Consider the following 42,010-nt stretch of genomic DNA (forward strand, 5'->3'; position numbering starts at 1 on the left):
CATAAATTCGGAAATTAATTGGAATATTTTGACCATTTTGATCTGTCGCATACAAGGTAATGAGATTAATACCCTTGACGGATCGGTGGTGTTTGCCTGACCAAAAATAGCTAACTAAGTCCATATGTTGACTATATGGTTTATCTAAAACAGTATCATCAATACTGACTATAAGTATATTATTATCAATATGTTGAATTGCTTCTTGATATAGGTCGTGAGGTGTGTAGTCTTCACGCTCTAGAAAGCGATTTACACTATCATGCGAGATGTTATAAGTCTCGGCAAGTTGTGTACAGCTAATAGAGTTCGGTTCTGTCATGAGAAAGCCCATATAAATGGGTAATGTACAAGTTGCTGTAGAAGCATGTTTAATTCGTCTGATCACAGATACTTTATAAAGCATTTTAATACTTTTTTGAATCTGTCAATGCGTAAGTCCTAACAGATTAGAATTAATGTAATAGCTTATTTTTTTCAGTTCTAAATTTCATATTTTGTTATATTATAATTCATGCAATATTCATAAAAGCGTAGTGAAGTGCTCATAATGTTGGGAAGATTGTTGGGATTATCCGCAATCTTGTTACAGATCGCTGTGTTCCTGCAGCCTTTATTGCCAGAAAAGCACAGTGTTTTTTCGGTATGTAAAACTATTGCCGTTGCATTAGATCTGCAAGTTAATAGCACTCACAAAACACTTAATTTTCCAACATCCCATCCACATGCCCATCACCACACCAGTGCAGCAGATCAGAACGATGTACAGGTCGTCACCGACGTGCAGAATCAGCATGCACCACACCAACAGCAGAATGATTCACACAGCACTCATGACTGCCAGTTCTGTCTGGTGCACAGCTATACCCTACCGCTACTGGACACCAAGCTCAGACCAGTACTGGTCAGAACTCAGACCTTACTTCTGTTCTTCAGTGCCTCTGTCCCGCATGTACTGACCCCACCCGCTCCCTGGTTCCTGATTCCTCAGGGCCGTGCTCCTCCTTTAACACTCACCCACTAAATCAACAGATGTGGTATCGCTGAGTAGTCTGCCTACGTTTGAATATCGATGCAGTATGGCTCTATCTATCCGCATAGGCATCTCGTAACCCACATCTTCAGCCACAGTGGTCCAATCCGTAATAGGTGATCATGACGTTTAGTTTAACTGTGCTCAAACCTGCTTTGAGTTCAGTTGTTACTGTCTTAATTACCTTTGGATTTTTTTAAAGTGTTATTACAACTTTTTGATGTATCAATAAGGAGGAGATAATGATGAATCTACTTCAGCATGATCATGCACACTCGCAAAAAAATGATTTTAATAGCGGCTGTTGTCTGGATTTGGCGCAACAGATTGTCCGGATCAGACATGCCCTTAATATTTCACAGACAGAACTGGCAGCCAAACTGTGTATTTCTGCCCGTACCTTGGAGAGCTGGGAACGCGGAGTGCGTCATCCATCAAGTTCGGCACAGGCTTTGATCAAACTATTTATAAAGTCGCCTCAATTTGTACTGGAAAATCTAGCTTGAGGATAATCGGGAATAATTTAAACCCTTATGATTATCATCAATTTAAATAACTATTGGTTTGGAAGAAACTCCATGTTAATTGTAATTACATCCCAGAACCGGCGTCACATTACTCCACATGCTGGAAAATGTCGAAAATTCTGGAAATATGAATTAAAAGATGAAAAAGTGACTGACAAACAGCTTATTGAAGTGGAAAAAGAAGAATCTTTTTCCCAGTCTGGGGAAGTACTCGAAAAACTTTTGCCTATGGACATATTTGTGACCACAGGAATCGGAGATCGATTACGAGAAAAGCTCAGAAATATTGGTGTACATGTCATCGTGACTACAGAAATTGAACCAGAACAATTTATCTGCGGTTGGGCTTCAACTAAATAAACAATTTAGATTCATATCATCTTTACTCATATAAAAGACCCTGCATCAGCAGGGTCTTTTATTTAAATTTTTAATTATTGAGTAGTATACGAACTATCACACCATGTGTAGCGGCAACGTAGCCTGAAATGTTTTTTATCCCGACTCAACCTAGCATAAATGCTGTATTCACAATATCGCACTATCATCTGACTTAAATCGCCTAGCTCTAACCACTCTATTCCAATGTAATTTTTTAAACTGGTTCAGTTCCAACATGCACACCAATGCATATACCCCAAATAGTTGGAATATCAGACATTTATTACCATTAAATACTTGTAATTTATACCAATCAGAATATTTTTAATAAGGGTAAAATTGAATAAGGCTATTTTGTGGGCATCGTTTCTGAATTTAAAAAATTTAATGCTGATCTTAAGAATCCGAACTGGTCGGTATCTTCAATTAGCTCTAACAATGAGCTAATTGTTAGTTTATGGGGACATAAACCTTTATTGTCTAAACACCCAACTGAAAGAAAACAGGTCTATCGTGACCGTATTGATAGATGGTCGTGCAATGGACGTAATGAGTTTAAGAGAAATCTTGATCTTGCTTTGGAAGAAAACTTAAAAATTAGACCAATTATAGCAATGCTCAATAACAGTTCTGATTTTCAAAATATTTTAGAGGGTAAAGATGGCAGCCAATACCCGAAAAGATTTAATGCAAAAACAAATTGAATTGGTGAATTAACTGTTTGGGACGGTACTCAATTTGAAATTGTATTTAGGCTTGATCAATAACTTGAACTTAAGCTAGGTTTTTATTCTGCTTATTATCGGCTTATTATCGGCTTACCTTGCATAACCCTAAAAACAATAAAGCCCCGATCAATGATTAGGGCTTTATCTTAAATTTGGCGGAAGCGGTGAGATTCGAACTCACGGAGGACTCACACCCTCGTCGGTTTTCAAGACCGGTGCATTAAACCGCTCTGCCACGCTTCCATGTGCGCCATAATACGGATCTTTTTAAAAACTGACAAGTAAAAATTACAAGCAAACTATTCAAATGAATATTGTTTCACCAAATTAACTTTAAAAATTATAATTTGGCTGCCAATTCGGCACCCTCACGGATTGCACGCTTGGCATCAAGCTCTGCCGCCAGTTTGGCACCACCAATAATATGGTAATTCGCCAAGGTAAATTCATCCGCCGTTGGCATAATGTCTTTGACCGATTCCTGTCCTGCACACACTACCACAGTATCTACACGTAACAATTGATCGTGGCCATTGGTTTCAATCCATAAACCTTCATTGGTTACAGACTTATATTGCACACCACGTAGCATCTTCACAGCGTGTTTTTTCAATTGCGCACGATGCACCCAACCTGTGGTTTTACCCAAGCCAATCCCCAGCGGTGTCGTTTTACGTTGCAAGAGATAAATTTCACGGACAGGATGAGCCACTTCGGCAGCTTGTATGCCACCCTCAGAAGTATAGTTCGGATTCGGGTCAATGCCCCACTCCCGTTGCCAGTCTGCCAACGGTTGCGGCTGTGGCTGATGTTCAGGTTTTAATAAAAACTCGGATACATCAAAACCAATACCACCGGCACCAATCACCGCCACCCGATTGCCAACTGCTGCTCCACGTAACACTTCTGCATAAGACAACACTTGCGGTGCCTGACTGCCTTCAATATTTAAGGCACGCGGAACAACTCCAGTCGCAACCACGACCTCATCAAAGCCTTCACGTTCCAGTTGTTCACGGTTCACTTTGGTATTTAAGCGCAGCTCTACCCCAGTTCTTTCAATTTGAACTTTAAAATAACGGATGGTTTCATGGAATTCTTCTTTACCCGGTACTACTTTAGCCAGATTGAACTGGCCGCCCACTTCATGGCTTGCTTCAAATAATGTGACTTTATGCCCCCGACTGGCAGCTACCGTTGCAGCCGACATGCCTGCCACACCACTACCAACAACGGCAATTTTTTTCGGTGCTTTGGTTTTTACATACACCAGTTCCGTTTCATAAGCAGCGCGCGGATTGACCAGACAGGTTGCACGTTTATTTTTAAAGGTGTGGTCCAAGCAAGCCTGGTTACAGGCAATACAGGTATTAATTTCATCTACCCGATTGGTGGCGGTCTTGCTGACCCAGAAGGCATCCGCCAACAATGGTCGCGCCATCTGCACCATATCGGCTTTTCCAGCCGCCAAAATGGCCTCGGCCGTTTCAGGCATGTTAATCCGGTTGGAAGCAATCACAGGAATAGCCACATGCTTTTTCACTTCGGCTGTATAATCGGCAAACGCTGCACGTGGCACTGAAGTGACAATGGTCGGAATACGTGCTTCATGCCAGCCAATTCCGGTATTCAGCAAGGTAACTCCGGCTTTTTCCAAAGCCTGTGCCACCGTAATCACTTCCTGCATGGTGTTGCCATCATGTACTAAATCGAGCATGGACAAACGGAAACAGATAATAAATTTTTCACCGACTTTTTCACGAATAGCTTTAACAATCTCTATGGCAAAACGCATGCGGTTTTCAATGTCGCCACCCCAGCGGTCGGTACGCTGATTGACATGACGGCTTAAAAACTGATTCAGCAAATAGCCTTCAGACCCCATAATTTCCACACCATCATAGCCGGCTTTTTTAGCAATGCTGGCCGTGTGTGCATAATCTTCGATGGTCTCTAAAATCTGCTTTTCACTCATTTGACGCGGTTTAAACGGTGAAATTGGAGATTTAATCGGGCTGGCAGAAACCACAAAAGGCTGATAACCATACCGGCCTGAATGTAAAATCTGCATCAAGATTTTTGCACCATGCTTATGTACGGCATGCGTCACCAAACGATGTGGCGCCACATCCACCAAATTATTCATGGTACCGCCCGCCGGAAGCAACCAGCCCTGACGGTTCGGTGAAATTCCCCCGGTAATAATCAGCCCTACGCCACCTTTTGCCCGTTCGCCAAAATATGCGGCCAATTTAGGATAGTTATAAAAACGGTCTTCCAGACCGGTATGCATGGAACCCATCACGACACGGTTTTTAATGGTCGTAAAGCCCAAATGCAGCGGTTTTAATATATTTGCATAGCGAGTTGTCATGATGGATCCTTTATATATTGGCTTTGCAACTTGTTGCATATTACTTTACCTATTTTTATTCTTTTGTTTATGACTTGTTTTACACATTGTCTGACGAAACAGTCAATTTTTCATAAAAAAAGCGCAGTCTAAGCACTGCGCCTGAGATAGAACCCGTTATTTTTTATTATAATTCAGTTTTTTAATTTGTTTCTTGATTCCAGTATTTCAATTTTGAAGTATGACCAATTCCCACATTAAAGCTATTGGTCGGGTCCAGTTTTTGATAATGCTTTTTGAGCGCAGGCTTGGCCACATATAAATGCCCGACATTATGTTCTGCGGGATATTCAGCCCCACGTGCATCCAGTAAACTCCACATCTGATGTTCTATTGCCAAAGGATCTACGCCTTTTTTCACAATATAGTCCTGATGGAACACATGACATAAAAAATGACCGTAATACAGTTTATGAATAATCAGCTCATCCATTTCTTTCGGCAAAGTTTCCACCCATTCCCGGTCATTACGGCGTAAGGCAATGTCCAGCGCAACAATATCTTCCACTTCTGAACGATGGGTGTCGCGATAACGAATGGCAGCTCCGGCTACGGCAAAACGGTGTAGAAAGGCTTTACGTCCTTCTTCTTCGGTACAGTGGAAATAATTTCCAGTATTATGAGATAAAAAATAGTGCTGTAAAAATTGCTGAACCTGTTCTACATCCTGATTTTCGATGCGCAGCACCAGATGATGCTCATACAAATCTCGGAACTCATTCATGCGTTTCGGTAAATGCGACGGTAAAAATTTGCTCAACATTTGCAGGACTTTATCAGACAGCCCTTTCATGCCGACTTTTTCCAGGTAGCCATCGAGCTTATCTTTCATGGCAAAAGCCGCCGGCACTTTGGCAGTCCCGAATTTTTCAATGAACATGAAAGTGTCTTTGCCATATTCCGCGCCAATATCGTAAGCCACCCGGTGAATATATTCGCCTGCAATTGGCAAACGCGGCAAATCGGTAAGTAGAAAACGGCGGATTGCGGTTAAATCTTGCTGGGTATTGGTGCCGACATAAAAGACCTGACTGGGAATTTTTTCAAAGGTATCCAAACGTACCGCAAACACGCAGACTTTTCCTGCCGAACCGGACGCTTCATACAAGCGCGATGGATCGGCATTAAAACGCGCCGGCGTGTTCTCATCGACCTGAGTCACGTCATGCGCATAGCGATGATCCGAAGCACAGCAGTGCTGATCATTTTCAATATCAGTCAATTGATATTGCTGATTTTGCAGATTAGATAGAATTTCTTCTGGCGTTGAACCGAGCTGGATGCCCAGATGATTGACCAATTGCAGTTGCCCCGATTCATTTACTCGGGCATACAGGGCCAGTTCCGTATAGGCAGGTCCACGGCGAACCAAAGCCCCACCGGAGTTATTGCAGACTCCACCTAAAACCGATGCACCTATACAGGAGGAACCAATCACCGAATGTGGCTCGCGATTAAACACTGCCAGTTCTTTTTCCAGTTTGTCTAGCGTTGCACCGGGCAAACAAACCACTTGTTTCGCATCATTAATCACTTGAATGCCAACCAAGCGTCGAGTGTTGATCAGAATCACCGGACGGTCATAATCATCGCCAAAAGGGGTTGAACCACCGGTGAGTCCGGTATTGGCTGCCTGCATAATCACAATACAGTCTGCATCCACCGCAGCCTGCAAGACTTGCCACTGTTCCAGCAATGAACCCGGGACGACCACAGCCAGGACTTGACCGGAACCGTAACGACGACCTTGACGGTATAATCGTGTGTCATTGTCATCTGTGAATACATGTTGCTTGCCAACAATATTGATGAGCTTTTGAATGGTTTGTTGTGGATTTGCTAGAGAACTCATATTTGGCATTTTCCAAAATAAATGTCTAAATGATTTATTTACGTCATTTTATGGATATAGATTTTTTACTGATAAAGTGATTTTCAGCCCGAACATCTCTGGTCTAGAAAATACACAGAAAAATTAAGTGAAAGTTCCCTCTCCTTCTAGGAGAGGGTTAGGGAGAGGTCTTGATGAAAAGAAGATTAAGTTCAAGATCCCCTCATCCTAACCCGCTCTTGCTCTTCGCTTTAAAGGAATCCTTAAAGCTTGTTCAGGTAGAAGAGACTTTCAATATAAAAAATTGATGGTTAAGCTTAAATACTGCTGACTAGCTTAAAATTGCTGAACATCTCAACCCACCAACTCTTTCTCCAACTTCACCAAACAATCCGAAGTAATATCGGCAATGGTTTTGGCACCGGTCAGCGTCATTGCCACGCGCATTTCCTTATCAATCAGTTCAAGCAGATTGGAAACACCCTCACCACCGGCAGCGCCCAGTGCATAGACAAAAGCACGACCCAACATACAGGTATCGGCACCTAAGGCCAGCATCCGCACCACATCCAGACCATTACGGATACCCGAATCGGCTAGAATTTTAATATCACCTTTGACTGCATCGGCAATTGGCGGCAAAGCACGCGCGGAAGATAAAACACCATCCAGCTGACGGCCCCCATGGTTTGAAACCACAATACCATCTGCACCGAAACGTACTGCGTCTTTGGCATCTTCAGGGTCTAAAATACCCTTGATCACCATTGGACCATCCCAGAACTCACGAATCCATTCCAGATCTTTCCAGGAAATCGAGGGATCAAAGTTAGAACCTAACCAGCCAATATAATCTTCAAGACCCGTGGGTTTACCCAAGTATTTAGAAATATTGCCTAGGTCATGTGGGCGTCCCATCAAGCCCACATTCCAGGCCCAATGCGGATGGAAACAGGATTGCATATAACGGCGCATTGCTGCATTTGGCCCGCTCATACCCGAGTGGGCATCACGGTAACGCGCGCCCGGCACAGGCATATCTACTGTAAATACTAAGGTTGAGCAACCTGCCGCTTTGGCACGTTCCAGAGCATTTTTCATAAAACCACGGTCACGCAGCACATACAACTGGAACCACATTGGACGCTGAATTGCTGGAGCCACTTCTTCAATCGGACAAACTGAAACAGTAGACAGGGTAAAAGGAATGCCTTTTTTATCTGCCGCCACTGCCGCCTGCACTTCACCACGGCGGGCATACATCCCGGTCAAACCTACAGGTGACAAAGCCACGGGCATAGACAGGGTTTCATCAAACAGTTTGGTTTCCAGGCTTAACTGCGACATGTCATTCAGTACACGTTGTCTCAACGCAATTTTTGATAAATCTTCCACATTACGCTTCAGTGTATATTCCGCGTACGCACCACCATCAATGTAATGAAATAAAAACGGTGGCAAGCGGCGTCTAGCGGCTTCACGATAATCATTCGCAGAAGAAATAATCATGCTTATATCCTGTTTAATCTACTGGCACGCTGGCGACGAGCTTCTTCTTCATCAATCAAGCGTACCTGTTGTACTACAAACTCAATGTGTCCACAGACTGCACTGCGTGCAGCATCAGGATCACGGCGTTCAATTGCATCCATCACCTGAAAGTGCTGATCATGCAATTGATCAAAACGGTGCGATTCGCTATAGACTTTGCGTCGGCCCAAAACCACGTTGTATTTCAACAGGTCAAACAGGCTGCGCATCATCTGTATTAGCACTAAATTATGTGAGGCTTCGGCAATGGCTAAATGGAATTCAGCATCCGCTTTTGCTGACTGGTCATCATCCCCAATAGATTGATAATGGGCAATCCGATCGTAGCAGCGGCGAATATTTTCCAGGTCTGCTGCTGTGGCGCGCTGAGCGGCATACCAAGCAGTACCACCCTCTAAAACGCTACGGGCTTCCTGCACATCAAAACGGTAAGCTGGGTCCTGATCAATCAAATTGCTTAAAGGTTCTACAATTTGATGATTGGTCCAGGCGCTCGGTAGCAACTGCAAAAAGGTTCCCGAGCCTGCCTTGCTGAGCAACATACCCGTACTGACCAAATGCTGAATCGCTTCACGCAACGATGAACGCGACACCCCGAGCTGTTCACATAATTTACGTTCTGCAGGCAAACGGTCTCCAACCTGCATATTGCTCTGTTCAATCAACATACGGAGCTGCTGTACGGCTTGGTCGGAAACTTTCATCTACATTTCTCTACTCTTGCATCAATTCCAGTTTATGGAATCATCCATGGGAACACATAGGCTTGTAATGTGATGATAATACCAATCATCACGGTAAAGGAGATACTGTGTTTCACGGTAAAGCGGAACAAATCAGATTCTTTACCTACCAGACCTACAGCCGCACAGGCAATTGCAATCGATTGAGGTGAAATCATTTTTCCGGTTACACCCCCACTGGTATTAGCTGCAACCAGCAGTACTTCCGGCACGCCAATCTGTTGTGCCGTGGTCGCCTGAAGTGCCGAGAACAGTGCATTGGCAGATGTGTCTGAACCGGTCAGGAACACGCCTATCCAGCCAAGGAATGGCGAGAAGAAAGTAAATGCCTGACCTGTATGTGCCAGCGCTAAAGCCAGCGTGGCCGACATGCCTGAATAGTTCGCAATAAAGGCAAAGGCCAGTACCATACCAATGGAATAAATAGGAACTTTCAATTCATTGATGGTTTCGCCAAAAGTGATGACAGCTGCTTTGGGCTTCATTTTCAGGAAAATGATGGTGATGATAGCGGCAATGAAAATGGCTGTGCCTGTGGCAGAAATCCAGTCAAATTTATAAATCGCATCGTAGTCCTTAATTTCAGGGACCACTGGCGGCATCTTCTGGATCAGCTGATGCAAATACGGCACCTTGATGGAAATCACCAGATCATGCAGAGCACCATCTTTGGCAAATAAATCCTTAAAGGGCTTGATACTCCAGATGGTGACCATCGCGGTTAAAATGGCAAATGGTGACCATGCCTTGGCAATTTGAGCAATGCTATATTTTTGCTGTTTTTGAGCTGCGAGCTGTTGAGCAGCTGATTCATCAACATTTGCATCTTGGTCTGCAAAACGGAAAATATGTTTCGGTTGCCAGAATTTAAGCAAAATTGTTAAAGAAATAAGTGAAGCAATTGCAGCGGTAATATCTGGCAGTTCAGGACCTACAAAGTTAGAGGTTAAATATTGTGCAAGCGCGAATGATCCACCTCCCACAATTACCGCTGGCCAGGTTTCTTTCACACCACGCCAGCCATCCATAATCGCCATAATCCAGAATAGAACAATGGGTACCATAAACGGTAACTGACGTCCGACCATCTGGCTAATTTCATGGGTATCTACACCTGAAACCTGCCCGGCCACGATAATGGGAATCCCCATTGCGCCGAAGGCAACCGGTGCAGTATTGACAATCAGACATAAGCCCGCTGCATATAAGGGTTTAAAACCTAATCCCACCAGCAATGCAGCAGTAATGGCAACCGGAGCACCAAAACCTGCCGCACCTTCCAGGAAAGTACCAAAGGCAAAACCCACAAAGAGCATTTGTAAGCGCTGATCTTCGGTAATTGACAAAATGGAGGAACGAATAATATCGAACTGTCCGGTTTTAACCGAAATTTTATACAGAAATACGGCGCCGAGGATAATCCAGGCAATGGGCCACAGGCCATAGAAAAAACCGTAAATCATCGATGCAAAAGCCATCACGACCGGCATCTGATAGGAAAATAATGAAACCAGCAGCGCAAGGATCACGGTAATTGTTCCCGCTACACTACCTTTCATGCGGAATACCGCAAGCGCTAAAAAGAAGAAAATGATGGGAATCAGGGCAATCAAACTGGAGAGCCAGATATTGCCCATAGGATCGTAAATCTGTTGCCATTGTTGAAGCATTGTCCTCTCCTTGAAATGCTTTTCCAGAATACAAAATGGTCTGATCACCTACCAATTAACATCTTAACTGGTATGACCAATAATCATTTAATTAAAAAAATATATCAATAAACTTTAAATATGCTACTTTTTAACCAAATAAAGATCAATAAGCAATTTCTTATTTAAAATTGGTCATACCAATATAATGCATGAAATATTTAAAATTTATACAGACTGCACTGATTAAAATTCACTCAGATATTTTTAATTATTTCATTTTTATTATTTTTTTAGAAAAATAAAAAATCCGGGACAATCATCTAATACTTTAGTCGATAATATGGATTATTTGAATGATGATTACTCAAAGCAAAGCACTATTGATAACAAGCGTATTATAACAAGCATAGATACTGATCATTAGATCCTGGATAATTAGATACAAATAACAGGTGCGACAGAAAGCCATTCTGAGAGGAAATAAAATGTGCGGACATGTTGCAAGCGGTCAAACTTTCAATGTGCTGCTCAAAATTGTTATCCACCTTCCTTTTAACTCCTGTTTATAAGCCACAACTCTGCTCTGCTTCACGATTTAATCAAAATCTTTGCTTATAACCATATATTGAATCTATCAATTTCAAATTTTCAACGAGATTTTCTTTTGTAAAACCATTAGAAATAAAATAGTGCTACAATTGAAGAAATGTGTATTTTCTTGGGCCACCAAATTTCTCGGTGCCTATTTCATATCGTTAGGATTAACAATGTCTGATAATGCAACTATCTTGCAGAATGTCCCAGTAGGCAAAAAAGTTGGTATTGCCTTCTCTGGTGGTCTAGATACTTCAGCTGCTCTATTGTGGATGAAACAAAAAGGCGCAGAACCTTATGCTTATACAGCGAATCTGGGTCAGCCTGATGAAGACGACTATGATGCGATTCCGAAAAAAGCGGAAGCGTATGGCGCAGTAAAAGCTCGCTTGGTTGATTGCCGCTTACAACTTGCATTAGAAGGTATTGCTGCGATTCAATGTGGTGCTTTCCATATCAGCACTGGTGGTGTTCCTTACTTCAACACTACGCCATTGGGTCGTGCAGTAACCGGTACCATGCTTGTTACCGCAATGAAAGAAGATGACGTCAACATCTGGGGTGATGGTTCAACTTATAAAGGTAACGACATTGAACGTTTCTACCGTTATGGCTTGTTGACTAATCCTGCACTTAAAATTTACAAACCTTGGTTAGACCAAACCTTTATTGATGAGCTTGGTGGTCGTGCGGAAATGTCACAATTCCTGATCGACAACGGCTTTGACTATAAAATGTCAAAAGAAAAAGCCTACTCAACTGACTCAAACATGCTGGGTGCGACTCACGAAGCGAAAGATCTTGAATACTTAAATGCCGGTATCAAAATCGTTGATCCAATTATGGGCGTGGCGTTCTGGAAAGAAGAAGTCGAAATCAAACCTGAAGAAGTATCCATTACTTTTGAAGAAGGTTTCCCTGTTGCGATTAACGGTCAACGCATTGAAGATCCAGTGGAATTCATTCTTGAAGCAAACCGTATCGGTGGTCGTCACGGTCTAGGTATGTCTGACCAGATCGAAAACCGTATCATCGAAGCGAAATCTCGCGGTATTTATGAAGCTCCAGGTATGGCCTTACTTCATATTGCTTATGAGCGTCTTGTGACTGGTATTCATAACGAAGACACCATTGAACAATACCGCATCAACGGTCTGCGTTTAGGTCGTTTATTGTATCAAGGTCGCTGGTTCGATTCTCAAGCGCTGATGCTTCGTGAAACTGCACAGCGCTGGGTAGCGAAAGCCATCACAGGTACTGTGACTTTAGAGCTTCGTCGCGGTAATGACTACACGATTATGAACACTGAATCGCCTAACCTTACTTATGAAGCTGAGCGTTTGACGATGGAGAAAGGTGATTCTATGTTTAGTCCTGCTGACCGTATTGGTCAATTGACTATGCGTAACCTTGACATTACCGATACTCGCGCAAAATTGGGTATCTATACAGGTGCAGGCTTACTTTCTGTAGGTACAGGTTCAGCTGTTCCGCAATTAAAAGACAAAAACAAATAAGTTTGTTTTAGGTCAAAAAAACCGCTCGAAAGAGCGGTTTTTTTATCTGACCTGTTTATGATTTTATAAATTCAGTTGCAGCGATATTGGAACGGAGAGATTGATAATAAATCTGGTTACGGCCTAAATTTTTGGCACGATATAAAGCCTGATCAGCAATTTTTAATAACTCTTCTTTACTTAGCTCAGCTTCGCCATAATAAACAGTGATTCCTAAACTGATGGTAATAAAATCGGAGATTGAAGATTTCTCGTGAGGAATTTCTAGACGCTCGATGGCCTTATAGATATTTGATGCTACGGCATAGGCACCATGAGCATCTGTTTCAGGCAGTAGTACCACAAACTCTTCCCCACCATATCGTGCAACAAAATCCATATGCCGAATGGCATTTTTAATCGATTTGGCGATAGAAGAAATCACATCATCGCCTTTCTGGTGCCCATAAAAATCGTTGTAGTTTTTAAAAAAATCAATATCAATAAACAGGATCGCCAAACTACTTCGCTCTTGACGGGTTTGCTGGTAAAACACTTCCATCATTTCATCGAAACTACGACGGTTTGAGATTTTGGTCAGGTCATCATGCTGACTTAAATGCAATAATTCCGAATTATGAATCCGATGCATTTTTTCACTAATTCGGGCACGCATAGTAAACAAATAAATCATTCGTTCTCGCGCAAAAATCATATGACTAATCACATAACCAAATACGCAACTGCCAAAAAGAATACGCCCCAACACCACGGCATCAAAATCAACATGAAGTAGAAAGAAAAGAATGACTGTTACTGAGGCTGCTAAAAACCCGGTCATCAGCATCTGAAATGGCTTTACTCCAGTAATAAGGGAACCCATGATATAAATCATGCACAGGATAGCCATACCTTGTTGTCGCAAGGCGACAGTTTCTACGGTCAAGGTTAACCAGGACATGGAGACCATGGCCCAAAACATAAGCACCATGGAAGCCGGAGCAAAATAGGGACGCAGTTTAGGAAAATGCGAAAAAGAAAATAAGACCAGCAAGCATAGAGCACCATTGGCCAACCCTAAGCTACAGTTCAGAAAATCATGCTTGAGATACTGTTTGTCAATTACCCAGTAATCGCTGGGTAAAATCACCAGAATAAAAATAAAATAAGATAAAACGCCACCCCACAGGTATTTTTGTACATGCTTACGGGCACGTTCCAAGTTTTTCGACCAAAATTCCTGTTCCATTTTTTTTGGAAAAACCTGTCCTACGCGTTGACTTTGCCGCGTAATCAGTTCTTCTATCTTTTCTTTATCATATTGTAATTTCGCTAGATTATACTTGGATTCCATTGCCCAGCATTTCTTATTTCTTCTAGTTACTAAAAATAACATATTTTTCTTATTTAGAATTATATATATATAACCATTTGTCTGTAATTCTCGTTACCATTTTCACACTTTATGGATTATCATTTGTTTTATTTCTTCGATTGAAATGGCCTTGAATACAATCACCCTTCTCCAGCCAGACGATTGGCATGCTCACTTACGTGACGGTTTATCTTTAAAACGCACAGTTCCAGATCTTGCCAAGCAGTTTGCTCGTGCCATCTGCATGCCTAATACTGTCCCTCCAATCAAAACAGTTGAGGAAGCACTGGCTTATCGTGAACGCATTATGGCGCATGTCCCTGAAGGTGTTGCATTTGATCCCCGGATGGTGCTTTATTTTACCGACCAGACCCAACCGAGCGAAGTCAAAAAAATTAAAGAATCCGAGCATGTGAATGCCATCAAGCTGTATCCAGCCGGTGCAACCACAAATTCAGACAATGGCGTCAGTGATATCCGTAAAGTCTATGCGGTGATTGAACAGCTTGAAGAACACCAGGTACCGTTGTTGCTGCATGGTGAAGTCACCCATAACCATGTGGATATTTTTGACCGTGAAAAACGCTTTTTAGATGAAGTGCTTTCACCGCTTCTAAAACAATTCCCTAAACTTAAATTGGTTTTAGAACACATCACCACAAGCGACGCGGCACATTTTGTACTTGAACAAGACCGCAATGTCGCTGCGACCATTACCCCACAGCATTTACTGTTCAACCGTAACGATATGCTGGTGGGTGGTATTAAACCGCATTTCTATTGTTTACCAATTTTAAAGCGTCAAAGCCATCAGCAAACCCTGCTTGAAGTGGCGACCAGTTCTAATCCCAAGTTTTTCCTGGGAACAGACAGCGCGCCGCATTCAAAAAATGCCAAAGAAAATGCCTGTGGCTGTGCCGGTTGCTACAGTGCACCTACCGCAATTGAATTATATGCTCAGGCTTTTGATCAGGTTGGCCGACTGGACCGCCTGGAAGGTTTTGCCAGCCATTTCGGTGCTGATTTCTATGGCCTACCGCGCAACACCAATACCATTACTTTGGTCAAAGAAGAACAAGTTATTCCGGAAAGTTTAGACTATTTGGATGGCGAACAGATTATCCCATTGTATGCGGGTAAGACCATCCAATGGAGAAAAGTGTGACAGATGAAACCCCACCAGTAATTGGTCAGCGTTTCCGTGGATTTTTACCTGTTGTTGTCGATGTCGAGACAGCAGGTTTTAACTCACAGACCGATGCCTTGCTGGAAATTGCAGCAATCCCCATCATTTATAATGAAGAAGGTCAATTTGTACCTGGTGAAGCGTACCATGCACATATTAATCCTTTTGAAGGGGCGAACTTAGACCGTCGTTCCCTGGAATTTATTGGTATTGATCCATCCAACCCAATGCGTATTGCAATGGCGGAAGATGAAAAAAGTGCATTAAAACGCATTTTCAAGTCGGTCAATGAAGTTCGCCGTCAGCAAAACTGTACCCATGCAGTTTTGGTCGGCCATAATGCACATTTCGATTTGGGCTTTGTACAAGCGGCCATTGCCCGTACGGGGACTAAAAATCAAAATCCTTTTCACAGTTTTTCGGTGTTTGACACCGTGACTTTAAGTGCCGTGATGTTTGGTCAAACCGTACTGGCAAAATCCTGCATTCAGGCGGGAATCGAGTTCGATGGCAAGGAAGCACACTCTGCCTTGTATGACACTCAAAAGACTGCAGAACTGTTTTGCTATATTTTGAACAAACTCGCTCCCCATCTACTTGACACCTTGGTGGCGGATCAATAAGATACCGCCATCTTCTAAACGTCCCTATCGTCTAGAGGCCTAGGACATCGCCCTTTCACGGCGGTAACCGGGGTTCGAATCCCCGTAGGGACGCCATCTATTTTTCTCTTCTTTATTTTTACTACCGAAAACATTTTAAAATTAAAACCTTGATTCGTATATTCATATCCCGAGCCTCTTAAAAAGCCGTCATAACTTGCGGATAATCACCAAACATAATTGCTAAAATTACTCATCTGCTCATCCTGAATAATCGTTTCCAAAGCTTGATTTTTAAAGTTTAGCCTTAAGTGCTGCGACACCCTTTTTTTATGGCAATTTGCATGCTAAGTTTCCCCCATTGCAATTAATGAACCTGCTCGTATGTTGAAAAAATTTTTCCTTGTTTTAATCATTCTCCTGCCCTCTGCTTTATATTTATATATCGTCAGCAGAGATGAAGCTCCAGCCAAGGATTCATCCATTACCCCGGCAGAAGCTCCAGCGCAAGAACAGTCTGAGAAATATCAAACACCCGACCACTAATATGTGGTCTTTTTAATTTAAAACCGTCCTCAACCCAGCCTTCATCATCGAAAAGTTTGGCTGATTTAACATTCACCTAACCCATAATTAAAATAATGCTTTCAGCCTATTTTTTATCTTACACAACCCTCCCCAACCTTCACAGTATTCATCTGCCGAGGAGCCGAAGTCATCGCTAAAAAGAGCAATGGCTGCACTTTATCTCATTAAGCCATCCCTAGAGGGTGGATTGATGCAAGTTGTATCGTGCTGAAAATAAATGTGCTTTTAAAGCGATAGATCAAGTCCCGTTTAAAAAACTGCTCTTTTTATTTTAGATTTGTCATTTTTTATGCAATTAATTCAATATTTTAAAAATAACACAATTACAGGTTTGACAGCTTTATTAAAAATCCATAATATACGCATCACCTCCTAACGACCCTATCGTCTAGAGGCCTAGGACATCGCCCTTTCACGGCGGTAACCGGGGTTCGAATCCCCGTAGGGTCGCCATATATCGTGCTATACGATCATTCAAGCTTCAACACCTATCATTATTACATTGCAGATTCGTAGTTTTTCACTACAATAGTTCGCTTCATTTTTCTTTTTCTTTTTCTCTTATGCAGTCATCTCATACTCCGAATGATGCTATGCATCAGGGCAATTCTGCGCCTTTAAAACGCGCTATGAGTACTCGACACCTGGTCATGATTTCGCTAGGCGGCGCAATCGGCACGGGGTTATTTTTAGGTTCGGGTGAAGTCATTGCACAAACGGGGCCTGTAGGTGCCATCATCTCCTATGTATTAGGCGGTTTAATCGCTTATGCAGTCATGCTTTGTCTGGGCGAACTTGCGGTGCACATGCCCGAATCAGGTTCTTTTGGTACCTATGCACGCAGATATATTGGTCCAGGTACCGGTTATATGATTACCTGGTTGTACTGGCTGACCTGGACTGCCACCCTGGGAACCGAATTTACCGCCGCAGCCTTGCTGATGCAGGAATGGTTTCCGCAAATTTCAGTCTGGATCTGGACCATCGTTTTTGCAGCCATTGTGTTTGGGCTCAATATGAGTTCAACCAAACTGTTTGCAGAATCTGAATTCTGGCTTTCCCTGGTCAAAGTCGTGACCGTGATTAGCTTTATTATTCTCGGCTTGTTGGCAATTTTTGGCGTGCTTTCGTTTCAGGGGAACACTTCTGCGCCTTTATTTAGCAACCTTACGGCTCAGGGCTGGTTTCCTCAAGGCTTATTTCCAATTTTCGCCACCATGCTGATTGTCAACTTCGCTTTCTCTGGCACCGAACTGATTGGCGTTGCCGCAGGTGAAACCCAGGACCCGGCTAAGAACGTACCCAAAGCGATTAATGCCGCAATCTGGCGACTGCTGATTTTCTTTGTCGGCACAATTGTGGTGATTAGCGCACTGTTGCCGCATCAGATGGCAGGCTTAGGTGCTGAAGGCGTCAGTAGCAGTCCGTTTGTCACAGTATTTACTTATATCGGTATTCCACACGCGGAAGATATCATCCGCTTTGTGATTATCACCGCGCTATTATCGGCAGCCAACTCGGGTTTATATGCCGCTTCCCGCATGATGTGGTCTTTATCTGACAAAAAACAGCTACCTGCCGTGTTCTCCAAAGTGAACCATCGTGGCATTCCTTTTGTGGCGATTATTGTCACCATGTTTGGTGCAATTCCGGGATTACTGTCAGAGCAGTTTGCACCGGAAACCATCTTCAAGAACCTGCTGGGTGTGGCTGCATTTACCATGGTGGTGGTCTGGATGAGCATTTGCTTAAGCCAGTTTAATTTCCGTCGCCAGTGGTATAAGGCCGGCCATAGCGTGGAAGAGCTGGGCTTTGCCGCACCGCTGTTCCCGATTGTACCGATTCTAGGTTTTGTGTTCTGTTTTATTACCTGTATCAGTATGGCAGCAGATCCGGAAATGCTGGCCGGCTTTATTGGCTGCCTGCTATTTATTGCGGGTTGTTATCTCAGTTATTATGTTTTCTATCGAAAGCAAAACTAACACAGAAAAGGAGTGGTCAAGTACCGCTCTTTTTTTTAAGCTCAATCAAGATAATCCCTTTGATAAAAGCTCTGACCATGTATGAAAATCATTTTTATTCACGGCATGAATCAACAAAATTATGATCAACCCTCATTAAAACAGCGTTGGCTATCTGCTTTTCAGACCGGTTTGCGTAATTCTCAGCAAAATATTGATCTTAATGCCCTGGAAATACGCTTCCCCTTTTATGGAGATTTGCTCAGCAAACATCATTTATATAACAACCTCGATCTGGAGACTTTTTTACCCAAGTCTATTCCGCATTTGCATCTTCCCTTTCATTTAAGGCATAACACTACCCTTGTCCCGGAACAGCATCCCTGTGCGAGTAGATTACCGAGTGTAAACGCCGAATGCGCCAAGTCATTCACACAGCGATTAGCCCTCATGAGCGCACTCACCAGAGATCATGCATTTAAGGAACTGGCACTATTTCTGAATCATTATCCCAAGCTGCATGAAACCTTTATCCATAAATTCCTGATTGAAACCTATTTATATTTATCTAACCCGGATTTCATGCATGAAGTCCATCACCGGATCATGTCTTATCTTCATCCCGAGCTAGATCATATTATGGTGGCGCATTCCCTCGGTTCGGTCATTACCTACAACCTGCTGCATCAATATCCGCATTTTAGAATACAGCGCTTTATTACCTTAGGCTCTCCCCTGGCTTTTAGAGTCATTCAGGAAAAACTCGTCACCCCTATTTCCAGACCACCCCAACTGCAGGGTGACTGGTTTAATTTTTATTCACCCGATGATTTTTTGACTGCTTTTCCTTTATCAGAAGCACCTTTCAATTTTCAGCCACCCATCATTAACCAGGCGATTACTACATCTTTTTATAATCCTCACAGTATTAGCGGTTACTTACAGCATCCAGCGGTGGTCAACAGCATCATTGGGGGTTTAAGCGCAGAAAAATAGTGATTTTCAAAACACATTTCATACATTTGTTTTATTTTTATTCAGTTGAGTCTATTTTTAAACATTATCCCAGAAAAAGGTTTGACAGGGTGTCCTATCCACCCTATTATACGCCCACCTCTGAAACGTCCCTATCGTCTAGAGGCCTAGGACATCGCCCTTTCACGGCGGTAACCGGGGTTCGAATCCCCGTAGGGACGCCAATACTTAGATGACCCTATCGTCTAGAGGCCTAGGACATCGCCCTTTCACGGCGGTAACCGGGGTTCGAATCCCCGTAGGGTCGCCATATTCGAGAGAGTAATATCTCAGCAAAAAGCCTGATCGTCATGAATCAGGCTTTTTTGTTTTTAAATGGATTGAATTTCAATATTGCTTGATCTTTGCTGTACATCTAAAGAAATTATAAAAATAGAGCAGACCTGCCTTTCAATGTACACGGAAAAAAAGAACGATGGTCTGCTGTTGCTGTGCAGTTTCAGTCTTACTGGTCTAAAGCCCAGTCATCCAGTTAAGCACTACGGCGTGAATTAATCTGCCCTTTAATCATTGCGGTAATATTGTTTTTGGCATATTTCAAAAATACTTTCAGCGGTGACAGTTTTGGATTTGGACGTTTACCACGCGCAATATCCTTAAACTGTGCGGCATACCAGATAATTTCCATAATTGCCATTTTATCGACCATCGGAATGCCGGTTTTAATTTTATTCACCGCATAACGAACGTCCTGTCCAGCGATCAGTCGATCGGTTAAATCGGTTTCCACCGCCAATGGACGGGCAATACCAATAAAATCACACGCGCCACTGTCGAGTGCTGCGTTCATCCCTTCTACAGTACGGAAGCCACCAGTCACCATTAAATGACACTGCACTTCCTTACGGATTTTCTCGGCAAAATCGAGGAAATAAGCTTCACGTGCAATGCTACTGGCTTTGCGCTTATCCTCTTTCGCGCCCGCCATAGCCGGAGCTTCATAGGTTCCGCCAGAAATCTCAATCAGATCGATTCCAGCAGCATCTATGGCTTTAAAGACCGCAACTACTTCATCTTCGGTAATGCCGCCACGCTGGAAATCAGCCGAGTTCAGTTTCACGGAAATGATAAATTGATCCGAGGTTGCCGCACGGACAGCCTTATAAATTTCCAGCAGGAAGCGCATCCGGTTTTCAATCGGACCACCCCATTGATCCTGACGTTTGTTGGTCAATGGCGATAAAAACTGGCTGATCAGATAACCATGCGCACCATGCAACTGTATGCCCTCAAAGCCAGCTTTTTCGCAGATTTGTGCAGAAATGGCAAAACGCTGGATAATATCGAGAATCTCATCTTCACGTAATTCACGTGGTGTGCCAAAGGTGGTTGCCAGTGCAGGAGAAAAAGGCACAGTCGAAGGTGCTACGGTTTCCCTATTTAGACCTTTAGGACACTGGCGGCCGGGATGGGACAATTGAACCAGTTGTACCATGTCATATTTCTTGCCGAGCGCTGCCCATTGCTGTAGCTTGGCCAAATCGCGTTCTGAATCAATCACCACCACGCCCGGTTCATTTTTGGCGCGGAAATCTACCATCACATTACCGGTAATGGCACAGCCCAAGCCACCTTTGGCCCAGGTTTCATAAAGATTAAAATGCAACTGGCTGGGCTGACCTGCATCATTTGCCAGAGCTTCACTCATTGCGGCTTTGATAATTCTATTTTTAAAGGTGGTATGTCGAATGATGGTTGCTTCAGCAAGATGGCTCATCTCTCAATCCTGACTTATTTGTATTTATATAGAGTGAAAACTCTAACCTGAATATACAATTCGTCAATAGGCTATTTGACAATATGACTTGTCAGTAACTTCAAATATACTGACTGGCCTCAATCAGCTGCCGGGTATATTCAGTTTTCGGATTTAAAAACAACTGTTCAGTGTCTTGAAATTCCATGACCTGCGCCCGACGTAACACCAGCACTTTCTGACACAGGGCTTTAACCACTTGCAGGTCATGGCTGATAAACAGATAACTGATCTGATGTTCCTGCTGCAAACGTCTGAGTAATTTCACTATGGCGCGCTGCGTGGTACGGTCCAGCGCCGAGGTCGGTTCATCCAGTATCAGCAGTTTAGGACTCAACACCAAAGCGCGTGCCAAGGCGACACGCTGACGTTGCCCACCTGACAACTCATGTGGATAACGGATTCTAAAGCTGATGGGCAATTCCACTTTTTCCAGGGCCTCATCAATCCGCTCTGATATTTCAGTCGATGAGAGTTTTTTTAAGCCCAATCCCTCACCAATGGTTTGCTCCACATTCAAACGTGGATTTAAACTGCTAAACGGGTCTTGAAACACAATCTGAAATTCAGCGCGTAAAGGCCGTAACTGTTTTTCATTGCACCGATTTAAATCTGTGCCAAGCAGCACAATTTCACCGTCACTTTTAATCAAGCGGCTAATGGCCAAAGCCAGTGAACTTTTACCTGAACCACTTTCCCCGACAATGCCAATCGATTCACCTTGGGCTAACTGTAAGTCCAAAGGCTCGACCGCAATAAAGTAGTCTTTGACCCAGTTGAGTAATCCCTGCTTGATCGGGAACTTCACCGCAACCTGCTTTAAGGTCAATAAATTTTCAGCTTCTGGAATATGCAGCGCTTCACCAAAATCATGATTCAGCAAATCACGAGTATAGGCCTGTTTCGGATGTTGAAATATTTCCGCTACGCTGCCCTGTTCTTCTACTACACCTTTGTTCATTACAATGACCTGATCGGCATAGCGACGTACCAGATTAAGATCATGGCTGATCAGAATCATCGCCATATTTCGGCTTTGCTGCAAAGATTTAAGCAGTTTTAAAATCTGTGCTTGCAAGGTAACATCCAGTGCTGTGGTCGGCTCATCGGCAATCAGAATGTCCGGATCTAAGGCCAGTGCCATGGCAATCATCACGCGCTGCCGCTGTCCGCCAGAAAGCTCATGCGGATAACGGCGCAATTTCTCTTCAGGGTCGGGAATGCCGACATCTTTTAATAATTCAATAATTCGTGCTTTGGCCTTTTGTTTGGACCAGCCTTGCAGCAATAAGGTTTCACCAATAATTTTTTCCACCCTGTGCAAGGGATTTAAAGCCGTCATCGGTTCCTGAAAAATCATGGCAATTTTCTGGCCACGAATTTGTCGTAACTGTTCAGTTTTCAGTGCCAGTAGATTTTGCTGTCCCAATAAGGCCTGACCTTGAATCTTCAAAGTACTGGGTAACAGTCCGAGTAAAGCCAAACTGCTAATCGACTTACCCGAACCACTTTCACCGACCAGTGCAACGGTTTCACCGGCATGCAACTGAAAATTCAGGTCAGCTACCAGCACATGCTCTGCTTGCCGGATATTTAAATGCTGCACGCTTAACAAGGCTTGCGGATTATTGGCGTCTTGGATCGAATGCATCACGTGTCGCCTCCCCAATATAAATCAGTAAAGATAGGACAATGGCCAGAGTAAAGAAGCCGGATAGTGCCAGCCATGGTGAATTCAGGTTGGATTTACCCTGCAACAACAGCTCGCCTAAAGAGGCTGCATCCGGTGGTAAACCGTAGCCTAAAAAGTCCAATGCCGTCAGTGCAGTGATGTTGGCTGTGAGCATAAAAGGGAGCTGTGACAGGCTGGAACTCATGGCATTGGGCAAGATGTGGCGCAGCATAATGGTTCGGTCTGTGACGCCCAGACTACGTGCGGCACGGACGTAGTCCAGATGACGCGCCTTTAAAAATTCCACACGTACCAGACCGACCAAAGTGGTCCAGCCAAATAACAGCATGATCAGAAACAGCCAGTAGACGTTTGGAGTAAACATGCTGACCAGAATCATCACCATGAATAGCATCGGCAAACCACCCCATACCTCCAGGATACGCTGTCCCAATAAATCGACCCAGCCACCGTAATAGCCCTGAATCGCACCTACAGCAATACCTAAAAGCGCTGATGCAATTGTGAGTGCAAAACCAAATAGCAGTGAAACCCTCAAACCATATAGAATACGGGCCAATACATCACGTCCCTGATCATCGGTACCTAACCAGTTTTGCGAGGTCGGTGCAGATGGCACCGGTACTGCCAGTTCCAAATTGGGTGTTTGATAGGAATATTGAATCAGTGGCCAGATCGCCCAGCCTTTTTCATCAATCAATTGCTGCACGACCGGGTCTTTATAATCAGCTTCAGTTTCAAACACCCCGCCAAAAGTCGTTTCCGGATAAGACTTGAACACCGGCACATACAGTGAATGTTTATAGCTTACCAACAGCGGTTTATCGTTGGCGATCAGTTCAGAAGCCAGCGACAACACAAAAATCACGGCAAAAAGGATTAAGCAGCCAAAACCGAGTTTATTTTCCTGAAAGCGTTTCAGGCGTGCTTGCATTAACGGGGACATTATTCAGCACCTCGCGAATCAAAATTAATCCGCGGGTCAATCACCTGATACAGCACATCACTGATTAATCGCAGAATCAGACCCAGCAAGGTAAATAAGAACAGGGTTCCGAAAATAACCGGATAATCACGCTGCTGGATGGCTTCAAAGCCCAGCAGCCCCAAACCATCCAGATTGAAGATAATTTCAATAAACAGGTTGCCAACAAAGAAAATCCCGATCAGCGCTTCAGGCAAACCGGCAATCACTATCAGCATGGCATTACGAAAAACATGACCATAGAGTACCCGTGATTCTGTCAGGCCTTTAGAGCGCGCTGCCAGTACATACTGCTTGTTTAATTCTTCCATAAAGGAATATTTGGTCAAATAGGTCAGCCCGGCAAAGCCGCCAATCACCATCGCCATTAAAGGCAAGGTCATATGCCAGAAATAGTCTTTGATTTTGCCCAGCCAGCTTAGGCTGTGAAAATTTTCCGACACCAGGCCTTGCAGCGGGAACCACTGAAAATAGGAACCACCCGCAAAGAACACAATCAGTAACACTGCAAATACAAAAGCTGGAACGGCATAACCAATCGCCAGTAACAACGAGGTAGATTTATCAAACAGCATGCCATGCTGCCGGGCTTTTTTAATACCCAAAGGAATAGATACCAGATAAATCAGCAAAGTGCTCCATAATCCCAGAGACAAGGACACCGGCATTTTTTCCCACAACAATTGCGTCACCGGCTTGTCTTTAAAAAAACTGCTGCCAAAATCGAAGCTGGCATAACTTTTCAGCATGTCCCAGAAGCGGATGTGCGCAGGCTGATCAAAGCCGTATTGGGCTTTAATCTTTTCCACCATTTCTGCACTTAAACCTTTTGCTCCCTGATAATTATTTTTTGCAGCAGCAGTTTCGCCACCCGTTGCACCCAAGCCCTGAAAAGCTTCTGCCTGTTGAATGGCTTGCTCAACCGGTCCACCCGGCGCAATCTGGATCACCACAAAGTTAATCAACAAAATGAAAAACAGCGTTGGAATAATCAGCAGCAGTCTTTTTAATATATATATGCCCATCGAAACAGTGTTCCCTGTGCCTGCGTTATGACTTATTGTTTATTTTTGACCTAAATACCGGGTCACTTTTTGCGCTTGCCCGGCATCACTCCACCAGTAGTCAATGCCCGATGACAACTTCGGTTTCACTTTCGGTTGATGATACATGTTCCAGTAAGCAAACCAGTTTTCACCCTTGCCATAGGTCGGAATTTGATAATAACCGGCACGCAATAAACGATCCAGCACCCGGGTTTTCAGCACCAGTTGCTCACGACTCGGTGCATGAATAACCTGCTGTACAATCGCATCAATCACAGGATTTTTAATACCGGCATAGTTGTAGTTTCCCGGCTGATCTGCCGATGCACTGCCCCAGAACTGTGCCTGCTCATTGCCCGGATTGAGCGACTGCGGCATCACGTTGGTGGTCATGTCAAAATCCTTGGTCCGCATGCGCTCGATATACTGCGGCACATCGACATGGCGGATCGCCACTTCCACACCCAAACGTTTCATATTGCGAATAAAAGGCATCAGGGTACGCTGCAAACCATCCTGATGGATTAAAAATTCAATCCGGATCGGCTTGCCTTGGGTATCCAGCAAACGGCCATTTTTAAAGGTATAGCCGGCTTTGATGAGCAACTGGCGTGCAGTCAGCAGATTATTGCGATTAAATCCGCTGGCATCCGACACCGGATATTTCCAATTTTGCAGCACTCCCTGCCGCTGAATCGGATTCAGTCGGGCTAGATAGGGTTTTAAAATGGCCAGCTCTGCAGGACTGGGCGTGCCTTTGGCTTCCAATTCACTGTTGGCAAAATAGCTTTGTAAGCGTCGATACTGTCCGTAAAACAGCGCCTTGTTTTGCCATTCAAAATCATAAGCATAGGTGATGGCTTGGCGAAACCGGATGTCTTGAAAAGGCGCACGACGGGTATTAAAGACAAAACTTTGTGTTGGAATCGGGTTCTGGTGCTGGAACCGGTATTTCACCACCATGCCTGCTTGGACGGCGGGAAAATGATATTCAGTCACCCATTTACGTGCGGTAAATTCTTCATGCAGGGTATATTGGCCCGACTTAAAGCCTTCAAAGGCAATATCCAGATTGCGGTAATAGACATATTTCAGGCGATCAAAGTTATATCGTCCTTTATTAACCGCTAAGTCTTTACCCCAATAGTTTGGATTGCGTTTATAGCTAATACTGCGTCCTGCATCTATGCGATCAATCAAGTATGGACCTGATCCCAAAATCGGTTGCATGGTGACCCGAGTGAAATCCTTCTTCTGCCAATCGCGTTTTGAATAAATTGGCATTTGCGCCAGAATCAGCGGCATCTCTGCATTATTGGCAGACTTAAAACTCATCTTGACTGCATATTTAGACAATACTTCGGTTTTATCCAGATCGGCCAGATACATTTGCAGTCCCGGATTGGACTTGGTTTGATACGTATCAAAAGTGAATTTGATGTCTTCGGCAGTCACTGCACTGCCATCGCTAAAACGTGCTTTGGGATTGAGATGGAAAATGACAAATTGGGTCTGCTTGGGATCATAAGTCACTTTCTCCGCTAGCAAAGGATACATCACCCCCGGCTCGTCTAGTGAATTCGACATCAGCGAATCAAACAGGTATTCCACCCCATCGGTTGAGCTGCCTTTGCCATTCATACTGTTTAAATTGTCAAAAGTCCCATTACTGGCAGTACTTAAATAGCCACCTTTAGGCGCCTGAGCATTGGCATATGGCATAAACGACAAGCCAGCATATTTTGGCTGGCTATGAATGGCAATATAGGGCGTGGTCTGCACGGCAGCCCATAGCCCTTGTGTCAAAAGACTAAGCCCCCATGCAAAACCCCAATATTTCGCCCTGGCAAATGACATCTAAACTGACTCCCTGTCTTTGCATTTATTATAAGTTTGGAACTTTAATCACATCACCAATTCGCAATTGTTTATTGGGTTGCATATCATTCATTTCTGCAAGTTTCGAACTTTCCAGACCATAACGGCTGGCCAGCCCAATCAGGGTGTCACCACGTTTGACTTTATATTCAACCACAGTTTTAGGAATAACAATCTGCTGACCCACACGTAAACCGGCACGGACATTCAAATCATTCATCGCCGCCAATTCAGCAACCGATACCCCTGTCCGGTTGGCAATGGCATTTAAAGACTCGCCCGCTTTCACGGTATACGCATCGGTATTTTTAGATGATTTCACTGCTTTTGCGATAGGCTCATCCACTTTAGCATCCAGTTTTGGCAGATCCCCGTCAATTTTTAAACGTTGCCCAATACGGACAGTAGAATTGCGGGTTAAGCCATTCAATGCAGCTAAATAATCCAGCTGTAAATGATATTTTTTCGCAATATTGCTTAATGTCTCGCCAGATTTAACCACATGGCTATCACTCTTTTCAAAGCTGACTTTTTCAATTTTCGCTTCTACTTTGTTAGATGCTGCGACAGGTTCTTCACCCGTCAGTTTCAAACGCTGTCCTACACGTAAACCCGTATTGCGGTTAATGCCGTTGATATTGGCAAGATAATCCATGCCTAAATTGTATTTGGCAGAAATGGCCGACAGGCTATCCCCGGATTGCACGGTATAACTCTCCGGCACATTTGAACTTACAGGAATCTTCAGGGTTTGACCTACCCGGACGCCACTGTTGTTGGATAATTTATTCAGCTGTGCCAGTTCAGTTAAGGCAATTTTCGATTTGGCTGCAATGCTCGACAGGGTATCGCCACGTTGCACCTGATAATTTTCCGTTTTATAGGATGGCTCAATGACTACCGGATCTATTTTAACCGGACTCACTTTTTCTTCCGGCTTGCTGTTTACTTCATGCAGTGGCACATTAATTTTTTGTCCTACCATTAAGCTGCTGCCTGCAGTTAATCCGCTGGTTAAATCGGCCAACTCCTGATTAGATAAGGCATATCGATCTGCAATCAGTTTGAGATATTCACCACGTTTGACCACATAAGATTTGGTCTTCACTTTAGCAGCGGGTTTTGAATTATTGTTCTTAGTTTCAACAATATCGGAATGACTTTGAGCAGTTTCTTTTAACGATAATTTTTGCCCCACACGCAAACCACTGCTGACCGATAAATTGTTGAAATCTGCCAGCTGCTTCACCGACAAGCCAAACTGGCTAGCCACTCCAGTCAGACTATCATTGGCCTGAACTACATAGGTTTCAGGCTGTGCTTTAGACTTAGTTGATGAAGAGGTTTCGGTATTTTTTTCACTATTTTGTGGTTTGGCATCATATAAATAAATACTGGTTCCCACGTACAACGGCGAGTTTGGATCAATCTGGTTCCATTTGGCTACATCACGCCAGTTCAGGCCATTTTTCATGGCAATGACGGCTAAAGTATCGCCCTGTTGAACGGTATAGGTACTGCGTTTTCCTTTTGGCGCAACCACTACAATTTCAGTATCTGTCTTAACGTAATTTTTACCCTGGTTACGTTTAGCTTCATCTGAATCAGGCTTGGTACTTTCCGCCACACCTTTTGGATAAGCAAAACCTTTGGTTAACTCCTTACCTTGCTGTTCAGCTACCGACAAACTGGTTTGAATGGCCGTTAACTTAATTTTGCCGTCAAACGGATCGACAATTTCGGTGCCTTGCGGTGCAATCGCTTTAATTTCTGCTACGACTTTTTCCTGTTCAGCTTTACTGGCTACCGGTTGCAGTACCTGTTCTAGCGTTTTATTTTCACCTTCCGCTTTCACTGCCGCCATAATCTGCTCGCGCTCAGCAGCAGACAATGGAGGTTCTACCGTCACAGGCTTGACATTCGCCACCTGACTCACCGCAACAGGAATACGTGGTGCACTTGGAATATCGCTATTTGCAGCAAAAGATGCCAAGGCATCAGAGCCTTGAGGCGTAGCCATACGTTTGCTACTTGAAGGCTTTGTTACTGCCACAGGATTTGCCGCATTCACTGGGGTAACAGTGGCTGGCTGCGAAGTTTTAGGCGTGTTTGTAGCTAATACCGGTGGTGCTGTTTTGGCCGGATTAATCACTTGCGTATTTAACTCAGGCGGATTGCTTCTTTCCAGAGTAAAAGGTTTTGCCGTGCTTGCCCATAGCGCACCTGAACTCGGTGAGAGTTTCTTGAGCCTTGCATCAATAGCAGGGCTTAAATCCGCAGGAATAATGATCTTCATCGGGCTTTGCTCATCAACCCAGTCCCCACGATGTCCTGGATTTAACTGGTACAGCTCGGCACGGCTTAAACCGGTAATGGAGGCGACTTCATTTAAGTTTACCGGCCCGACCGATACCTCCCTAAAGTGAGGACGGTTGGCAATCGGCGGTAAAGACACCCCATAGGCCCCCGGATTTTTAATAATTTGCGCTACGGCCAGGAAGCGTGGCACATAGTTCATGGTTTCCTGAGGCAGTTTCAGTGACCAGTAATCTGTAGGCAAGCCAGCCGCCTTATTGCGGTTAATCGCCTGCTGGATCCGTCCCGGACCTGCGTTATACGCTGCCAAAGCCAGTTCCCATGAACCAAACTGGTTATATAAGCCGCCCAGAAACTCATAAGCTGCACGGGTCGATTCCACCACATCACGACGGCCATCATACAGGCTGGTCTGTCTTAAACCATAAATCCGTCCGGTACTTGGGATAAATTGCCACATCCCGGCAGCGGCTGCACTACTGGTCGCTGCAGGGTCATAGGAACTTTCAATAATCGGCAATAAAGCCAGTTCTGTTGGTAAACCACGGCGTTCCGCTTCTTTCACCGTATGATAAAGATAACGTGAAGCACGGGCACTTAAACGGTCCAGATAAGGTTGTCGGGAAATGAACCAGCCGCGCTGTGCTTCAATACGGGAGTCCCAATGGCTCTGATCCATCTTGAAACCGACGGTCATACGCTTCCAGACATCACCATGTTTCAAGATCAGCAGGCGATCGCCTTCTACTGCGCTCATGTCTGTTGCAGACAATAAATCTTCCAATGAATCCAAGCTGTCGGCATCCAGGTATCCGGATGAACCCACCATTTTCGATTTTGAGCCATGTGTCACACTTTGGCTTGAAGAACAGCCTGACAGTCCCAATGCAGCTAAAGCTGAACCCAGTACTGTTATTTTTAAAAAATTGGGTAATGTAGGCTGCCACAAAATCGCGGTTGGTTTATACATAAAAAAATCCAAACAACTCGTATAAAATTTATTTTTTAGATCTGCCATTGTAGTGAAGCATGAGGGAGACACAAGGGATTAATTTAGCGCGATTTCACTATAAATGTTACAAGAATTTAAAAAATAACCGTGTAATACACTTTTAAAGTGAAATTGCGTTATACAATATGCCAATCACTTGGTTTATTTGACTCTCATTTTAGCGTTCGGATTTGGTTTATATGACTCAAACAATCACTCTCTATGTCGATGGCGCGTGTCGCGGCAATCCTGGTTTAGGCGGTTGGGGTGCATATATCATTACAGAATCGGAAAAGCATAAACTGTGTGGCGGAGAAGCGGAAACCACCAATAACCGCATGGAACTCACCGCGGCAATTGAAGGTATTCAGTTTTGTCCACACGATGCCAAACTGATCATCTGGACCGATTCCAAATATGTTAAACAAGGCATTACCGAATGGATTCATGGCTGGAAAAAGAAAAACTGGAAAGATGTCAAAAATCCGGACCTGTGGAAATTACTGGATGCGACTTGTCAGGGTCGTGACATTGAATGGAACTGGATCAAAGGTCATGCCGGACATCCGGGTAATGAGATGGCCGATCAACTGGCCAATCGGGGCGCCGATCAAACCTTAAAAGCCATGAAAAATCTATTATCATCTGCCGAAACTGTTTTAGAACAAGCCGACATGCTGGATAAAAAAAAAGCTGAAAAAGACTGGTTGTTAGATGACCCCTTTGGTTTCGACCTGATGGAAGCCGAGCTGCAAGATGACAATGAAATTTTAGACAATGAGTCTTTAGTAAATGAGCCTTCAGAAAGTGAAGTCTTAGAAAGCACATTGTTAGAAAACACAGAACAAGAAACCGATCAGGCAAATAGTATGCAGGAACAAAGTGAAGATCTGGACACGATTGTACCTAACATTACGACTGCTTCGGATAAACCCCTGCACCCGCATATCATGATTACGCCACGAAGCAAAGAAGTTCATGGTCCTCGCCAGCTAATTCTGGATACCGAAACCACCGGTTTCTATTTTCAGGACACGGACCGGATTATTGAGGTGGGCGCGATTGAAATGGTCAACCGCAAACTGACTGGCAGTTCGATTCATATTTATATCAACCCGCAAAAACCGGTGGGTGAATCTGAAAATATTCACGGTATTTCAGATGAGTTTCTGAAAGACAAACCGCTTTATGCAGAAATTGCCGATGTGCTGTTTGACTACCTAAAAGGTGCAGAAATTATTGCGCATAATGCCACCTTCGATATGAACTTCCTCGATATGGAGTTCAAACGTGCAGGCTTTGTGACCTTATCGGAAGTCTGTGAAGTGACCGATACCTTGGCCATGGCCAAGAACAAGCACCCGGGACAAAAGAACTCTCTCGATGCTTTGGTGCGCCGTTATGAAATTCCGCAGCGTGACCGTACTTTCCACGGTGCCTTACTCGATGCCGAAATTCTGGCTGATGTCTACCTAGCCATGACCGGCGGTCAGGTGTCTTTCGATATGGATACCCTGACCGAAGCCGAGCAACAACAGAGTCAAGCAGCCCGCTCCACTGTACAAATAGAGCTGCCTGTGATTTTACCTTCAGCCGAAGAATTAGCAGAACATGAGAATTGGGTCAAACAATTTGAAGAAAAACATGGAACAGCTTGTCTTTTTGCAAAATAAAATCTACATTTCTAGTGGTTTTTTGTATTTAAACGTTTAACAGTTACGTTATAGTTAAACGTAAAGAAGTTTGGCCTTGAACGGGCTACTCATAAACAGATAAAACACTAGGAAAGGTGCAGATCCATGTCTTCTTACCAAACCTCTATTCATTTTGACCCGACTGCATTGCTGATAATAAAAAATGAGGTTGATAACTCCATTAAATTAGTTGAATCAGCGGTGAGTTCTTTGGCAGAAGACCACACTTTACCCTTTGGTATTGACGATGCACTAAATCAGTTTGAACAATGTGCCCAGGTGCTTGCGCTCATTGATATGCAAAGTCTGGCTAAAATTGCCCAGTACTCAGCAGAGTTAATGCGCAAGATTATGCAGAATCCTGCGCAAATTAATACTCAGGAAGTGGTGGCCCTAAGTGAAGGCACCACCATGTTGAAACGTTACATCGAATTTATTTGCTTACGCGAAGTTAAAATTCCACAATTCCTGCTCGAAACCCTGAATCGTCTGGAAATTGTGCTGGGTAAACCGATTAGCCATGAAGGTCAGTATATCGAGCCATTACTGGACTGTATTACTCCTGATTTTAAGCTGCCTCAAGCACCAAGTCTGGAAAAGTCACAATATGTACATCGCCTGTACAAACTGTCTTTAAACAAGCTGCTGAAACAGGAAGAAACTGAATTTGACCTGCAGGCGATCAAACTGGTCGGTGCCTATTTGGCAGGTCTGGCAGAAAATACGCCAAGCAAACAATACTGGAATCTGGTGCATGTGGCATTTAATCAGGTGAACCATTTATTGATCAATGATGCACGTTTACGCACCCTGATCGGTATTGAACGCAATATGGCACAATATTTTAGTGCTCCAGATCGCTTCAAGCCAAGTCTGTCTGATCTAGCCAACATCTTAAGCTTGTGTATTAGTCAGGAAGATGAGACGGCTCAACATATCCGTAGCCAGCTAAACATTGGTGAAGATCATTTGACCGATACCCAATTGCAGGTATTTAGCCGCCATCTTTATGGTCCTGATTTTGATACCATGCATACCATTAGTGAACTTGTGACCACAGAAATGGCGCAAATTCGTAATGATATCGAATTCAACTATCAAAACATGACCGCTGAGAAAACGCAGCAACTGCAAGCTCAATTACTCAATCTTGCCAATATCTTTAAAGTATTGAACCTAAATGAAGCATATAACGATTTATCGCGTCAGGCTGCATCACTTAGCCAAGGTGATATCTTAAAAGATGAAAATTTTGCACAGCAGTTGATGAATTGCATTTTGTCAGCAATGAACTCGATTGGAGTCCTTGAACGCCATTACACCTCAAGCCGTTTACAACTTCGTGTAAATAATATGAACATTTCTTTAGACCGTTTAGATGAAGCACATGAGGCTTTACTGAACGAAACTAGAGCCGTGATTGAGCTTTCCAGCCAAATCTTGATGCAGTACCTGCAAGATCAAAATCTGGCTGCGCTTGAGAATATTCCAACCCAATTGCGTGAAATTGGTGGTGCCCTGCTGTTCTTAAATGCCGAATCAGGTCGAACTTCATTGAATACAGCTGCGACCTTTATTCAACAGCAAATTGAAAATTCTGCAACGATCACTGCTGAACAAATCAACCACACCCTCGATACTTTAGCCAGTGCCGACATGCTGATCGACAATTTAAAATCGAAACAGCCTGTCCTCCAGTCCATGTTTGATGTAGCATTGCAAAGTAGCGAAAAACTGAAAACTGTTGCCTAATGTCTGAATTGTCACTTGCTTATATCTTCCATCAACATCAACTTCTAGTCGATGAAAACTTTCAACTCCCTCGGGTAGAACGTTTAGCAAGTGACCTTCACTTCAACACGGGTGATCAGGTGATTGCCCGTGACCTTCTCGAAAATGAGCCTATTCCAGCAGGCTTGCAACTGGTTCCTATCCGTCAATTGTTAACCTTGTGGGATACCCAACAGTTTGAAGCCGCCAGTCGTGCCATCCAGCTGTTAGAATGGCGCCGCAACCACAAGTTCTGTAGTCATTGTGGACATCCAACTGAAGCCCATGCGACTGAATATGCCATGGTTTGCCCAGCATGTGGTTATCATCAATATCCGCGGGTACAGCCCTGCGTCATCACCATCATTACCCGTGGTCAAGATGAAATTTTGCTGGCTAAAAATGCCAACAACAAAAGTAATATGTACGGTCTGATTGCCGGTTTTGTTGAGGTAGGAGAAACGCTGGAAGAAGCTGTACGCCGTGAAACTTTTGAGGAAGTGGGATTAAAAGTAAAAAATATTCAGTATCTTGCCAGCCAGCCCTGGCCTTTCCCGAGTAACTTGATGCTCGCCTTCCGTGCTGAATATGCTTCTGGAGAAATCAAGCTGCAAGAAGAAGAAATTAGCGACGCGCAATTCTTTAAAATGGATCAACTGCCTGAAATTCCATTTAAAGGCAGTATTGCCTACGCTATGATTAAACATATTACCGAAGGTCATCCCGTAGCAGATGATACCCGTGAATGGCTATAAACTAGGGTTTTAAAGCTTCATCCAGAACCGCCAAAATTTGTTTCTTGGTCTGGAAATAGCGACTGAACAAACTGGAAACAGAACCCATAATGGACACATGTCCAGTACCCGGGATGGTAATCATCTGGCTATGATTACCCTTTTCCTGCAGAATACGATGTAGATCTTCGGAATTATTATGACCGACCACCTGATCATTTGCCGCTAAAAACAGGTAATGTCGCACGGTATTGGTTTCAACAAAATAATAAGGCATCACCTGTTGATAAGGTACGCTTTGATCAAAGGCATCTGCACAGATCGGATCATCTTTATAATCAAAATGATAAGGGCCAGACAAACCAATAATGGCTCGAATCTGGCTGCGGCATTGCAAAGGGTAAGGTGTCGGATGATAGAGTGCCGACATGACATTAAATGCACCGGCTGAATGGCCCATCAATACCAGTTTTTCCGTCTGAATATTGTATCTGGACTGATGCTGAGTCAAATAGTTTAATGCCAGGCTCAGATCATCAATATAACTGGGAAATACATGCTCGGGAGCAAGATGATAATTGATCACCGCAACATCATAGCCTTCTCTGGCGAAAGCCTCTCCCACAAAGCGGTAATCTTTTTTATCTCCATGCAGCCATGCCCCACCATGCACAAATACAATTAAAGCACGCTGTTCACGCGGTACTTCGCTGGTAAAAATATCCAGGCGTTGCCGGGCTTTCAAGCCATAAGCAATGTTTTCAATTACCGTATAGCCTTTACGCGGGGTTAAACGGTTTAAGGCATAGCTACCAAAATCGTAAAGGCGAAAATCCTTGTACAGGATTTGCACTTTTTCGACTTTTTGCTGGATTTCCTTTCTAACTGTTTGTACAACCTTATTGAGCATAGGTGGGCTCTGCTTGATCCGGATCAATAGCCACTGGTGTCTGTTCGACAGGCTGTGCATTCACGACAGGACTACTAAAACTTGAAGTCCTTATAGCAGACTGTTCCACATTGTCAATCAGAGTAATAATTTTGGTGACATTGCCGACTTGTTGCAGCACCTGATTCAGATCATTAATTTCCGCAGTATTTAAACGCCCCATCACATATAAAACACCATCTTCGGTGTGAATGCGCACTTTGCTATCAGACACTACCACGGCTTTCATAATCAGACCACGTGTATTCGCAGTTACCGTGGTATCTTGCATAATAGTGCTATAACCAATCTGGTTACCCACAGCAATGTAATTATGTACGGTTTTTACATCACTCATGGCACGGACATTATCTTCAGCCAACTGTTTTAAGTGTGCATCCGGCACTTGACCGGTTAACAATACATTGCCATGAAAACTTTCAATATTGACACGAGATTGTTTAAAGCGACTGTCTAATTTATATAAATTGATTTTAGCGGTACGTTCTATAGAGGAATCGATAAACACCTGTCCAAGAGAACGGGCGCCACTTTCTGTACCTACCGGGGCCGATCCTGTGCCACTCGAGATAAAACTTGCACAACCAGATAAACTTGCTACACACAGTAACGTCATTGCAATACGGTTAAACACTCAGCAAGACTCCTCATTATTCAGTTCTATTTTATGTCAGCATTTACGCTATGATTTTGTTCAAAGATTAATAAACTCTTCATCAAAAGTAAAAGCATTTTCAATCCATTGTTGATCATAAGTGAATTTAGAAAAATCTTGCTGTATGGTTTTTGCAAATTGTTGAAGAAAATCAAAACAAATCACATCAAAACGACAATAAAAGGTTTGCAATTCCGGATGGGCATGTAAAAAGCACAGCGCCGATTTCATAATTTTGCGCCGTTTGGAAAAAGAAATGCTTTCGAAGGACTGGGCATACTGGGTGACTGAACGTGCTTTGACTTCGACAAAAACCAGTTCCTGAGCCTGCTGTACAATCAGGTCAATTTCCCCGTAACGGCAATGATAATTTGCCACAATCAGCTGGAAGCCTTGAGCCTGCAATAATATTAAAGTCTGCTGTTCAGCCCATTGCCCCAAGTTTAAATGTGCCGCAAGCTTTGTCATAACAATGCCCGGATTCCCTTTTTAGTATTTTCGAAGCAATGTGGAATGCGCTGGATTTGATTGTTATTGACTTGAACTAGTCCGGTACGTCCCTGAAACTGCATACTTTTTAAATTGGGTTCAGCCAAATACTGGCTCGCAATATGCCAGGCATCGCCACCAAAAGCGATCAGGCGCTGATAGGCTATGGGAATGGCATTTGCTTGAACAGCCTGGATGACATCTGGCCATTCCGAGCCATATAAGGCCGGAGCATCACAAAATTTTACCCCTACCGGCAATGTCTGACCTTGTTCAACGGCATTTGCTAAAATATAAATGTTTTTATGCGGCAACTGGGGCAGCTTATTCAGCCAGGCATTATTCCCCAATAATAATAAACCAGTATGCTTATTTAACTTTTTGGGTGCTTCTTCGATTAAATTCAGGCGGTAATTTGTTTGAGTGAGTAAAGAAATCAGAAACAGTTCATTATCAATTTCAGCATCTTTTTGCTGCAACACATAAAGCTCTTTGATTTTGTCATTCTGCAATACCTGATTCAGTGCCACCGCATCATCCTGCTTGGACAAACTAAATTGTTCAACGTTGGCAAACTGCGATGATGCATCATTTAAGGCCAGAACTCGAACCTTCGGCTTTGCCTTGATTAAAGCTTCCACATCCTGACGGGCTAAAGGTCCGATCACCATCTGGGTTTTTTTATTGACATTTTGTTTAAGCAACTGCGCAATCGGTTTTTTGTCCGAGTTTACAAATTTAATGGGGGTTTCCAGCTCTGATGCCTGATAAGCATTCATAAAACCCTGTTTGACACTTAATCCGGCTCGCGCCAAAGGTCCCGATTCGGGTAAAATGACCAGCACTTCAGCTTGAGCGTGATTGAAAATGCAATACAGGATGAAGCCAATTAATTTTTTATTATTATTCAACATTGGAGAAACCTTATGAGTGCTCAGTTATTTGTTGTAGCGACCCCAATTGGGCACTTAGATGACATTACTTATCGTGCTATTGATATTCTAAAGTCTGTAAGTATCATCGCAGCAGAAGATACGCGTACTTCCGCTCAATTATTAAAGCACTTTAATATATCAACTCCACTGACTGCCTGTCACGAACATAATGAAAGCAATAAAATTAACATCTTGATCCAGCGCTTGCTGAATGGCGAAAATATGGCACTGATCAGTGATGCAGGTACGCCGCTGATTAGCGATCCGGGGTTTAAACTGGTTCGTGCAGCACAAGAACATAATATTCGCGTTATTCCTGTTCCCGGTGCCTGTGCAGCCATTGCAGCACTCAGTTCTGTCGGTTTACCGAGTGACCGCTTCAGTTTCGAAGGTTTCCTACCTTCACGCCAGTCACAACGTCTGAGCCAGCTGGAAAAACTGAAAGATGAAACCCAGACCCTGATTTTTTACGAAGCACCACATCGTATTTTAGAGTCGGTCAAAGATATGGCCCAGGTATTTGGTGCCAATCGTCCTGTGGGTTTTGCCCGTGAAATTACCAAAACCTTTGAAACCATCAAAAAGATGACTTTGGCAGAACTGGTTCAGTTTATTGAAGCTGACCACAACCAGCAAAAAGGTGAAATTGTGCTGGTCATTGGCGGTGCAACTGAAGAAAAGGATCTGGAACAGGAAAAACTGGACCAGCTATTGACCCGTTTATTACAGGATTTATCCGTAAAAGCGGCTTCACAATTGGCCGCAGATTTAACCGGAATAAAAAAGAAAGTGGCGTATCAACGCGCTTTAGAACTTAGCAATAAGGTCTGAGCAACTGTCAGTTGAAAAGCAAAAAGCATCACGAAAAGTGATGCTTTTTATTCTGTAGCCAAACCCGACAAAAGAATCAATTAATCTTTTGCTGACTCGTCTGCAGGCACTTCAGTAATACGACCGCCACGCGCAAGGAAAGCAGCCACCTCGTCTTCCAGTGCTTGACGCTGTTTCAGTTTAGCAGTCACTGTCAGTGTTTCAGCTTCAGCCAAATCACCATCAGTTGCAACTGAATCACTGTCAGATGCACCTTTTTCAGCAGCTTTTGCTTCATCTTCATCTACTGCAGTATCTTCTACATCATCGTAGTCATTCATATCTGTCATCTTTCTTTCTCCCCAAAAATGACGTCTATCACTTCAATTTGAATTGATTGCGAACTAGGAAGAAATTTAGCAATCTCTGTAGGTTTCGCATAGAGTCAATTTAAAAAAAATCGTATCTTTTTTAACCAAAAAAGTAACCTTGTATAAATATTTGTACAAAAAACAGTTTTTCAGCCTTAAACCGCATATTGTGTATCTTTTAAGATCTGCAATCCGTTGGCTTGAGCCATGAAGGCATCTTTTAATGCCGCATGTTGCTCCACTTGTTTTAAGCCAAAATTTCGTGCCCAAACCACGGGAAACAGTTGGGTCGTTTCCATCCATCCAATTGCAGACATGCTGTGCATCATGGCATCGTTTTGACCTTTACGGCGGTGTTCATAGCGCTGTAAGCTTTGTTCATGCGCCCATACTCCACGTTTCAAATCATGCAACAGTACATCGCATAAAATGGCTGCGTCCAGACAGCCAATATTGACCCCTTGACCGGCCAGCGGATGAATCACATGTGCGGCATCTCCAATCAAGGCTAAACCGGCTTTGACATACTGCTGTGCGGCACGTGCTTTAAGCGGAAACTGTGCTCGTGGTGTTGCCTCTAAAACCTCACCCAGCATGTGATGACTTTCACGCGTGAGCAACGCAGTAAAATCGGCATCATTTAAAGCGGCATATTCTGCTGCATAATCATCTGGTAATGTCCAGACAATGGATTGCCAATAGCCTTGCTGTTCCGGCTTTAAACTGGCCATCGGTAAAAAGGCCAATGGGCCAGTTTCCAGAAAAATCTGACGAGCCACATGTTGATGCGGCTGGGCAGTTCGAATGGCACAGCTCAAACCGGCCTGTTTATAATCCAGAATATCGAGATCAATAAAGGCCTGTTCACGAACAAAGGAATTTGCACCATCCGCGCCAATCAGCAGTCTGGTTTTTAATTGGGTGCCGTCTGCCAGATGAATCTGCCAGATTCCCGCTACGCCCTGCTCTATAGCTGTGACCTTAACCTGAGTACGATAATCCTGAAGCTGCTCCAGCATTTTTTCTTGAATGGCCAAGTTCAACAAACTTGGCTCGACCATTGAACCCAAAGCTTGCTCAACCGATGGCATTTGCTCTGCTGCATGCCCAAAGTTAATTTCACCATAGCCATTTTTATTCCACACTTGCATGCCTGTGTATGGCTGTTGGCGTGCCAGCCTATCCCAAACACCGGCCGTTTTCAGTAAATGAATGGTCGCCTGGCTGAGTGCCAACACACGCGGGTTGGCAACACTTTTGGTTTTCTCTGCATCCAGAATGGGGGCTGCATCCAGTACCGTGGCCTGCACACCACCTTGAGCTAACAGCAATGCAGTCAGACCACCAACCAGACCACCACCTATAATGACCACATTTAAAACATCAGATTGAACTTGACTCATGCTTTTAACCCCATTGCATAATTGGCAACCAGAGGTTTAATCCCTGGAATGGTATCAAAAGCGACCAAGCCGGTATTACGAATGAATTTTAGAACAGGGTTGTTATTGCTAAAACCACGCACCACCGAATCACAGAACTTGATCACACGTTGCTGATCGGTCAGACGGGATTTTTCATAGTCTTGCAGCATGGCTGCATCACCTAAGTCGGCTTGCTTTGCGACTTGTTCTATTAAATAACGGAGCAAAACATAAGCATCACGCATACACAGGTTAAAGCCCTGACCGGCTACCGGGTGGATGGTATGGGCTGCATTGCCCATCAGTACCACACGTCCAACAGCCTGTTTTTCTGCCAAAACTTGCGACAAAGGGTAACTAAAACGCTTAGCAGTTTTCTGGAATTTACCCGCACGGTCACCATAGGTTTGCTGTAAAGCATTAAGGAAGTGCTGGTCATTTTCATCGCCCAGCCATTCGCCTTCTGTACCTTTTTGCACCGGCCAAACCACTGAACGACGGTATTCACCCGGTAATGGTAACAGCGCTAAAGGTCCAAGCGGGCTAAAACGTTCAAAGCCGACATGGTTATGCGGTTTTGAAGTTTGTACAGTCGTAACAATAGCCACTTGATCATAGTCATGTACCGATGCACCAATGCCTAAGGCTTTACGGCAGAATGAATCACGGCCATCCGCAGCTATGACCAGCCTGGATTGTAAAGCTAAGGTTTCTTCGCCACGTTGCGCTGCGATATAAGCAAAGTCAGCATCTTGGGTCAGTGAGGTCACTTGTACGCCATCAATCAGTTCAATCAATGGCTGTTTGCGTACTTCTGTTAGCAGTACACGGCCGAGCCAGGCATTCTCAATCACTTGACCAAAACTTTCGACTTTTTCCTGTTCTGCTTTTAAACGTGCCTTGCCAAAGCTGCCCTGTTCGGTAATATGCACTTCCAGAATTGGCGTGGCATGTTCCTGCAAGGCATTCCATAAGCCCAGTTCCTGATAAATTTGTACGCTACGGCGTGACAAGGCACTGTTACGTGCATCAAAGCTCGAATGATAGGGAGCAAGATCGGCATCATCATAATTGGGGTACTTAATTGCTTCGAGCAGCTTCACTGCAATATTTGCCTTAGCCAACATCAAGGCTAAACTTAGCCCGACCATACCACCGCCTACGATGATTACTTCTTGCTGCATGTTTTGATCCTTTTATGTCGTATCTATCAGGTTGAGATACTTATAATCTTGATTGATTTTATATTACCTCAAAGAAATTTATTTTTATAATGAATTAGCGCTGCACTTTTAGATGATATCCAATTATGAATGGATTTCAGCCAGGCTAAGCCGATTATCTAGCTGTCTTGGCTCCATAAAAAGTGTTTAGTGCTTACGCTGTAAACATCATAAGGGTATTGCTTAAATCTCAACCATGAAAAAATATGTGGAAGCAATCGGTTTCAAGTCTATATGGATGTGAAATTCCTCACAGGAAAACCATCAGCTTGTAATGTAGAAGCAAAAACGGAGCTTAAGCTCCGTTTTTACAGACTCAAATGAAATTCTCATAACACAATGATTTGACATACTCCCACCACTTTCGACTAGCTCAAGTGGGGGATTCTAAAAGCAAAGGCTCTTAGGCGACTTCCTCACGGATTTCGCTTGCTTTCTGCTTCGCAGGGCGACCTTTACTGCGTCTTCCCTCCACAGACAAAACGGTATGTCCTACCGCTAAGATGTTACGAGATGCGTTAATATCCGCATTCGCAACATATCCACACGAAACGCACTCAAATTTAGCTTGAGTGGGTCTATTTTCTTTTGCAAT

General features: G+C 43.7%; 34 protein-coding genes, 5 tRNA genes and 1 pseudogene. 18 read left to right on the forward strand and 22 right to left on the reverse strand.

The features are described 5' to 3' along the window. Positions 1-388, reverse strand: a pseudogene (locus FTU91_RS05980) (IS701 family transposase); the annotation flags it as partial. A gap of 162 nt (positions 389-550) precedes the next feature. Here FTU91_RS05980 and FTU91_RS05985 point away from each other — a divergent pair. The 4 genes from FTU91_RS05985 to FTU91_RS06000 all read left to right on the forward strand — a co-directional run bounded on the left by FTU91_RS05985 (position 551) and on the right by FTU91_RS06000 (position 2,645). Continuing rightward, positions 551-1,024: a DUF2946 domain-containing protein gene (locus FTU91_RS05985; RefSeq protein ID WP_218944737.1), complete on the forward strand. Its 474-nt coding sequence runs from the start codon at positions 551-553 to the stop codon at positions 1,022-1,024. 254 nt (positions 1,025-1,278) lie between these two features. After that, positions 1,279-1,539 (forward strand): DNA-binding transcriptional regulator, encoded by a 261-nt coding sequence (locus tag FTU91_RS05990; RefSeq protein ID WP_166171018.1) that lies wholly within the window; start codon positions 1,279-1,281, stop codon positions 1,537-1,539. 72 nt (positions 1,540-1,611) lie between these two features. After that, positions 1,612-1,920: a NifB/NifX family molybdenum-iron cluster-binding protein gene (locus FTU91_RS05995; protein ID WP_180081379.1), complete on the forward strand. Its 309-nt coding sequence runs from the start codon at positions 1,612-1,614 to the stop codon at positions 1,918-1,920. Between the two features lie 377 nt (positions 1,921-2,297). Then, positions 2,298-2,645, forward strand: coding sequence for a hypothetical protein (locus FTU91_RS06000; protein WP_257221664.1), 348 nt, complete (start codon positions 2,298-2,300; stop codon positions 2,643-2,645). A 177-nt stretch (positions 2,646-2,822) separates the two neighbouring features. Here the strand turns inward: FTU91_RS06000 and FTU91_RS06005 are convergent. The 6 genes from FTU91_RS06005 to lldP all read right to left on the reverse strand — a co-directional run bounded on the left by FTU91_RS06005 (position 2,823) and on the right by lldP (position 10,877). Beyond that, a tRNA-Ser gene (locus tag FTU91_RS06005) sits at positions 2,823-2,912 on the reverse strand. Positions 2,913-3,009: 97 nt separating this feature from the next. Then, positions 3,010-5,043 (reverse strand): NADPH-dependent 2,4-dienoyl-CoA reductase, encoded by a 2,034-nt coding sequence (locus tag FTU91_RS06010; RefSeq protein ID WP_180081381.1) that lies wholly within the window; start codon positions 5,041-5,043, stop codon positions 3,010-3,012. 181 nt (positions 5,044-5,224) lie between these two features. Then, positions 5,225-6,934 carry a D-lactate dehydrogenase gene (dld, locus tag FTU91_RS06015; protein ID WP_180081383.1) on the reverse strand — a complete coding sequence of 570 codons (1,710 nt, stop codon included), beginning with the start codon at positions 6,932-6,934 and terminating at the stop codon, positions 5,225-5,227. Positions 6,935-7,267: 333 nt separating this feature from the next. Further along, positions 7,268-8,422, reverse strand: coding sequence for an FMN-dependent L-lactate dehydrogenase LldD (gene lldD / locus FTU91_RS06020; protein WP_180081390.1), 1,155 nt, complete (start codon positions 8,420-8,422; stop codon positions 7,268-7,270). Between the two features lie 2 nt (positions 8,423-8,424). Continuing rightward, on the reverse strand, positions 8,425-9,168 hold the full coding sequence (gene lldR, locus FTU91_RS06025; RefSeq protein WP_086195132.1) for a transcriptional regulator LldR: 744 nt from the start codon (positions 9,166-9,168) through the stop codon (positions 8,425-8,427). 32 nt (positions 9,169-9,200) lie between these two features. Beyond that, positions 9,201-10,877 carry an L-lactate permease gene (lldP, locus tag FTU91_RS06030; RefSeq protein WP_180081392.1) on the reverse strand — a complete coding sequence of 559 codons (1,677 nt, stop codon included), beginning with the start codon at positions 10,875-10,877 and terminating at the stop codon, positions 9,201-9,203. Positions 10,878-11,626: 749 nt separating this feature from the next. On the opposite strand from lldP, the gene argG reads away from it, so the two are divergent. Then, a complete protein-coding gene (gene argG / locus FTU91_RS06035) occupies positions 11,627-12,970 on the forward strand; it encodes an argininosuccinate synthase (RefSeq protein ID WP_086194957.1) in 1,344 nt (447 codons plus the stop codon). A gap of 55 nt (positions 12,971-13,025) precedes the next feature. Here the strand turns inward: argG and FTU91_RS06040 are convergent, their stop codons facing one another. Then, positions 13,026-14,303 (reverse strand): diguanylate cyclase, encoded by a 1,278-nt coding sequence (locus FTU91_RS06040; RefSeq protein WP_180081394.1) that lies wholly within the window; start codon positions 14,301-14,303, stop codon positions 13,026-13,028. A gap of 151 nt (positions 14,304-14,454) precedes the next feature. On the opposite strand from FTU91_RS06040, the gene pyrC reads away from it, so the two are divergent. The 9 genes from pyrC to FTU91_RS06085 all read left to right on the forward strand — a co-directional run bounded on the left by pyrC (position 14,455) and on the right by FTU91_RS06085 (position 19,946). Continuing rightward, on the forward strand, positions 14,455-15,489 hold the full coding sequence (pyrC, locus tag FTU91_RS06045) for a dihydroorotase (RefSeq protein WP_092819995.1): 1,035 nt from the start codon (positions 14,455-14,457) through the stop codon (positions 15,487-15,489). Beyond that, complete coding sequence (rnt, locus tag FTU91_RS06050) at positions 15,474-16,133, forward strand: ribonuclease T (RefSeq protein ID WP_092819913.1); 660 nt, start codon at positions 15,474-15,476, stop codon at positions 16,131-16,133. The genes pyrC and rnt overlap by 16 nt, the downstream gene beginning before the upstream one ends. Positions 16,134-16,153: 20 nt before the next feature. Continuing rightward, positions 16,154-16,229, forward strand: a tRNA-Glu gene (locus FTU91_RS06055). Positions 16,230-16,496: 267 nt separating this feature from the next. Then, positions 16,497-16,658: a hypothetical protein gene (locus tag FTU91_RS06060; protein ID WP_180042728.1), complete on the forward strand. Its 162-nt coding sequence runs from the start codon at positions 16,497-16,499 to the stop codon at positions 16,656-16,658. Positions 16,659-17,077: 419 nt separating this feature from the next. Then, positions 17,078-17,153, forward strand: a tRNA-Glu gene (locus FTU91_RS06065). 110 nt (positions 17,154-17,263) lie between these two features. Then, entirely contained in the window at positions 17,264-18,682 is a 1,419-nt protein-coding gene (locus FTU91_RS06070; protein ID WP_092819914.1) for an amino acid permease, read from the forward strand. Between the two features lie 81 nt (positions 18,683-18,763). Then, entirely contained in the window at positions 18,764-19,657 is an 894-nt protein-coding gene (locus FTU91_RS06075) for a hypothetical protein (protein WP_180042729.1), read from the forward strand. Positions 19,658-19,784: 127 nt separating this feature from the next. Further along, positions 19,785-19,860, forward strand: a tRNA-Glu gene (locus tag FTU91_RS06080). Between the two features lie 10 nt (positions 19,861-19,870). Beyond that, positions 19,871-19,946, forward strand: a tRNA-Glu gene (locus FTU91_RS06085). 222 nt (positions 19,947-20,168) lie between these two features. Here the strand turns inward: FTU91_RS06085 and FTU91_RS06090 are convergent. The 6 genes from FTU91_RS06090 to FTU91_RS06115 form a co-directional block, all read right to left on the reverse strand. Next, positions 20,169-21,413, reverse strand: coding sequence for an NADH:flavin oxidoreductase/NADH oxidase family protein (locus FTU91_RS06090; protein ID WP_086194952.1), 1,245 nt, complete (start codon positions 21,411-21,413; stop codon positions 20,169-20,171). 100 nt (positions 21,414-21,513) lie between these two features. Beyond that, positions 21,514-23,103, reverse strand: coding sequence for an ABC transporter ATP-binding protein (locus FTU91_RS06095; protein WP_086194951.1), 1,590 nt, complete (start codon positions 23,101-23,103; stop codon positions 21,514-21,516). Further along, a complete protein-coding gene (locus FTU91_RS06100; protein ID WP_180081396.1) occupies positions 23,078-24,091 on the reverse strand; it encodes an ABC transporter permease in 1,014 nt (337 codons plus the stop codon). The genes FTU91_RS06095 and FTU91_RS06100 overlap by 26 nt, the downstream gene beginning before the upstream one ends. Then, positions 24,091-25,155 (reverse strand): microcin C ABC transporter permease YejB, encoded by a 1,065-nt coding sequence (locus FTU91_RS06105; protein ID WP_086194949.1) that lies wholly within the window; start codon positions 25,153-25,155, stop codon positions 24,091-24,093. Before FTU91_RS06105 ends, FTU91_RS06100 begins: the two co-directional genes overlap by 1 nt. A gap of 39 nt (positions 25,156-25,194) precedes the next feature. Then, positions 25,195-27,033, reverse strand: coding sequence for an extracellular solute-binding protein (locus FTU91_RS06110; RefSeq protein WP_180081398.1), 1,839 nt, complete (start codon positions 27,031-27,033; stop codon positions 25,195-25,197). Between the two features lie 28 nt (positions 27,034-27,061). Next, positions 27,062-30,340 carry a LysM peptidoglycan-binding domain-containing protein gene (locus FTU91_RS06115; RefSeq protein WP_180042734.1) on the reverse strand — a complete coding sequence of 1,093 codons (3,279 nt, stop codon included), beginning with the start codon at positions 30,338-30,340 and terminating at the stop codon, positions 27,062-27,064. A 221-nt stretch (positions 30,341-30,561) separates the two neighbouring features. On the opposite strand from FTU91_RS06115, the gene dnaQ reads away from it, so the two are divergent. The 3 genes from dnaQ (at position 30,562) to nudC (ending at position 34,580) form a co-directional block, all read left to right on the forward strand. Further along, entirely contained in the window at positions 30,562-32,034 is a 1,473-nt protein-coding gene (gene dnaQ / locus FTU91_RS06120) for a DNA polymerase III subunit epsilon (RefSeq protein ID WP_180081400.1), read from the forward strand. Positions 32,035-32,160: 126 nt separating this feature from the next. Next, positions 32,161-33,807 carry a chemotaxis protein gene (locus tag FTU91_RS06125; RefSeq protein WP_180042736.1) on the forward strand — a complete coding sequence of 549 codons (1,647 nt, stop codon included), beginning with the start codon at positions 32,161-32,163 and terminating at the stop codon, positions 33,805-33,807. Beyond that, positions 33,807-34,580 carry an NAD(+) diphosphatase gene (gene nudC, locus FTU91_RS06130; RefSeq protein WP_180042737.1) on the forward strand — a complete coding sequence of 258 codons (774 nt, stop codon included), beginning with the start codon at positions 33,807-33,809 and terminating at the stop codon, positions 34,578-34,580. The genes FTU91_RS06125 and nudC overlap by 1 nt, the downstream gene beginning before the upstream one ends. A 1-nt stretch (position 34,581) precedes the next feature. Here nudC and FTU91_RS06135 read toward each other — a convergent pair whose 3' ends face one another. The 4 genes from FTU91_RS06135 to FTU91_RS06150 are packed head-to-tail and all read right to left on the reverse strand — an operon-like array spanning position 34,582 to position 37,566. After that, complete coding sequence (locus tag FTU91_RS06135) at positions 34,582-35,469, reverse strand: alpha/beta hydrolase (RefSeq protein ID WP_086194943.1); 888 nt, start codon at positions 35,467-35,469, stop codon at positions 34,582-34,584. Then, positions 35,459-36,142 (reverse strand): BON domain-containing protein, encoded by a 684-nt coding sequence (locus tag FTU91_RS06140; protein WP_166170967.1) that lies wholly within the window; start codon positions 36,140-36,142, stop codon positions 35,459-35,461. The genes FTU91_RS06135 and FTU91_RS06140 overlap by 11 nt, the downstream gene beginning before the upstream one ends. A 60-nt stretch (positions 36,143-36,202) precedes the next feature. Then, a complete protein-coding gene (locus FTU91_RS06145; protein ID WP_086194941.1) occupies positions 36,203-36,631 on the reverse strand; it encodes a YraN family protein in 429 nt (142 codons plus the stop codon). Continuing rightward, a complete protein-coding gene (locus FTU91_RS06150; RefSeq protein ID WP_180042738.1) occupies positions 36,628-37,566 on the reverse strand; it encodes a penicillin-binding protein activator in 939 nt (312 codons plus the stop codon). Before FTU91_RS06150 ends, FTU91_RS06145 begins: the two co-directional genes overlap by 4 nt. 12 nt (positions 37,567-37,578) lie before the next feature. Between FTU91_RS06150 and rsmI the strand changes: the two genes are divergently transcribed. After that, positions 37,579-38,418, forward strand: coding sequence for a 16S rRNA (cytidine(1402)-2'-O)-methyltransferase (rsmI, locus tag FTU91_RS06155; RefSeq protein ID WP_086194939.1), 840 nt, complete (start codon positions 37,579-37,581; stop codon positions 38,416-38,418). A gap of 80 nt (positions 38,419-38,498) precedes the next feature. On the opposite strand, the gene FTU91_RS06160 is transcribed toward rsmI, so the two are convergent. From FTU91_RS06160 to FTU91_RS06175, 4 genes are all read right to left on the reverse strand, one after another. Continuing rightward, positions 38,499-38,747 carry a hypothetical protein gene (locus FTU91_RS06160; protein ID WP_180042739.1) on the reverse strand — a complete coding sequence of 83 codons (249 nt, stop codon included), beginning with the start codon at positions 38,745-38,747 and terminating at the stop codon, positions 38,499-38,501. A 176-nt stretch (positions 38,748-38,923) separates the two neighbouring features. Then, the gene (locus tag FTU91_RS06165; RefSeq protein ID WP_086194937.1) at positions 38,924-40,171 is read right to left on the reverse strand and encodes an FAD-dependent monooxygenase; all 1,248 of its coding nucleotides are present in this window, start codon (positions 40,169-40,171) and stop codon (positions 38,924-38,926) included. Continuing rightward, a complete protein-coding gene (ubiH, locus tag FTU91_RS06170; protein WP_086194936.1) occupies positions 40,168-41,376 on the reverse strand; it encodes a 2-octaprenyl-6-methoxyphenyl hydroxylase in 1,209 nt (402 codons plus the stop codon). Before ubiH ends, FTU91_RS06165 begins: the two co-directional genes overlap by 4 nt. A gap of 442 nt (positions 41,377-41,818) precedes the next feature. Beyond that, positions 41,819-42,010: zinc ribbon domain-containing protein (locus tag FTU91_RS06175; RefSeq protein ID WP_180081402.1), on the reverse strand; the 192-nt coding region annotated here is incomplete at its 5' end.

The sequence above is a fragment of the Acinetobacter sp. YH12201 genome (assembly GCF_013418145.1).
Lineage (GTDB): Bacteria > Pseudomonadota > Gammaproteobacteria > Pseudomonadales > Moraxellaceae > Acinetobacter.

Coding starts and splice junctions, on each gene's coding strand:
- FTU91_RS05985 (WP_218944737.1), top strand. CDS start 551: ATGTTGGGAAGATTGTTGGGATTATCCGCAATCTTGTTACAGATCGCT.
- FTU91_RS05990 (WP_166171018.1), top strand. CDS start 1,279: ATGAATCTACTTCAGCATGATCATGCACACTCGCAAAAAAATGATTTT.
- FTU91_RS05995 (WP_180081379.1), top strand. CDS start 1,612: ATGTTAATTGTAATTACATCCCAGAACCGGCGTCACATTACTCCACAT.
- FTU91_RS06010 (WP_180081381.1), bottom strand. CDS start 5,043: ATGACAACTCGCTATGCAAATATATTAAAACCGCTGCATTTGGGCTTT.
- dld (WP_180081383.1), bottom strand. CDS start 6,934: ATGAGTTCTCTAGCAAATCCACAACAAACCATTCAAAAGCTCATCAAT.
- lldD (WP_180081390.1), bottom strand. CDS start 8,422: ATGATTATTTCTTCTGCGAATGATTATCGTGAAGCCGCTAGACGCCGC.
- lldR (WP_086195132.1), bottom strand. CDS start 9,168: ATGAAAGTTTCCGACCAAGCCGTACAGCAGCTCCGTATGTTGATTGAA.
- lldP (WP_180081392.1), bottom strand. CDS start 10,877: ATGCTTCAACAATGGCAACAGATTTACGATCCTATGGGCAATATCTGG.
- argG (WP_086194957.1), top strand. CDS start 11,627: ATGTCTGATAATGCAACTATCTTGCAGAATGTCCCAGTAGGCAAAAAA.
- FTU91_RS06040 (WP_180081394.1), bottom strand. CDS start 14,303: ATGGAATCCAAGTATAATCTAGCGAAATTACAATATGATAAAGAAAAG.
- rnt (WP_092819913.1), top strand. CDS start 15,474: ATGGAGAAAAGTGTGACAGATGAAACCCCACCAGTAATTGGTCAGCGT.
- FTU91_RS06060 (WP_180042728.1), top strand. CDS start 16,497: ATGTTGAAAAAATTTTTCCTTGTTTTAATCATTCTCCTGCCCTCTGCT.
- FTU91_RS06070 (WP_092819914.1), top strand. CDS start 17,264: ATGCAGTCATCTCATACTCCGAATGATGCTATGCATCAGGGCAATTCT.
- FTU91_RS06075 (WP_180042729.1), top strand. CDS start 18,764: ATGAAAATCATTTTTATTCACGGCATGAATCAACAAAATTATGATCAA.
- FTU91_RS06090 (WP_086194952.1), bottom strand. CDS start 21,413: ATGAGCCATCTTGCTGAAGCAACCATCATTCGACATACCACCTTTAAA.
- FTU91_RS06095 (WP_086194951.1), bottom strand. CDS start 23,103: ATGCATTCGATCCAAGACGCCAATAATCCGCAAGCCTTGTTAAGCGTG.
- FTU91_RS06100 (WP_180081396.1), bottom strand. CDS start 24,091: ATGTCCCCGTTAATGCAAGCACGCCTGAAACGCTTTCAGGAAAATAAA.
- FTU91_RS06105 (WP_086194949.1), bottom strand. CDS start 25,155: ATGGGCATATATATATTAAAAAGACTGCTGCTGATTATTCCAACGCTG.
- FTU91_RS06110 (WP_180081398.1), bottom strand. CDS start 27,033: ATGTCATTTGCCAGGGCGAAATATTGGGGTTTTGCATGGGGGCTTAGT.
- FTU91_RS06115 (WP_180042734.1), bottom strand. CDS start 30,340: ATGTATAAACCAACCGCGATTTTGTGGCAGCCTACATTACCCAATTTT.
- dnaQ (WP_180081400.1), top strand. CDS start 30,562: ATGACTCAAACAATCACTCTCTATGTCGATGGCGCGTGTCGCGGCAAT.
- FTU91_RS06125 (WP_180042736.1), top strand. CDS start 32,161: ATGTCTTCTTACCAAACCTCTATTCATTTTGACCCGACTGCATTGCTG.
- nudC (WP_180042737.1), top strand. CDS start 33,807: ATGTCTGAATTGTCACTTGCTTATATCTTCCATCAACATCAACTTCTA.
- FTU91_RS06135 (WP_086194943.1), bottom strand. CDS start 35,469: ATGCTCAATAAGGTTGTACAAACAGTTAGAAAGGAAATCCAGCAAAAA.
- FTU91_RS06145 (WP_086194941.1), bottom strand. CDS start 36,631: ATGACAAAGCTTGCGGCACATTTAAACTTGGGGCAATGGGCTGAACAG.
- FTU91_RS06150 (WP_180042738.1), bottom strand. CDS start 37,566: ATGTTGAATAATAATAAAAAATTAATTGGCTTCATCCTGTATTGCATT.
- rsmI (WP_086194939.1), top strand. CDS start 37,579: ATGAGTGCTCAGTTATTTGTTGTAGCGACCCCAATTGGGCACTTAGAT.
- FTU91_RS06160 (WP_180042739.1), bottom strand. CDS start 38,747: ATGACAGATATGAATGACTACGATGATGTAGAAGATACTGCAGTAGAT.
- FTU91_RS06165 (WP_086194937.1), bottom strand. CDS start 40,171: ATGAGTCAAGTTCAATCTGATGTTTTAAATGTGGTCATTATAGGTGGT.
- ubiH (WP_086194936.1), bottom strand. CDS start 41,376: ATGCAGCAAGAAGTAATCATCGTAGGCGGTGGTATGGTCGGGCTAAGT.